Here is a 56,290-nt window from a genome sequence, read left to right as displayed (position 1 = left end):
GTCGTAGGAACCCGAGTTGGAGTCGGACACGCGCAGCATGGGCTTGATCTGGGTGCCGACAGCCCCTGACGTGACGGTGACGTCGACTGCCGGGAGCTGGAACGTCTTTCCTCCACCGACCTCGATTCCGCCGCCGCCGTTGTCGTCGGTGTTGGGTCCGTTGCCCGCCGTGATGTTGTTGCCGGAGATACGAAGATGCGTCCCATTCGGATCGGGTGAACCGGCATCGTTCACCCGCGTGATCGTCGGGGCGACCCCACCCAGATTCGAGCTGGTGCCGGCCACGATCTGCGCCCCCACGTAGGAGGTGCCTGCGGGGATGTCGAAATCGAACTTGAGACGCGTCCAGTTCACGACGGACCTGAGGTCGTAACCGTCCTTGGGGACCGTCATCGGCTTGGGCGCGAGGCGGTATGTGAAGGTGGAGTTCGGCGGGACCACGGCCGGCGCACTGATCGTGACGCCGGAATCACGCGTCTCGTTGTGCGTGATCGGTCCGGGGAACTGCCACCCGTGGCACGATGCCGTGAACGGAAGGTCCACATCAGCGGCGGACGAGACTCCGGTTCCGCCGATCACGAGGGCAACGCATCCGGTCAACGACGCGGCCACCCCCACTCCTCGGCGCATCAACGTCGACACCATTCACATTCTCCTTGAGTAGCGCTCGACAAGATCGAGCTCTCGGCTTGAAGCCGGGTCCGGGAACCGGCCTCGAGCTGACAGAGAATCGAATACGTCTCGTCGTTTGCTCACCACCAGCTCAAACCCTGGAGAGGAGTAGAACACAGAGCGAGCCGCAGAATATGCGATTCGGACAAATTGTTGGACAAACGTCCAACCGGTGAAATTTCTCCACTTCTCCGACCGCTCTGCACTGCTTTAACGTGGCGTGAAGTGGGCCCGGTAAACGGTCAGGCGATCGCGCGGCGCATCAGGTCTGCCGTCTCCTTGTTGAATGCGACCAGTGTGACCGTCTCGACCTCGGTCTTCGCCGCGCGAATCGCTGAAACGGCCTGTCGGACGGCATCTTCCTTCGGCCAGCCGTAGACCCCTGCCGAGATCAACGGAAAGGCGACGGTACGGGCGCCGATCGAGTCGGCCACGGCGAGGCTGCGGGTGTACGCCGACCGAAGCAGACCGGAACGGTCCTCGGAGCGCGAATACCTCGGGCCGACGGTGTGAATCACGGCCTTGGCGTGCAGCTTTCCGGCGGTGGTGGCTACGGCCGCACCCACCGGCAGGCCGTCGGGAAGGCTGGTGTTGCGCAATATCTCGCAAGCCTTCAGGATCTCCGGTCCCCCGGCACGGTGGATCGCGCCGTCGACACCGCCGCCGCCGAGGAGCCTGGAGTTGGCCGCATTGACGATGGCGTCGACGGTCAGCGTCGTGATGTCACCTTCGACGACTGTAATAGCGGGCATGGATCCTCCTGTGTATCCGACGGCTGTGTGTCCGACGGACGCGTTTCCGACTGCCGTGTTCCAGAGTTCACGCTTCGGGCGAGCCCACGGCATAGCCGAGCGTACGTCGTAGGGATCACGTCCGATCAACATCGAGTATCGCGCTGCAACCGACGGCGTGCGACTGTGCGCCTGAACGCAATGGAGGAGTACGCGCTTTCCCTCGGCCCGCAACGCCTGGACGGTGCGCGCTGCGTCGTCGAGAACGAACTCGAGGTTGGCGTTGGAATCGTGACCGTCGTCGACCAACCAGAACTCGACGTGATCAGGGGCGACCTGTCGTGTTCCCATGCGGCACAGGCTGACCACGGCGTCGTAGTCTGCAGTGGACACCGCATCGACGCCGCCGAGCATGACGCCGTCGTCGTGCGGGTGCGTCGTCAGGTGGTGGGTTCCGCGAAACCTCGAGTAGTCGAGTTCTGCCGTCGACGGCCATCCGTTCTTGTCGTCGGTACCGCCGCGAGCGGTCTTTATTGCCAGGCGAATCAGATCGGAGGAACGGTATCCCGGCCAGCCATGCATGATTCGGCGCCAACGGGCGGGAACCGCCGACGCTCCCCAGCGGGCGCCGAGGAGGCCACCCGCGATGGCCGCCGTCGTGTCGGTGTCCCCGCCGGCTCTTGCTGCTGCTTCCAATGCGTACTGGAGGTGGCGAGCATCGCCATTGTCCGTGGAAGTGATTGCCCACCAAGCAGTTTGAAGTGCATGCACCACCCAACCGTTCTTGGAGAAGTCCTGCGGGTTCCCGGTTTCGGCCTGATCGAGCAGCGGGCCCCAGTATTCGGCGACGTCCTGATCGGCAACGGAGAGGAAGCCGCGAACACCGTCGAAGTTGCCGGCGACAACGGCATGGCGGATGGCATGGGTCCACAACTCGCACGCCTGTCCGGCACGCGGGTCGTCGTGCGTGAGTGAACTGATCCGGTGCGCTGCCGACCTGGCACCTTCTGCATCGTCCAAGTAGGAGAGGGCGACGGGAGCAGTCCGCATGAGCGAGCCGTTGCCGGCCTTGCGGCCGCTGATCGCCCGCGCACGATCCGCCATCGCCGCTGCGCTTTCGGAGCGGACGGACAACACTGCTCGCGTCTGGTTGCCGATGTCCGCGGGCTTCGAGTCGTACCACCGGATGAACTGTGCTGCAATGGCATCGAGACCGTCAGCGCTTCCGATGTCGATTCCGGTAGCGGCCACCTCGGCGATCGCAACTGCCATCGAGGTGTCGTCGGTCCATTCTCCCGGCGCCCAGTCGAACGGGCCGCCACCGATCATGTCGATCGTGACCTCGGCCTTCGGGTAGGTGAATTCGTAGCCGGCGCCGAGTGCGTCTCCTGCTGCGGTGCCGAGCAGAACGCCGGCCGCTCGATCGGACTGCTGTGCGGTGAGTTTCATAGCCACCTCTTCGGTTCGCGATGATCGTTTGATCAACTTTGCGCTAACAATAGATCATGTTTGAGATAACATGCAAGGGTGAATAAATGGACAGACACGAGCGGCAAGGGATTGACGGACTATCCGCGTCCGTCTGTGGCAGTGGACGTCGCGGTGCTGACGTACAGCGGTGGATCTCTGAAAGTTCTGGTGGTTCGGCACCGTCTCGGTGCGCTGGCGCTACCGGGAACATTTCTGCACGAACGCGAATTGCTCACGGCCGCAGCCGATCGTGCCCTTTCGGTCAAGGCAGAGTTGGCCCAGACGAGCTTCCACCAGTTGGCGATCTTCGACCGACCGGACCGCGACGACCGTGGATGGGTTTTGTCGGTCGCACACACGGCTTGCCTACCGGAATCGGCACTGCCCGATTCGGCGCTTCTCGTCGATGTGTACGACGACGAGGCAGTGAGCGGACTCGCATTCGATCACGCCGACATGGTGCGACTCGCGGTCACGGACCTACGTACGAGGTATGCGTCGTACGTGGATCCGGACGGATTGTCGGGCGGGACGTTCACCGTCGCCGAACTTCGGGGACTCTACGAGGTGATCTTCGATCGTCCGTTCCAGAAGGACAGCTTCCGCCGGCAGGTGTTCGACGCGCTCGAAAGTACCGGCGAGATGAGCAGACCAGGTAACGGCCGACCCGCCGAGACGTACCGGAGGCGGGGTGACGGCGCACTGACTGCGCAGGCAATGGCATTTTTGACCGGATGAAGTGAAACGAATTCTTGCAGTTCTGCTGACCTGACGCGCTGAGCTGGGTAATGTCCGATTGATGGGTGCAGTTTCGAATGAAGCCGAGTCCAAGATTCCGACTGTCGTGTGGGGTACCGGCAACGTCGGGCGTGCATCGATTCGCGCTGTGACAGCCAATCCGGCCCTCGAACTTGTCGGCGTCATCGTTGCGAACCCCGAGAAGGTCGGGCGAGACGCCGGTGACCTCGCCGATCTGGGAGTGCACCTGGGCGTCGCGGCTACCGACGACGCCGATGTCGTGCTCGCAGCGTCTCCCGGCGCGGTGGTCTACGCGGCGTCCGGCGACATTCGGCCCGACGACGCGGTTGCCGACATCACGCGGGCACTGGCCGCCGGAGCTGTGGTGGTCACGCCGTCCGTATATGCGCTGTACGACCCGAAATCTGCGCCTCCCGAACTTCGTGATCCCGTCGAAGCTGCTGCCAAGGCGGGCGGCGGCGCTCTGTTCGTCTCCGGTATCGACCCAGGCTGGGGCAACGACATCCTGCCGATTCTCGTCAGCGGGCTCGCGGGGACAATCGACCAGATCCGGTGTCAGGAAATCTTCGACTACACGACCTACGAACAGCCGGATTCTGTCCGCTACCTGATCGGGATGGGTCAGCCGATGGACTACGAACCTCCCATGGTCGCGCCGACCGTACCCACCATGGTCTGGGGCGGGCAGATTCGGCTCATCGCGCGGGCACTCGGGGTGGAACTCGACGAGATCCGCGAGACCTTGCTGCGCCGCCCGCTCGAGGAAACCGTGTCGACCGAACATATGGGGGAGTTCGCGGTCGGCACCCAAGGCGCACTGCGATTCGAGGTTCAGGGAATCGTCGGCGGGGAACCCCTGATCGTGATCGAACACGTCACGCGTATTCATCCGTCCTGTGCCCGCGACTGGCCGCTCCCGCCCGACGGCGGCGACGGCGCGCACAAGGTGATCGTCGAAGGACGACCACGAATCGAGATCAACGTCGAAGCCACCGATGAAGGTGGAAACCGCGCGGCCGGTGGAAATGCCACGGCCGTAGGACGTCTCGTCAACGCAATTCCCTGGCTACGTCAGGCTGAACCCGGTCTTTACGACGCGCTGGACGTTCCGCTCACACCCGGCGTCGGCAAGCTCGGTGCCCGAAACTCGGAGGTACTCACATGAATATCGACATACCCGAAGGCAAGAATCCGATCGGCTACGTGTGGGGAGAGATGGTCCCCGGCATCGGACCCGCGGCCGCCGGGTTCTCCCAAAAGGTCTACACGGACGGCACTCTCGGACTCCGCGAGTTCGAGGCGGCCAGGCTTCGGATCGCTCAGATCAACGGGTGCATCTTCTGTCAGGACTGGCGCACCGAGCGTGACGGCGAGACTGTGGAGTCGACGTTCGATCAGTCTGTCACCGACTGGCGCACCACCGATGCCTTCGACGACAGGACGCGCCTCGCTGCCGAATACGCCGAGAGATACGCCCTCGACCACCACGGGCTCGACGACGAGTTCTGGGAACGTATGACCGCTCACTACTCCCAGCGAGAAATCGTCGAGTTGAGCATGTGCCTCGGATCGTGGTTGGCCTTCGGCCGGCTCAACCACGTCCTCGGCCTCGATACTCAATGTGTGTTGCCCGGCAACTGAACTAGTTGCCCAGCGTCGTCAGATCCGGGTAGTTCGAGACCTCCCAGCCGCCGTCGACGACCAGACTGGTTCCGGTGATGTACGAGGCGTCGTCACTGGCGAGATAGAGGCAGGGGCCCGCGATCTCGTCGGGAGTTGCCGCTCGGGACATGGGGATTCGGCTGAGAAACATGTCGCGGGCGGGTTCGTAGTTCATGACCGGCGCGACCAGTGGCGTGTCGACCAGGCCGGGCAGAACTGCGTTGACCCGGATTCCCGACGCAGCCAGTTCGATCGCGGCATTCTTGCTGAACATCTCGACTCCGGCTTTGCCTGTCGCGTATGCACTCCCGTAGGGGCTCGGCACGTGCGCGTTCAATGAGGACACGTTGACTATCGCACCACCGCGACCGTGCTCTCGGATGTGCCGCGCTTCATGTTTGGTGCAGAGGAAGACGCCCTTCTGAACCAGGTCGATCGTGAAATCCCAGTCGGCCTCCTCGAGGTCGACGATCTGCCCCACCCTCGACGCACCGGCAACGTTGAAAGCCAGATCGATACCGCCGAATTCCGCCGCCGCCGCGGCAAGGGCCTCGGCAACATCGGATTCCTTGGTGACGTCAGTGGGAACGGCGAGGAAGGCCCCGCCGTGCTGGGAGGCTATCTCTTTCAAACCCTCTGCAGCGATGTCGATTCCAGCTACCTGTGCGCCTTCGTCGATAAGCCTTAGTGCGATGGCTGCACCGATACCTGATGCTGCTCCAGTGACGACTGCTGTTTTCCCGGCAAATCTGGACGTGTTAATGGGCACCTGCTTTCAAGAACCTTCCGGTTCGGCGGTTGCCGAGAACGGGTGCTGCTTCTCCGTCGCCGAAGACGTACTCGCCGCCGACGAACACTGCGGTGACGGTCTGGTCGTTGCGATTGACCATGCGGGAGAGGTTGTCGTACTCCACAACCGGGCTTTCCGCATAAGTGTCGAGCGAATCGTCGAGATGAGCGGGATCGATCACAACCAGGTCGGCGCGATCACCTAATCGAAGGTGCCCGGCATCGACGTCGTACCACTCGGCGAGTTCACCGGTGAGACGATGCACCGCTGCCTCGACGGTCATGAACGGACGGCCGACCTTTTGGGCATCGTAGACACGTCGTAGTAGGCGTAAGCCGAAGTTGTAGAACGCCATGTTGCGCAAATGCGCTCCGGCGTCGGAGAACCCGAGTTGGACGCCATTGTCCTGGGCGAACTTGTCCAGAACCTCCGGCCGGTGGTTCGAGATGGTTGTGCGCCAACGCACTTTCGTGCCGTGTTCGAGGACCAGATCCAGGAATGCATCGACAGGGTGGAGGCCGCCACGTTCGACGCCGACCTGCCCGAAGCTCTTGCCGACCAGGGATTCGTCGGGGCAGGACACGATCTCGGCGTCGAAGAAATCGCGATGCCAAACTTTGACACCGAACTTCTGGTCGTAGTCCTTGCGGAATTGTCGACGGTAATCCTCGCTCTGCATGAGGACGTTGCGTTCCATCTCGTCGGTCAGATGCAGTGCTGCAGCGCCAGATCCGAACTCCTCGAAGACAACCAGGTCGATGCCGTCGGCATATACCTCGAAGGGAACTGGCAGGTGCTGCCAGCGCAGGTCGCCGCCGAGTCGATTGACCAAGTGTGCCAGTGGGCCGAGTATCACCACGGCCAACTTGTTGGACTTGATGTCGGCCGCCGAAAGCATGCTCGTCTTGAGTCGCTTACGCCAGATACCCGCGCTGGAGAACGCCATCGCTCCGGTACTCATCGGGTTGGAGAGGTCAGGTCCGGCCTGAAATACCCGTCCCCGACGGCGCAGGATCGCATTGAGTCGGCGTCGTTCTTTCGTGGTTGCATACGTCGACGGCAGCGTGCGTGAGCGGCAGGTCTCGCCGTCGAGTTTGTCGAACAACAATTGCTGACTGGACATCCCGACGAATCCTGCGTCGAGAGCTTCGGTCAACTGTGCTTCCATCGACGCGAGTTCGGCGTCTGTGGGATGGACGTCCTTCCTGGTAGCACGATCCAGTCCCATCTCGGCGGCCCGCATATCGGAGTGTCCGATGAAGGCTGCAACGTTGGGACCTAGCGGAAGCGCCTCTAGTGCAGCAACATACTCGCTCGCAGAGTTCCAGGTCTTGGCACGGTTGAGTGCGTCGACGACGTGCTTACGCGGAATTGCCTCTACTCTGCCGAAGAGATCACCCGCGTCGGAGGGGCTGGCGTGAATGGTGGACAGGGAACACGATCCGACAAAGATCGACGTGACCCCGTGTCTGAGCGATTCGCTCAGTGCCGGGCCTTCGAGGATCTCGACGTCGTAGTGGGTGTGGATGTCCACGATGCCCGGGATCACCCACTTGCGTCTCGCTTCGATGACACGGGGACAGTCGGTTTCGTCGAGTGGATCGAGGGAGATGGCAGTAACCAACCCATCGCGGATACCCAGATTGCGGACAGCTGGTTTGGCCCCGGTGCCGTCGAACCACAGACCGTTGTTGATCACGGCGTCGTAGGTCATGAGAGAACCACCTTTGCACGTATCGTTTTTCCGGTTGCATTGCGGGGCAGAGGAGTTGTGCTCAGTTTCCACTTCACCGGCACCTTGAAGTAAGCCAGTCGTTCGGCGACATAGTCGCGTAGTTCTTCTTCGCCGGCGGCTCCCTCACTCCGCAAAACGACGACGGCTGCAACTTCTTGGCCGAGGTCTGCCGAATCAATGCCGATCACAGCGCATTCGAGTACGGCGGGATGCTCGTCGATGGTCTGCTCGATTTCGAGAGGGTAGACGTTCTCGCCGCCGCGCAGGATCAGGTCGGATCGGCGACCCGTCAGGCGGAGTCGGCCGTCCTCGAATACTCCGAAGTCGCCGGTTCGGAGCCATCGATCAGGACCGATAGCGGCTGCAGTCGCGGTCTCGTCGTTCCAGTACCCCAACATCACATAGGCGCTGCGCGCACAGATCTCACCTTCCTCGCCGTCGGGGACTGCAACACCGAAGGGGTCGCGCACCTCCACGCTCACCCCGATGATCGGCCGGCCGAGAGTTCCGGGGAACGCGGCAAGTTCCGGTGGTGTGGCAACTGAAATGCCGGTGGAGGATTCGGTGAGCCCGTAGCTGTCGACCAAGGTGTGCTGCGCAAAAGGCAGTCGTGCGCGCAGTCGGTCCTGCAAGGCCGGAGATGACGGCGCAGACGCGAGCGCAAAGGCGCTCAGTGAGGTCAGGTCGTACTTCTCGAGACTGCCGTACTCGAGGAGACGGGTTGCCATGGTGGGGACCACCGCCCAGTTTGTGACCTTCTCGCGTTCGACGAGGGAAAGGACTTCGTCGACGTCGAAGGCGCCCTGATGGATGACCACCGCTCCGCCCGTCGCGAGTCGTGGGATCGCCAGGTTATGCAGGCTTGCAATGTGAAACAGCGGCGCGGTCAGCAGATACCGCAAGTCACTCGGTCGGCCGTCGCTGGGTTTGCCGGTGAACGCCGCAGCGAGGCGATCGCTGTAGCGGTGGTAGTCGATGACGGCCAACACGTTTCGGTGACTGTGAACAGCCCCCTTGGGGCGGCCACTGGTTCCGCTCGTGTACAGGATGACGGCCGGATCGTCCTCGTTGACGGAAGTACGGGGCAGTGTCGATCCCGAATACTTCTCCATCAAGGTAGGTAGATCTTCTTCCATCGTGAGTACGGGAACATCGGTGTTCAGTTCGGAAAGAATCTGCGCGCGTTTGGCGTCGGCGATCACCACTGTGGGGGTGGTGTGATCGATGCCGTACGCCACCTCGCGGGCCACCCACCACGAGTTGAATCCGACGGCGATGGCACCGAGGGACTGAGCCGCCCAGAAGGTCATCACCCATTCCGGCGTATTGGCAGCAAGTATGCCGACCCGATCACCCTTGCGGACGCCGTACCGCTCGCGGAGCGCCGTCGCCAATGCTGCTACGGCCTCGCCGTGCTCGAGGTAGCTGAAGCGTCGGTCCTTGGTCACCAGATAGTCGCGTGATCCGTAGTCGAAGGATGCAGCGAGCACGTCGCCGAGTGCCTTGTCACGGTTCTTCATGACGGGCATCGAACTGCCCAGTACATCCTCGACTTGCATCTCGAAAGGACCACCGGGGCCGGTCAGCCCGGCCATGACGGACGCGATGAATGCTTGTGTATCAGCGGAAGTAGTCACGTGAAGTGCCTTTCGAAGATTAGGGTACGAGCACTGCGCGTCCGGTGACCTTGCCGTGTTCGAGACGGTCGAGTGCGTCGCGGGCATCAGCGAGGTCGAAGCGGGCTACTTCTACCGTTACCAGACCGGCCTGTGCCAGGGCGATGGAATCGACGAGGTCGTTTCTGGTGCCGCCGTACGACTTCCGGATCGATGCGCCCCACGGCCAGCCTGGTCCGCCGGCAGCTTCGGCAGTGATTCCGGGGTTTCCGCCTCCGAGACCTACCATGCGATACGCGCCGTTCGGCGCAACCGCTTGAACGGACATCTGTGCAGTTGCGTCGATACCGACGAAGTCGAAGATGACTTCTGCGCCTCTGGCCGATGTGAGGTCGAGGATGTGCTGCGCGGTGTCCGGTCCCGATTCGAGCGTGATGTCGGCGCCGCAACGTTTGGCGAGATCGAGTTGATCCTGTCCGACATCGACGGCGATGATGCGCACGGCACTGATTGCGCGAAGTATCTGTACTGCAACGTGACCGAGTCCGCCGACGCCGATCACGACGGCGGTGGCACCGGGCTGGAGATGTTCGCGGGCACCGCGAATGGCGTGGTAGCTCGTCAGTGCCGCATCGGCGAGAGGTGCGGCCTGCACGAAGTCGAGGTCTCCGATGGGTACGAAGGAGCGAGCCGGGATCTTGACGTACTCGGCCATCCCGCCTTCGGGACCAAGCCCGGGGCAGGGCGGCATCGCAGTGCGTCCAGCGGCGAGGCACATGTTCTCGTTGCCGCTCATACATTCTCGGCACTGTCCACACGACCAACACAGGTAGACAACGCCGCGTTCCCCGGTGGAACGGCCGTCGACGCCACTCCCGACGGCTTCGATCGTTCCGGCAATTTCGTGGCCGATCGTCAGCGGTTCTTCGCGCATCTTGTACGGAAAGTGCAGGAGATGGAGATCGGAGTGGCAGATTCCAGCTGCGCCCACCCGAATCAGTAGTTCCGACGGGCCGATCTCCGGGACCGGCACGTCGTTGATTTCCAGGAGCCCGGGCCCCATGAGCTGGGCTGCCTTCATGAGCTGACCTCGCTGACCTCGGAGTTGTATGCGGCGCTCAGGTACGCGTTGCTGCGGTCGGATCCGATCAGGCCCGGTGCCATCTTGTTCATGACGTAGGCGAAGGTCATCCGTCGGTCCAGATCGTTGACCAGCATCGAGCCGCCGATACCTGCCCACCAGCAGGTGCGTCCGTCGGGAATCAGTGGCGCGGTAACCGGATGTGGCAGTCCGTAGCCGATGCCGAACTTGAGTGGTGTCATGATCCCGAGATCGATACCGTCGGCTTGGATCTCGAAGATCAGGTCGATGGTGCTCTGCGAGAGCAGCTTCCGGCCGTCGAGCACACCACCGTTCGAGATCAGGGATTGGACCCGAGCGATAGAACGTGCGTTGCCGTGGCCGTTGACTGCGCCGATCTCGGCTTCCCGCCAGGGTGCGGTGTTGACCTCGGGGTAGTCGAGCAGTGGGCAGGTCAGGGTCTTGATGAAGATGCTGTCCTGGTCGAGCGTGGACAGGTCGAACTCCAACGCGGGCGGCGGAACCATGGTGGCGATTCGACCGAAATGCTCTGCGGACGTGCCGATATGGAAGTCGGCTCCCAGTGGACCGGAAAGCTCTTCGGCAAAGAACCTGCCGAGAGTTCGCCCGTCGATGCGACGAATGACCTCACCGACGAGATGGCCGTAGTTGATCGCGTGATAGCCCGACGCCGTACCCGGGGTCCACCAAGGCTTCTGGGTAGCGAGGCGAGCGGTGGACGCCTCGAGGTCGTAGATGTCCGTCAGTTCGATCGGGCGCTCCCAACCGGAGACGCCAGACGTATGCGACAGGAGGTGGCGAACTTCGATGTCTTCCTTACCGTTTGCCGCAAATTCGGGCCAGTAGTGAGCAACTTTCTGGTACACGTCCAATTGGCCGCGTTCGACCAGCAGGAGCGCACACAGGGCCGTCATGGTCTTGGTGATGGAGAACGTGTTGACGATGGTGTCGCTGCCCCAAGGAGTGGTACGGGATTCGTCGGCGTACCCGCCCCAGAGATCGACCACGGATTCTCCGTCGACGGTGATGGCAACGGAGCCGCCGAGTTCTTCACCGGATTCGAGTTGAGCCTCGAAAGCCGCTCGGACGGCGTCGAACTCGTTGTCGCAGTGACCGTTCACCAGACTCATGCGCGATCCGCCTTCTCGAGTTCGTGTGCTGCTGCACGCGCGGCAACAGGTAGCTTGTTTCCGGAGGCCGCAGCACGCTTGGTGCCCTTGGCGATTTCCTTGTTCATGTTGCGGACGTAGGGATCGAACTCGAGCTGGATGGTGTGCCGCGGCGACTTGTAATAGGGGGCGAGGAAGTACGCCTCGTCGGCTTTGGTGATCTCCTGCATCTCGTTCGCAGACGGCAGTTGGTATTTGCCGGTCAGGTAGGCCGCGACGAGTTTGCTCTGCTGCTCGGCGAAGTTGACGAGTGTCGGCATGGGCTGCGCCAGTCCCATGAAGAAGAGGTTGTCGATGCCGGGCTTCATCATTCGTTTGAACAGTGGGAATCGGTTGTCTTTGTCCGGCAGCAGATTCGGATCGCTGAAGAAGGGGAAGCTGATGTTGTAGCCGGTGGCGCAGATGACCACGTCGACGTCCTCGGCGGTGCCGTCCGCGAAGTGAACCTGCTTTCCGTCGAGTTTGGTGATGGCAGGCTTGAAGGTTATGTCGCCTGACCCGGCGCGTCCGAGGAACTCGCCGCTGGCCGACGGGTGGGCCTCGAAGGGGCGGTGGTCCGGCTTCGGCAGACCGTAGCCTTCCATCGTTCCCAGATTCTTGCCGAGGAATCGACGACTCAGGAACAGTCGTAGACCACGCGGCATCCAGGGCGGGGTGATCAGTTTGTCGCCGGGTACACCGCCGAGATATTTCGGCAGTACCCAGACTCCACGGCGAGCCGACACGATGAGCTTGTCGGCGAGGTATCTCTGGCCCAGTTCGGAGGCAATATCCAAGCCGGAGTTGCCCATTCCGACCACGACTACCTTTTTGCCGCGCATGTCGACCGGGTCGAACGGGTCGTTGTAGCTGTGGCTGTGCATGAGGACCCCGTCGAACTCACCTGGGTAGTCCGGGATGTTGGGATCCCAATGATGTCCGTTGCAGACCATCAGGACGTCGTAGGTGCGAACTTCGCCGTCCGAGCGCGTGATGGTCCACAGCCCGTCTGTATCACGTTCTGCTGCAACAACACTGGTGTTGAAGATGATCGACTCACGCAGTCCGAAGTGCTCGACGTAGTCCTTGAAGTACTGGAAGAGTTCGGAGTGGTGCGGGAAGTCGGGAAGGTCAGCGGAGACCGGGAAGTCCTCGAATGCCAAGCGCCACTTCGACGTGTCGATATGCAGGCTCTGGTAGCAGGCCGACATCCCGTTGGGATTCTTGTAGTACCAGTTTCCGCCGACCTCGTCGGACGCTTCGTAGCAGTCGAAGGGTATTCCGAATTCCTTCATTCGCTTGGCCGTCGTGATTCCGGTAGGCCCGGCGCCGATGATGCACACGCTCGGCAAGGGGGAGGGGCTCATTCGCCATCGCTTTCTGTTCTGTCTCGGGCGTGCGAGAAGAAGAATCGAAGCCCGAGAAGTGACTTGAGTCATAGTGCGCCATTCGCTGACGTTGTGTCAATGAATGACGCAATGTTTTTTGGTGACGGCGAGTCGGTGATTTGCCAGGAGGTTGAAATGCGAGCAAGGTGGGCGACGTGAGCACGACTACCGATGGCCCGAAGAACAGGCGGGGAACACTTCGCGACGAGCAGAAACGCGCGACGCGGGCCAAACTCGTGGACGCCGCACGCACTCTGTTCGAGGAACGGGGATACGCGGCTGTCACGGTCGACGACATCGCCTCGGTCGTCGGATGCAGTCGAGCCACGTTCTACGTGCATTTCGCCAGCAAGGTGGAGATGCTCAAGACGATCGGCGCGGCCGGGATGGCGGCGAGTGCGTTCGCTTTCTACATCGATCTCGATCGGGTTCTCGACACGAACTCTCGCGTGGAATTCACGGCTTGGCTGGAGCGTGCCTTCGACTGGTTCGACGAGAACAAACGCCTGCTGCCGGCCTGGGACGAGGCCGTGGCACTCGAACCGGAGTTCCGCGAGACAGCGCGAGACGGTATGACCCAACTACCGAATGCCATGCCCAAGTACCTGGGCCGTTGGCCGGAGGAACAGCACGACGAGGCACGGTTGCGCGTCGAACTGCTCGTGAGTCAGTTGGAGCGATTCTTCACACGCTGGGCCGTGCAGGGGACAATCGATGTGACGCGGATTCAGGCCGCCGAAGTTCTGACCGACATCTGGTTCCCGGCTCTGTCTCCGCAATCGAAGGGCGTCGGCGAGCGGTAGAGGCTAGCTCGGATCGATCTCCACACTGATCGCGCCGGTGAGCAGTTCTCTGGCTCGTTCGATGGGGATCGAGCCGCTCAGCCAGCGCTCACTCAAACCCTCGACCAGGGCGGTGAGTCGCTCGGCGGCGTCGGCCGGGCTTGCCTTCGGGTCAGCGAGTCCGGCGTCCTGCGCTTGGCGGATCAAAGATTCGACGTCGTCTGCCCACTCTTGCGTCGTGGTGCGTAGCGGTTCGCGCAGTTCGTCGGCGAAGACTGCGCTTGCTCGGAGTTCACCCCAGGCGATGCTGTTCTCTCGAATCTTCGGGGCATTCTGAAACTCCAGCAGGAGCATCTGCTCGAGCTGCGCACGAGGGTCTGTCTCCGTGAAGGCACTTTCGGTGTACAGCGCGGCGCGATCGTTGATGTGATCGAGGGCCCGGCGCAGCACACCTGCGCGGTTTTGGAAGTGGTAGTAGATGAGTGCCGTCGACACTCCGGCCTCGGCAGCGAGCGTCTCCACCCTCAGCCCGCGTACGCCGTGTTGGGCAATGACGCGGACTGCTGCTTCCAAGATTTGCGTTTGGCGGTTCGACACGAGTCCGAATTCTACGAGGGTGGTCGGGACAGGTTTCTAGTCCGCGGGTTCCTGCTGGGTGGTGCAGTGAATGCCGCCACCACCCGCGGCGATGGCGTCGATGTTGATCTGCACGACACGGCGGTCGGGGAAGAGGCGCTCCAATTCACTTCTGGCGGCCTGGTCGGCCTCGGGGTCACCGAACTCGGGTGCGATGACCGCCCCATTGCATACGTAGAAGTTGATATATCCGGCTGCGAAATCGTCCGATTCGAAGTCGGGCCTGATCGCGACCGGCGCCTCGAGGACCACCACTTCCAGCTTCCGTCCCTGTGCGTCGGTCGCGTTCTGGAGAATCTCGAGGTGACGTGCGGTCACGTCGTGGTCGAACGACTCCGGGTCTGTGTCGAGGCCTGCGACCACGACACCTGGGCGTGCGAAACGGGCGTAGAAGTCCGTGTGGCCGTCCGTGATGTCCTTGCCGGCGATTCCCGGTAGCCAGATGATCTTGTCGAGACCGAGCAGGGGGCCGAGTTCGGCCTCGACGTCCGACTTCGACCATCCCGGGTTGCGGTTGTTGTTGAGTACACAGCTTTCGGTGATGATGGCTGTGCCTTCGCCGTCGACCTCGATGCCGCCGCCTTCGAGGATCAGGTCGGTAGGCAATGATTCGACTCCAGCACGGGCGGCAACGAAGGCTGCGACCTGGCCGTCCTGATCAAAATCCTGCTTCTCCCCCCAACCGTTGAAGTTGAAATCGATACCCGCTTTGGTCCCGTTGCCTTTCACGAATACAGGGCCGGTGTCGCGCATCCAGAGATCGTCGAGAGGCGCGGCGATCAGTTCGACCGATGGGCCGACGAGGGAGCGAGCCAAGTCCAGTTGCTCGGAACGAACAAGCATCGAGACGGGCTCGAACTGCGCGATGGTCTGCGCGATCGTCGCGAGGTTGCGCTGGACCTCGGCAGGAGGGCTGCTCCCCAGATCGCTTCGCTGGCACCGAACGCCATCCAGGTGCGCTTGTGCGGATCCCCCTCTTCCGGCATCACCCATTCGCGAAGATCGTTGCTGCCATCGCTCCCGCGCGAGGCTGAGTCGGAATCGCCGCAACCTGCCAAAAAGAGGCCACTGAGCGCAGCGGCGCCTGCCTGAATGAACCGACGTCTTTGCATTGCGGTGACTCCTTGTGCTGTGTGCGTGCGCGCCCGGTCCGCGTCCTGCTTGCATGGAGCGTAAACCTTGACTGAAAATTTAGTCAAGAAAGTAGTGCCAGTTCGAGACCGTTTCGGCGGGCGACACGACGGATCGAAGGACTCATCCGTCGGAAGGTCACGAGTCGATGAGTCCTTCGACCGTTCCCCGCCATCCGCGGCGCTGGTAGTCCCGGGGCGACATGCCGTGGGCACCGATGAAGACCTTGGTGAATCCGGACGCGTGCGCGTAGCCGAGTCGACGGGCGGTCTCTCCGGCCGAGAAGCCCTCCTCGAGATAAGCGCGGGCGAGGGTCATCCGCAACTGACCGCGCCAGCGCGGGAAGCTCTGGCCGGTGGCCGCTACGAAGCGTTTGTGGAGCAGGCCCTCGTCGACGCCGAGTCGAGCGCTCCACTCCGGCAGCGTGCGCGAATCGGTGGGGTCCGCGCGGAGTGCGGTAAGGATCGTTTCGACAGGGTCGGTTCGGCCGCCGGGTGTCCGCGTCGCCGCGCTGTTTCGGATCAGCCTCGAGATCCTCGCTGGGTCATGGATCTCGGGGCGCAGAAGGGTGTAATTCGCAACGACCGTGTGCAACAGATACGCCTCCGCTTCGCGCGCGAAGTGCAGCACTCGTGGCGGCGGTGCAGTGACGGGAGAGTCGCCAGGCTGGGATCCGAGCGGAAGTAGAAGCGAACCCTCCGCGATCTCGACGCTGTTGCGTACTCCCGCGGGAAGCCACATCGCGTCGCCCCGCCTCAGATTCCAGGTTCGGTCGCCGAAAGTGACCCGGGCGGAGCCTCGGTAGATCCAGACGATGACGTGAAAGTTGTTGACCCTGGCCCACGTTCCGCTTGCGGGAATCGTCGGCGGTATCGGCGCCGAGCCTGAGTGGGCGCCTTCCTCGGACAAGAGTGCGACGCTCTGTGCCAAGGTCTCGTTCTCATGGATCGGCGCTGAGCCTTGGTTTGCACGTGTGTAGTCACTGGGTGTCACACCGGTGTGTTCACGGAAGGCACGGGTGAATCCCGCGGGCGTCGCGAATCCGACCTGCCCACCCGTCCATCCGATTTCGCGGCCGGAGTTCAGGTATGCGATTGCTGCCGCGATCCGGGCCGAGGTGCGCCAACGCGCGAAAGGCAACCCCGTCTCCTCCGTGAATCGGCGCTGCAGGGTGCGGACGCCGATCTTGAGTTGCCGGGCGAACTGGGAAAGCTCCGTGTCGTCGGCTGGCGTCCGTAGAAGCGTGCGAGCGATCTCGAGGGTCTCGGCCGAGCGTGGCAAATTCGGTGGGGCGTACGACACCGAAGCGTCGGCGTCGTTGGAATGGGCCCCCGCGACAAGCTCGAGTAGTCCGGCCCCCACAGTCGCCCCACCGCGCAGAAATCCCAAGTTGTGCGCGAACTGGTGGACGAGCCAGTCCTGCCAGGCTGCCGGGATCTCGAAATCGATGATCCGGTTCAACGTGGGCGGCAGGTCGGCAGCGGGCATCGGAATGGGAAACGCGACCGCTCCCGGGTCGACTCGGATGCTGTAGGCGATTCCCGCGGGCACCCAGGTTGCCGCCCCAGCGGTCACGCTGCGGGTGCGGTCGCCGATCTGTAGTTCCGCGTGTCCGGTGTGTACCCAGAAGAGCAGTGGCTCACGTGCATTCGCGATCAAGGAGAGTCGGGACGCGGGGATCTCGGGGACTTCGCCCGCGGAGAACACCAACCGTGGTCCCACGTATGCCCTCCCGATTCAGATGCTTTCTCACGCAGCCACCGATGAGTGTAAGAAGTCGGCACGCACGGATAACCGTAACCGATTAGGGGAGGCTAGCTTTATTCAATGGCCCTTCCGCCGTGATCGAGCGTGGGTCGACCCCCCGTCTGTGCGCTTCCGAGGAGTCTTTCCGTGCCCCGAAACACCCGTCCGACAACGGCGTACTCAGTCACCTTGCGTGAACTCGAGGTACGTCGGGTGACAGACGTGACGCCGGGCATGCGGAGAGTGACGCTCACCGGAGCGCAGCTCGACACCTTCACAAACGCCGACGGCTTTGCCGAGCCCGCCTTCGTCAGCACCGGCTTCGACGACGACCTCCGATTGTTGTTCGCCTATCCTGGCGAAACCGATCCGGTCTTGCCGGTGATAGTCGACGGCACTGTGACTTTCGCAGCGGGACGCCGTCCACTTGCCCGCGCGTACACCGTGCGCCGTTACGATCCGCGAACAAGGGAACTTGACGTCGATTTCGTCGTTCACGGCGGTGGAGTTGCTACCACCTGGGCGCGCGACGCCGGCCCTGGCGACCGAATGCACATCGCGGGTCCCTCTGTATCGCAGGGACTCCCGGAAGATTGCGAGTATCTGCTCGTCGTCGGTGACGAGACGGCGCTACCTGCGATCGCACGTCTGCTCGAGGAATTGCCTGCCGATGCCAGGGGGCATGTGTTCGTCGAAATTGCGGACTCGGCTCACATTCAATCGGTGCGCGAGTTGCCCGGGGTGAGTGTCACGTGGTTGCCACGCGAGGGGGCGGAGCCCGGCACTACTTCTTTGTTGCTCGACGCGGTCAGTGCTGTCGAATGGCCTGACGGACGCGTATTCGCTTGGCTTGCAGGCGAACAGGCGACGATTCGCTCGCTTCGGCGTCATTTGATTCGTGATCGAGGAATTGCGAAGACCGACATCGATTTCACCGGCTACTGGAAACGCAGCGACACAGTGCGCACAGATTCCTGACCCGGCTCCATCGCTCGGTAAGACCGAAGCGCTCGATAACACCGAAAGGCAGAAATGACAGTCCTGCGCACCAGACGATCACGGATCATCGGACTGATCGGGGCCGCGCTCGCCGCAGCGCTCCTTGTGTCCGGGTGCTCGGCCTCGGCCGAAGACTCGAAAACGGCGTCCACTCCCGGTTCGGAGGGGAACGCCCTTCCCGCTGCGGAAGGAACGACTACTTACCCGCTGACCCTGGAATCGCCATACGGTACAAGTATTCTCGAGAAGCGCCCGGAGCGGGTTGCCGCAATCGTCCCCAATGCCGTCGACACGGAAATGCTCCTCGCGCTCGGCGTCAAACCCGTTCTCTCCTCGTCGATGGTCAAGGAGTCGGCTTCGCAGTCGTACTTGCTGCCTTACGGCGCAGAGGATCTCGACACCTTCGAGTTCGCGATGGGCGGCACACTTCCCGTCGAAGCGATCGCCGCGAGCGAACCTGACCTCATCGTCGCCGTCGGCTGGGCCGACGGCCTGGGTGGTTTGTCGATGGGCGATTACTACGAACGTTTGTCCTCCATCGCACCGGTGGTGACGAGCCCCGACACGAAGTCGCGGATGCTCGTGCCGTGGAAGGAATCGATCCGCGTACTCGGCGAGACACTCGACCTCTCGAAGGCAGCCGAAAAGATCGTGACCGACCATGATCAATACTTTGCGAAGGTGCGTCAGGAGAACCCTGAACTCACTGGCTTGACTGCAACCTGGGCGATCTTCTACGGAACCGGCAACGGGTTGCAGTACCTTTCAGCGCCCGATTCGGCTCCGGCAACTTTCTTGGGCGAGCTCGGTTTTGCCGAGAACCCGCGTGCACAGGAGTTCGTCACCCAAAGCACTGTCGGCGAGGAACTTCTCGAGAACATCGATGCGGACTTCCTGCTGATCGGCCGCAGTGCCGCCGGCAGCGAGGAGGATTTCGACAAGCTGACCGGCGGGAAGCTCTTCCAAGCGATGGGAGCGGTGTCCTCCGGTCGTTGGGTCGCTCTGCCTCCTCGCACCGCCGACGGTGGCGACGTTCTGTGGGCAATCACGAGCGGTGGCCCGATCGGAACGATGTGGGCGGCTGAACATATCGTGCCGCTCATCAGCGCGAAGCTGTAGGCGTACAACTGGAGAACGGAAAGCCCTCACCCGTCGCCACACGATTGTGTGGCGACGGGTCGTTCGTACAGCAGGTGTCCCGGGTTTGAGGGTTGCCTATGGGACGAAGAAGGTTGCGAAACCCGGGGTGACAGGTCCGGCGGCAGGCAATATGGCGACGGCAACTTGCCCGGCTCCAGTCTGCAGGGTTGCCTCTCCCGGGGTTCCTTGGTTGTCGCCAGAAAGCCGACCGGTGCCGGAGGCTCCTGTCGAGAGGTTCATCCAGCGCACTTCCGTCGAAAGCATGCAACCCCACCGCTCGTCTTTGGCGCCGGTGATCGTCACCGTGCCAGGTTGTTCGCCGACTACCGCCACACAGTGGACAGGGGGTGCGTCGAAGCTGCCGTTTGGGTTCCCGAACGGCGCCGGGTTGATTTGGAACGGAACGGTGACCGCAGCGGAGGCAACGGCTGCGGGCGCGAGAACCGATACGGCCACTATGGATACGCAGGCAGATAGTCGGCGTACGAGATTCGTCACGGTAACCTCCGGTAATCGAAGACGGTGTGGTGCCCATGCTCTACCCGGAGCGCAATTACCGCAAGGGGATCCAGTTTTCGAGCCAGCGGCGGTTCGTGAATCGCTGAGTGCGTGACCGTTTGTAGAATCGTTGTCCTGCAACGCGTATCGGTATACGAAGCCTGTATTGGGCGGTGAATAGCCCAATCATGCTGGGCTCCACCGAAAGTACTAACTTTCCAGCCATCGGCCAGCCGGCTTGCGGTGTAGCTCGACAAAGCTGGTGTTGTTCGCAAGGCGGGCCGAACGATTTCTCAGGGAAGGCAATGGATATGGATGATGCGCTCGTTCCGCTCGAAGATGCACTCCCGCAGCTGTTCTCGTATCTTTCGCCGTTTCACGCTGGCGTGAGGGGTCTGCGGCGTGGGCAGCCAAGCCGCGTTTGGGGGTCGAGCATCGAACTGTCGAATGATTGCGACAGCAGTGGATTTCGTTGGATAGAAGTGCGGAGACCAATCCTGTGTCGGTAGCTGCGGGTCTCGAAATCACGTTTCATCTACCAAACAAATGCTTGATCGCTAAAGTGTGTGCGACATCGAAAGCTCGACGAAGCTCGATTTCGAAGGAGTTCGTATGGTTGCACCTCAGGCTTATGTCGTCGATGCGCTCCGCACTCCGGTGGGTAAACGGCACGGCTCGCTCGCAGGAGAGCACCCAGCGGACATGGGGGCCCACGTGATCACATCGATTCTCGACCGCACTCGACTGGACCCGATGGCCGTCGACGATGTGATCTTCGGTTGTGTCGACGCTATCGGGCCGCAATCGGGCAACATTGCCCGCACCGCCTGGCTTTCAGCAGGCCTACCCTTGGACATCCCAGGAACGACAGTCGACAGACAATGCGGATCTTCACAGCAAGCCGTCCACTTCGCAGCGCAAGCGGTCATGAGCGGGACCCAAGATGTGGTGCTTGTCGGCGGTGTGCAGAACATGTCCGCGATTCCTATCTCGGCGGCGATGCGTGCCGGCAACGAGTACGGATTCGACACGCCCTTCAGTAAGTCCCGGGGGTGGGCAGCACGATTCGGCGAGGCCGAAATCTCACAGTTCGTCGGCGCCGACCTGATTGCCAAGAAATGGGGTATCAGCCGTGAAGACATGGAGGAGTGGGCACTGCAATCGCATCAGCGTGCCCGTGCTGCCATCACAGACGGCCGATTCGAGCGTGAGACAGTGTCATTGGGCCAATGCGTCGTTGACGAATGCCCACGAGAGACATCCATGGAGCAGATGGCTGCACTGCCCGCATTGAGGGATGGCTCGTTGCTGACGGCTGCTGTGGCTTCGCAGATCTGTGACGGCGCATCAGCGGCCCTGATCGTCTCCGAGAAGGCGCTCGAGGTTCATGGATTGAAGCCACGTGCGCGCATTCATCATATGAGCGTGCGCGGCGACGATCCGATGCTGCAGCTCTCGGCGCCGATACCCGCGACGAAGTATGCACTGGCGAAATCCGGCATGGCGATCGGCCAGATGGATACCGTAGAAATGAACGAGGCATTCGCTTCGGTAGTTCTGAGCTGGTTGATCGAGACGGGTGCAGATCCCTCCCGGGTCAATCCCAACGGTGGTGGAATCGCACTGGGCCACCCTCTTGGGGCCACTGGCACCAAGTTGTTCGCCACGATGTTGCACGAGTTGGACCGCATTGATGGACGGTACGGACTCCAAACCATGTGTGAGGGTGGTGGGACCGCGAACGTCACCATCATCGAGCGGCTGAGCTGAGCTCGAGAAATTGGGCGGCATGGAAGGCCTTCTGTTGTAGCGCTTTGTCGGGTGCAACGCGCCCAACAGGGGTGCCGTGGCGCGGTGTGCGACGATCCGAGTGTGGGAGAACAGGCGGATCGTCTTGCTCGTGGTGAGTGGTATCTCGATGATGACGAGCTGAGGCAGCGGCGGCTGGAGTGTTGGCGTCGACTCGACTCGTTCAATGGGGCTTCGGCGGACGAGGATGCTGTCCGCTCGCGGGCTCTCGCCAGCCTTTTGGGTGAGGTAGGTGAGGGAGCTTTGGTGGTGCCGCGGTTCCAATGCAGCTACGGATACAACATTCGGCTTGGAGTAAACGCATTCGTCAACGCGAACGGGTTCTTCATGGATGATGCGCTGATCACAATCGGCGCTGACGTGAGGATCGGGCCTGGAGCCCAACTGATGACAGCGTTGCACCCTGTCGATGATCATCGCCGGCGTCGCGAGGGATGGGAGCGGGCTGCTCCGATCGTCATCGGTGAGAACACGTGGCTCGGCGCCTCAGTCACTGTCGGTGCAGGAGTTTCGATCGGTCACAACGCCGTGATCGGCGCGGGAAGTGTGGTCTTGCATGACCTTCCTGATCACGTCGTTGCTGCTGGATCGCCGGCAAGGGTTATCCGTCGGACACCTGCCGAAGTTGAGGGACTGCAACGCGAGCACTAGGGCATGCGATGTCAGAGGGTGATCGTGCGGGTGGGCTCCCAGATGGCGGGGTCGCGGTGGGTGACGACGAAGACGGTGGCCGCCAATTCCCGCACGGCGCCGGCGATACGGCGCTCGGTGGCCTCGTCGAGGGCCGAGGTGGCTTCGTCGAGAACCAGGACGGGAGCGTCTTTGAGGAAGGCGCGAGCGATCGCCACCCGCTGACGTTCGCCGCCGGAGAGAGCGGCACCCTGGTGTCCGATGTCCTGATGAATGCCGAGCGTCGAGCGGTCGAGAACGGCACCGAGGGCAGCGCGCCTGGCGGCGTCCTCGATCTCGATTTCGGTAGCGCCCGGTCTTCCCAGTCCGATGTTCTCGCCGAGGGTGCCCGAGAACACGAGTGGGTCCTGCGGCACGTAGCCGATATGTGCCGCCAGAGCGTCGTAGGGCAAGTCGCGCAATGAAACTCCGCCCAGAGTGACGCTGCCTTGGTCAGGATCGTCGAAGCGCATGAGCAGCCCGAGAAGTGTGCTTTTCCCCGTACCCGAGCGTCCTGCGACGAGAACTCGCTCACCCGCGGGGATCTTCGCGGTGATGCCGCGCAGAACCGGAGCGTGGTCTACCCCGGCGACCTCGATGTCAGTTCCAACAGGGCGCGCGGCGTCCCGGGGTGCGGGCTCGGCCAGTGCGGGAGCCGAAGTCGCTGTGCGGTAGTCGCGAACCGTTGCGCGCAGCTCGTTGACTCCGATTCCGGCCAGGGCGAGTTCGTCGAGCGGCGCAGCGGCGCGGGCGGTGAGGATGACGAGGGCGAGAGCGGCTGCGGGATCGTCGAATCCGGTGGCAGCGAGGAAAATCACTGCACCTGCCAGCGGCACAATGGTGGCGATCGCCGAGATGAATGTCGCTGGTGCCGCGGCGAGATTTGTCCGTGCAAGCGCGGCTTCCTGATTCCGCCAGCTTCGCTCGATTCGTTCGATGGAACGTGTGGGACCGGCTGCCGTACGCAGTAATTCGAGATGATCGGTGAGTTCGAGTGTCGACTGAGTTGCTGCGAGCTCGGCTTCGTGTCGGCGCTCGTCCGCTCGGCTGAGCGCACGCTGGGCCAGCGTCTGAGCGGCGAGCGACACGGCGAGCAGTCCACCGACGAGCAGCATTACACCTGGCCCCGCGACGACCGCGATCCCAGGAAGCAGGAGCAGCGGGATCAGCGGTGCAACCAGGAAGGTCTGAAGTTGGTGCGCGGGAACACTCATCAGCGACGGGATCCCGCGCCCGGCGACGGTGGCGAGCAGTGCCCGGTTGTCGTCGGTGAACCAGGACAGTTTCGCACGGGCGAAGGCATCGCCGAGAGCGTCGTAGAGATCGCCGACGAGTCGAGCCCCGGTGAAGTAACCGCCCCGCGAGACCAGGACGGTCACGAAGAGAGCAATGGTGGCCGTGGCCAGGACGAGAACCGGCGACCGGTGATCAGCGATCGAGAGCGCGAGGGTGGTGTACGCGATCGCTTCGAGGACAGCGACGGACACCCAACCGAGTCCGATGGTGATCAAGCGTCGTCGGACTGCATTGGCGCTGTTCATTATTCGGCTCCAGTCAGGGCTGCATTGTGCGACGCGGCGTCGTTCACGTTTCGACCGCCGAGGTCGAGTCGATCGTCGGCATCGTCTGCAAGAGCGGGGTTGTGGGTGACGATCACGACCGTCTTTCCTTCGTCGTGCGCGAGGTACCGCAATTCTTTCAGCAGTTCTGCCGCTGTCCGATCGTCGAGTGCACTGGTCGGCTCGTCGAGCAGCAGTACTGCTGCGGGCGAGAGGAACACCCGAGCGATCCCGACTCGCTGACGTTCTCCGCCGGAGAGTGAAGCTGCGTGGGCGTCGAGGCTGACGTCGATCTGTGCCCGGCGTAGTGCGGCGGTGTATTCCGCGTCCGTTGCATCGGGGGCGGCCAGCGCGATGTTCTCGCGCACCGTGGCAGGTAACACGTCTGCGCCCTGGGGTGTGAGCAGAACGGACTGTGGCCGCAGGTTCTCGTCGATCGCGGTGATGCTACGACCTGCGTAGCGGACGGTACCCAGTTCCGGGATCTCGAAGCCGGCCAATGCTTTCAGGAGCGTCGTCTTGCCTGCTCCACTCGGTCCCGTGATCGCAGTGATCGTGGCTGGGCGGAATGCATGCGTGACGTCGTCGACGACTCTGCGGTCCGCGATCGTGACAGTCAGGTTGACGATCTCCAGTCGATCGGAGGGACTCGAGGCCGGAACGGTTGGCGCTTCACCGGCAGGGAGGGTGGGTTCGTCCAGGGCAGCGGCGAGCCGGCCCGCAGCAGAGCGTCCAGCAGCGACGTAGTCGAGGCCGTGCCCGAGCCGCAGGGCCGGTGTCACGATTGCGAGGCTGAAGAGAATGGTGGCGGCCAACGTCGTTGCATCCCAGTGAAATCCGACGGCATAGGCGATCGCGAACGTCGCCGTCGCCTGCATGAGGGCAACGGCGACGGCCGCAGGGGTAGCCACGAGTCGAACGCGCTCCTGCATTCCCCGGGTGAACCGCGCTGTCGATTCTGCATAGTCGGCGGCAGCGCCGGTCTGCGCGCCGTAGATCCGGCAGACGCGGATGCCGCGGGCATAGTCGTCCACGGCAGTCGCGATGTCGCCCATGACATCTGCGCTTTCAGCGCTGTGCCGAGCGGCCATTCGGGGGATCACGACCAGGTAGAACAGAGCTGCCACGATGCCGGGAGCCAGAGCGAGAAGCGCCACGGGGCCGGCTGAGGCAACTAACGCCGCGATCGTGACCGCGGGGACCACGATGAGTGTGGCGAACTCTGCCGGTAGGTGCGCAGTCATATGGTGCAGCGCCGAGATGTCGTCCGAAACGAGCCTCCGCAGTGCGTCTCCGCTGTAGCGGGACAGTGTGCTTGCGGGCAGTCGAACGAGATGAGCTGCGAGTTGGCGGCGAACCCTTGCCTCGAAAAGCGATTCCGCGTGGTGCGAGAGCCACGACGATGTGGCAGCGAGCGCGACGCCCACGGGCCATAGCGCACATGCCCACCCGGCCCAGCTCATCGACGGTTCACCGATGAGTTGCACGACGCACCAGAGCGCCCCGAGCATCGCGACCCCCGACTCTGCGGCCGCGACGACCCCGGCAGCCAATGCAGGCAGCGCCGGGCGCAAGGCCGGGACCAGCGACGGTTCGACGAGAGGGCGGGGCATGGATAACTCCTTGAATCAGCGTCAGAGTGCAGGCACGACAAATGACCGAGACCTAAGGTTAGGGGTCGATGGCTCCATGTGGTTATCGCCGTACGCCGATTTCTTACACTCGCCCAGCATCTGTCGGTGTCAGGATGCGGCCGAGATGGAACTCATGACGTCTTCCCACACGCCCATGACTGCGGGTTCGGTTGGACCCGTTTGGGTGAAGACTGCCACGCATTTGCGGCGGAAGTCGTACATCTCGATCGAGCTGGTCAGGCCGTGAACGCCGTGGGTGCGGGTCAGCCAGCACTCCGAGACACCATTCAGGTCGATCATCGTCCGGCAGGTGTCGGACGCCAAAGTCAGCGTCCCCCCGAACATGGCTGCGGCGTCGAGGTCACCACGGTGGATCTGCAGGCATCCGTTCCCGGCGACGACGGTCGTGACGGGCAGTTGGTGGTAGGACAGGTGCTCCATCCCGGCAGCCATGAGGTGAGGATCGACTCGCCGGTAACCGAGGGCGCCCAGAGCGACCAGGCCGCTACGACGTTCGCTGCCGCCGTCCGCGAGGATGAAGTCGAGCTGTGTCAGCTGATCGGCCTGGGCCCAGAATGCGGGCGTATTCGACGTCTGGATGGGAGGGCTTGTTTCCCTCGCAGTGCTCGGCGCAGTTCGCATCGCTTCGAAGGCGAGACGATCCGAGGCCGGGGTCAAATACGTGGTGTGTGAACTTGATCCGTGGATGTCGAACATGCGGAGCGTCGGCGGTAGGTGCTGCTCTGCTTCCGTGGTCACCACCGAGCCGAGGGAGGCAACGTTCAAACGCAGAGAGACGAGCCCGGGCGCGCAGACCAACGGATCGCCGGGAACTGTCGGAACGGAGTACTTGCCCGAGTCGTTGACAGCCACCGGGCCTGCGACGGTGATTGCTACCGTGTCGTCCAAGAGCGGCAACATTTTGCCGACTACGTCAGGTGCGGTGTCGATCAGTCCACCACGGAACCCCGGACGCGCAAGCAGTGCGTCCAGGTCCGACATGCGTGCCAAAGCTGCGCAACGACATTCGCCACGGTGCGGGCACATCTCAGTAGACATCCCTTAGGTACCGCTTCGATCGTTTGAGGTTGTTGACGTAATCCTCGGCGGCGTCCGCATCCAACCCACCGTGCTCGGCGACGACCTCGTGCAATGCGTCGTCGACGTCCTTTGCCATCCGAGTGGCGTCGCCGCAGACGTACACGTGCGCACCGTTTTCGAGCCAGTCGAACAAGTCTCGGCCCTGCTCGCGCATACGAGTCTGGACGTAGATCTTCTCGGACTGATCGCGCGAGAAGGCCAGATCGAGGCGAGTCAGGACACCGTCACGGGTCAGCCCGTTCAACTCGTCCTCGTAGATGAAGTCGCTCGACTGATGCTGATCGCCGAAGAAGAGCCAATTCTGCCCCGACGCGTTGCGCGCGCGACGCTCGTGCAGGAAAGCGCGGAAGGGTGCGATGCCGGTTCCGGGGCCGATCATCACGACGGGAACAGCGTCATCGGCGGGTAGGCGGAACGAATTGTTCTTGGAGACAAAAACTCCGACCCGATCGCCCTCGCCGACGCGGTCCGCCAGGTACGTCGAGCAGACGCCGCCGCGGTCCCGCTCGCCCGAGCGGTAGCGCACACTCGCTACCGTCAGATGGACGGTGCCGTCGTGGGCCAGCGGGCTGGAGGAGATCGAATAGACCCGATGTTGCAGCGGACGAAGAAGTGTAAGCAGATCCTCGGGATTCAGGCGAATGCTGTTGTCCAACTGGAGGAGATCGAGAACGTCCTTGCCCCACAGCCACGCATCGAGCGCTTCCCGATCTTCCGTGTCGAGAATGTGCTGCAGTTCGGCGTCGCCGCTGCGTCGGGCGATGTCTTCGATCAAATCGCGCGAGGGAATGGAGATCTCGTAGTCGCTGGTCAACACCTGGTCCAACGGTGCGGACGAGCCGTCTTTCGCGGTAACCACGTAATCGCCGCTGACACCGAGCTGATGAATGATCGCCTCGACGAGGGCGGGGTCGTTGATCGGGCGGATGCCCAATCCATCTCCGGCCTCGTAGTCCAGACCGTCCTCGCCGAGCGCAAAGGTGAAGTGGCGGACTTCCTTGGCTGAGTCCTCGCCGGACAACAGCCGGTTGGCGAGGACGGTTGCAGGATAGGGGTTCTTGCGAGTCCACTGGGACTTGGTCTTCGTCTGAGCGGGCGCAACCGGCGAGGCAGCGGCCCCCGCATCACCGTCGACACCGGCCACCGCAGCGACGGCCCGAACGATCCACTCGGCCGCCGGATCCTCGTAGTCGACGTCGCAATCGGTGCGGTCGACAACCCGGGTCCCGCCGAGCGCTTCGAAGCGGGCGTCGATGTTCTTGCCCGACTGGCAGTAGCCGTCGTAGCTGGTGTCGCCGAGTGCGAGTACTCCGAAGTAGAGACCCTCCAGCCGGGGCGCACTCTCGGATTCGACTGCATCCCAGAACAGCTGCGCGTTGTCGGGCATCTCGCCCTCGCCGTAGGTGGAGGTGATGACGAGCACCCGGCGCATGGCGGAAAGTGCATTGATATCCACGGTGTCCAGACCCGCGACAAGTGGTTCGAGACCGTGGGCACGAGCAGCTGCGGCTGCGTCTTCAGCCACGGACTCCGCGTTGCCGGTCTGACTTCCGTAAAGGATGTGCACGGCTGCGCCGGCAGCTCTCTCCACTGTCGCTGTTGCAGTACCGGTTTGACCGGACATGACAGTTCGCGAGTGTAGACCGGCCAGGAATCCGGAAAGCCACGCGCGCTGGTCTCCCGTGAACGGTGCGTATTCGGGGATGTACGGGATTTCCATGATTTGAAGCTCACCTACTTTCGGGGGAGGAGGTCAGGACACCAGGTCGGGGATCGTGCGCGATGCGAATAGTTCGTCGAAGTTCGGCAGTGATCCGAGCTTGTCCCGATTCTTGTTGTCTTGAAACAGAATCCACCCGTACGTCGCCGGGCTGTCCATGGCCAACACGTTGCGTAGGCTCAGCGCCTGCTTGTAGTCGTCGACCCGCTTGGCTGCAATCAGCGCAGCCAACTGTTCGTCGTCGTAGTCGGCCAGAATCTCTTTCGAGTACTTGACCAAGTGCTGGACGAGAGCGAAGTCCTCGGTCAGCACCAGGTTTCGGGCCGCTTTCTGCACTGCTGGATCGTCGGGTCCGGACGCACCCGGCGTGCGGGCGGTGGCGAGTTGTTGCGCGAAATGAAGCACGGTGTACTCACTGAGCAGCGCATACATCGTCGCCGTATCGGTCTCGCCGTAGGCAGGGACTGCTCCGTTCAGTGCAGGGCGCCCGTCGCGCACTGCGAGTTTGAAGGTGCGGACCTGACGTGCTGCGATGGCGGACGCCAATTCTTCGAGAAGCTCTTTGTGCGACTTCGCAGCCAGGATTGCATCACTGTCCTGGTAGAGCATCAGTGCCTTGGGCATCGCGTAGGCGAACGAGTGCTGTTCGACTTCCCAGTTCTCGAGCAGTCGGGTTCCAAGCGCGGATCCCGTTGCCTCCACGTGCAGTTCGAGTAGGAGTTGTACTGCGTGGTTGTGGACGGCGGCAAGAGGGTCGGTCGCAGCGGTGATCGAACCCAGCAGTACGGAATCGGTACTTGCTCGTAGTGCCAATTCGCCACGAGGGTCGTACTGGTAGAAGAAGCCACCACTCATGCCGTTGCCGACACCCTTGCCGAACTCGCCGAGATTCACGACAGCACCGTTGGTCATGTACTCGCCGGCGAAGTCTCCGACACCTTCGACGACAGCACTGGCGCCGGAGTTGCGAACTGCGAAGCGATCGCCTGCTTCACCTTCGACGAACACTCGTCCACCGGTGGCGCCGAAGAGCGCGAAGTTGCCGATCAACACGTTGCCGCCGGCGTCACTGGAGCCGCCGCCTGGGCTGCGCACGGCAATCACTCCGCCGCTCATACTCTTTCCCACACCGTCGTTACATGTCCCGGTGTGTTCCAGGTGCATGCCGTCGTTGCAGAATGCGCCGAACGACAGGCCCGCAGATCCGGTCGTCAGGACGCGCACGCTGCCCGGCGCCAGGTAGCGTCGCCCACGCTCGTCGGTCAGTACTCCCGGAGCTAGAAGGCCGGCCGCTCCGTAGTTGAGTTCGCGTTCGAGGTCGATCGCCAACTGACCACCGACGCTCTTGTTCCGGTTACCCAGGTGCAGTGCACCTTCGGCGAATTCAGGTCCGGACACGGCGACCGAGGCCTCGCCACGGTTGAAGAACACCGTGCGAACCTCGTCCATGATCTTCTCGTCGAGCGCGTACTCACGTTCGAGGTACACAGGATTGTCGATGGTGATGTTCGGAGCGGTCTCGAACATCGCGTCCAGCTTCAGATTGCCGACAATAGACGGGTGATCGAGCAGATGCAGGAGATCCGTTCGACCCCGCGCTTCCTGAAGGGACCGCATTCCCAGATTCGCGAGCAGTTCCCGAGTTTCGTGAGCGATGTTGAGAAGGTACTGCGCCATCGCGCGGGGATCGCCGTCGAACAGTTCCGGGTTGGTGGTCAGACCGGCGGGGCACTTGATGTTGCAGTTCTTGGCCATGACGCAGCCCATCATCATCAGCGCCGACGTACCGAACTCGAAGCTGTCTGCGCCGAGTAGGGCGGAAGTGATGATGTCGCTGCCGGTCTGATGCGCGCCCGAGCATCGCAGAACGACTTTCTGGCGAAGGCCGTTGGCACACAGAGCTTGATGGACCTCGGCGATACCGACCTCGGCCGCACGGCCCGCGTACTTGAGGCTGGTCACCGAAGCGGCGCCGGTGCCACCGGTATTTCCGGCGACGTTGATGACGTCGGCGCCGGCCTTGGCGACACCGACGGCGATGGTGCCGATTCCTTCCGAGGACACCAACTTCACGATCACCCGAATGCGAGCTGCCTTGCAGTCGTGGATGAGCTGAGCGAGGTCCTCGATGGAGTAGGTGTCGTGGTGCGGCGGAGGCGATACCAGTTCGACGCCGGGCGTTCCGCCGCGGGCGGCAGCAATGTCTACGGTGACCTTGGCGGCCGGAAGCTGCCCGCCCTCACCGGGTTTTGCGCCCTGGCCGAGTTTGATCTCGATCTCTTCGAGCATCGGGTCGGCGAGGTATCCCGCCCAGATTCCGAAGCGTCCGGATGCAAACTGCTTGATGCGCGACGCACGAATCGTGTTGTAGCGCGAAAGGTGTTCGCCGCCTTCGCCACTGTTGGACATCGCGCCGACCATGTTCGTGCCGTGAGCGACGGCTTCGTGCGCCGGAGCGTTCAGTGCGCCATGACTCATGGCACCCGACGCCAACTTCGGGGTGATGTCGCTGGCGCTCTGTACCTCGGAGAGAGGAACACCTGCCGGTGCGACCCTCAGCTTGGACAGGAACTCTGCCCCGATGCCGGTTGCCCTCAGCGCAAGATCCGGTGTGATGGCTTCAATGGTGATATCGGCGGCAAAGGTGGCGCAGAGAGCGTCGCCGAGCGCTCTTACTCGCGCGCTGTCACCGGCCAGTGGACCGTCCAGGCTAAGCGTGTACCGGTCGTCTGCGGCGGATTCACACTGGACTCCGCGCATCACGATCGTAGTGTTGCCGCGTACCGAGAATCGGCTGATCTGCTCGGCGAACTCGGCTGTCGTAACCGCAAACGTGACGTCGGCGGGAACAGAGATGACGTCGCGCAACGCTGCGGGCCGACGCGATCGTTCCGCAGCCATAACGGTAGAAAAGTCCCGGTACCCCGCGGTGATGTCGAAGTCGTCGATTTGTTCGGTGGTCAACCGGTCGAAGCTCGTTGCCCGGTAGGCCCCGGCGTCGAGGCGGAATGCGTCGTCGAGCCGCCCGAGCGGAAGCAGGCGTAGAGCATCGAATTGTTCGGTTCCTGAGGGACTGTCGAACGCGATCTTCTCTTCGGTGAGCTCGACGTACTTGCGGACTGCAGTGGTACCGAACGAATGCCCTGCGCCGTCTGCGCGTTCCTTGAACAGGCCGAGCAGTGGCAGGTCCTTTTCACTCTCGACTTCGCTCGCACGCTCGTGCCAGTGCTTCGAGGTCACCGCGACGGTGTCGAAACCGACGCCGCCCACCGGTGACTTCATGTTGGGGAACCACTGGCGCAGAACAGGGTCGGACGTATCGAGGAAGTTGGGTTCGAAGAATTCTCCGCCGATGTAGCTCTCGACGGTGCACAGGCCGACGCGTCCCATCGTCTTCATGAGGGACTTCTCGGCAGCCTTCGCGAAGCGTCGGAAGGCGGCATCCGGGTCGGCAGCGAACTTCTCCTCGGCTCGCAACTGAACGGACAAGGGGTAGACAGCGGAAGCGCCGAATCCGAGCGCAGCGGCAACGTGGTGCGAGGACTCGATCTGGCCGCTCTCGACGATGAGAGAGACGCGCAATCGCAGGCCTGCGTCGATGAGGCGCTGATTCAACGCTCCGACGACCATGATCGCGGGAAGTGTTGCGCGCTCGTGCGATACGTGCCGGTCGGTCAGGACTGCGATTCCGCCCTGTTCGGCCGCGAAGGCGACAACGGCGTCGCCGAGCGCGGTCATCGCGTCAACCATCGCCTGCGCGTCACCCGCGGCGGGGTAGAGCATTTCGAAGCGGCGATGCGGGGTGTGCTTCTGTTCACGGATCTTGAGCATGTCCAGATGCCCGAGGATCGGCGAGGCGATGACGATCTGCTTGCCCTGTCCGGGAGACATCTTCGCACCCAATGCGACCCGGAGAGTCATACCGTCCGCTTCACGGATGCTGTCGAGCGGAGGGTTGGTGACCTGGGCGAATCGCTGCGAAAAGTAACGAGCCACGCCGCCTTCGCGGTCGCTGAATGCGTTGATGGCGTTGCCGTAACCCATGGCGGAGACCTTTTCGGCTCCGTGCGTGAGCATCGGATCCATCAGGAATTTGAAACTTTCCTGATCCAGGGAGTACGCCATGTAGCGCTGATGAACCTCGAAGGTGCCGTTGTAGCGGGTCGGGGAGCTGACCTTCTCCGCTGGCACGGCGGGAATGTCTTCGATCAGGATTCGCGATTGCTCCAGCAACGACTGGTAGTCGCGCTGAGCGGCAATCTTTTCCAGAGCTTCGCGGGCAGTGTAGGTATGGCGATCGCGATGATCGAAGTACAACATTCCGCCGGCCTCGACGCGGCCACGGTGAATCACCGTCTCGGGTGCGAACGCGATCTGTCCGGCTTCGGAGAATGCGCACACGTAGTCGTGTGTCTCGATCGTGCGTAGTGGACGCAGACCGAGGCGATCCAGGCGCGCACCGATGATGGTGCCGTCGCCGAACACCAGCGCTGCCGGTCCGTCGTTCTTCTCCTCGTACAGCGAGAAGTACTCGAACATCGCACGCACTGCGGGGGAGAGGGTGGTGTCGTTTTCCCAGGCCGGCGGCATCATCGAGACCACAGCCGTCACCAGGTCGACACTGTCCTCGATGACGCGTGCTTCCAGGGTCTGATCGAGTCGGCAACTGTCGGACTGGCCGGGCGGACGGACGATCGCACGTCGTTTTGCACTGGCGACAGCAGCTTCGGAGAGCCGATTCTTCTTGTCCGTGTTCAGTTCTCCGTTGTGAGCCATGAACCGGAACGGCTGCGCCATCGTGGGATGCGGGTCCGTGTTGGTCGAGAACCGCGTATGGAAGTACATCGTGTGCACGGCGTGATCGGGGTCGACCAGGTCGCGGAAGTACGGGATCACTTCGTCGGAGTTCAAGCGACCCTTGAGAACCTGAGTTCGCGCGCTCAGCGAGAGTGGGTACAACCCGCGCAGTGCAGGGGTGTTGTACGCGATGGCTTCGATGGCGAGCAGAGCTTCGTGCACGAGGCGATCGACTACCGCAGGCTCGGTGCGAGGAGTGGGCACCTCGAAAATCCACTGCCTGACCGGAAGTTGATGCGCGATCGCGGCCGGCCGAATCGCCGAGTTGTCGACCGGGACGTCGCGCACTGCGAGAGTGGTGAAACCGCGATCGAGAAGTTCACGTTCGACCAGGGCGGCAGCGCGAGCGTGCTGGGCGTCGTCGTCCGGAAGGAAGAAGTTGCCGACGCAGAAGCGTCCGGCGCGAAGGTCGGAGCGCCCGGTTACCTTGCGGAAGAACCGGAGGGAGAGGTCCACCGAGACGCCGCCGCCGTCGCCGACGCCCTCGGAGGACATACCGCCGCGGTGCGGAACCGAGCAGAGCGCTTCGCGGCCCTTGATCAGGACATCGTGGGTCTGCACGCCGTCCTTGCGCGTGATGAACCCGACCCCGCAACTGCTCTTGTCATCTGCGGGGTCGTACAAACCGACGATGGACGTGCTCACTGCAGCAACCTTCTCCCTGTCCTGGTTGCCCGGAGATTGTTCGACCGGGCAGATACGACGGCATGTATTCCGTCAGGGCAGGGCGTCGCTGCTTCGATGAAGCGGCACCCGAATGGGTTCAGACTACTGAGTAGAGGCTTACCTTAGTCAAGTCTGCTTGGTGTGACTTGGATCTGAGCAGGTCAGAGGGTTGCTTTGTAGGCAAGTGCGTAGGCGATCTTGCCCGGCTTGTCGTCTGTGTACGGCTTGGACAGCTTTGCGAACTCGCCCTTGGACTCGGCTTTGCCGTCGTTCCAGGCCGACAGGACGCCAAGATCGGTGGCAGTGAATCCGCTGTCGACGACGGCATCGCCCGTCAACGCTGTCTGTGCTTTGGTCACCGACTTCACGGTGCCCAGGTAGCTGGAGAGATCATCGCGATTCCAGTTGGTGAGGTCGACGGGCGCGGTGTCGCGGACCCAGGCGCCCCAGTAGAACTCCTGGAACGGAATCGTGCCTGCGGCGAATCCGATGTCGCGGGAGAAGTACATCAAGCTGCGGTACTTGTCGTCGGCGAAGTTGGCCAGGCCGACGCTCTTCGGCAGAGCCTGGACCGGTACCTGGTTTCCGTCGACGTCACGCGACCAGACCCACTTGTTCTTTTCCATCTCGGTCCAGAAGGCGCCTTCACTCAGGCCACTGAGGTTGCCGAGAACCCGCAGTCGCACGTGCAGGTCGGGGCCTCCGTCGGCCGTCTCGATGAAGGACGTGAGGGTGTGGTGACCGTCGGTCAGGTAGAGATCGCCGCGGGGTCCGACGACCACGGTCTTCATGGGCGCGATGCTCTCGGCGGTTTCCTGACCCACTGGAATCTGGCAGGTGAAGGACGACGGGTCCTTCAGCGTCGACGCCGCAGTAGCGGTCGCGGCCTGGATCTGGCCGTTCGCCTCACACCAGTCGTCGAACTTCTTGTTGATCGTGTCTTTTCCGAGCGTGTATCGCCCGAGCTTGTAGTACACCTCGTCGTAGCCGAGTGACGGTTGTGTCGCGTGAACGTCGCCGATGCGCACGTCCAGGAGATCACCTTCCTTGGCGCACAGGTACTCCGATCCGCCGGCGGAGCCTGAGAACGAACCGGTGGAGATTCCGCCACACGCGAGGGGAGCGGCGACAGCGGGAGTGCTGACCAATGTTCCGGCGCCGAGCAGTGCCAGTGTTGTGAGTGCCGAGATGGCGGAACGACGCATGTGGGGATCTCTCCTGATGATGGGTTCGCACGTGAAGAAGCTTGCGTCACAATCGCTCAGGGTGGTTTCGGACTTACTGACAACAGACGTCCGCGCGGTGGCTACCACGTGAATTCACGTCGTAACCACCGCGCGGTGAGCCTGTTGGTTGATCAGCCCTGCAGTTGATCAGCCTTGCAATTGATCAGCCTTGCAATTGATCAGCCCTTGTAGTTGTAGAAGCCCTCGCCGACAGCAACGCCGAGCTTGCCCTCGTCGATGTAGTTCTTCTTGATGTAGTCGGCGAATTCGCGCTGCTTCTCGCCGCCCTGGGAGGAGATGTTGTAGACGGTGGTCAACCCGACGACGTCCATGATCTGGAAGGGGCCGAACGGGGCTCCGGTGCCGATACGCCACGTCTTGTCGACCATGTCGGGATCGGCGATGCCGTCGATCAGCAGGTCGGAGGCCGCGTTGAGGAGCGGGACCAGGAGCGAGTTGAGTACGTAGCCCGCCTTCTCCTTCTTGAGTTCGATCGGCACCATGCCGATGTTCTTCGCGAACTCGACGACCTCGCGGTACACGGCGGGGTCGGTGGACTCGGTGCCCATGACCTCGGCAGTGTTGTTGACCCACACGTGATTTGCGAAGTGCAGTGCGAGGAACTTCTCGGGGCGGCCGGTGAACTCCTTGAGATCGCTCGGCAGCAGCGTCGAGGAGTTGGTAGCGAACACCGTGTGCTCAGGAGCAACCGTGGCAAGCTTCTCGTAGGTGTCGCGCTTGATGGCGATGTCCTCGGGAATTGCCTCGATGACCAGGTCGGCCTTGGCGACGGCTTCGCCTAGATCGTACGAGTACGTAATACGTTGCAGCGCTTCGTCAGCCTTGCCTTCCTTGGCACCCTCGACGTTCTCGGCCTTGTAGGCCGCGGCCAACGAGTCGAACCGAGCCTTGGCCTTTTCGATGACCTCGGCGTTGATGTCGTACGCGACGACGTCGAAGCCGTGATAGGCGGTCTGATAGGCGATCTGTGAGCCGAGAACTCCGGTACCCAGAACGGTGATCTGCTTCAGTTCAGTCATTTTCGATCCTCAATCCTATTCGGTGGGTAGTCCGGCAAGCGTCAATCGGACCTGTGCGGCAACGATGTTCGTGAGTTCGTCAGCCGTGATCCGGTCCAATGCCGCGCGGGCTATTTCGAAGTGCAGCACGTTGGAAATCGTTCGCGCTGCAGTGGTGGTTCGGGTGGTGTGGTTGGGGTGTGCCTCGTGCAAGATTTGCGCAATCCGCGTTTGCAGGCGCTGCGAGAGTTCCAGGCCTTCGGCCCGGAAACACTCGCTGGGCTCACCGAACAACACCTCGCGTTGGTAGATGCCGGTGTTCTCGTCGTTTCGGCGACTTGCGATCAGCAGGGGTGAAACCAGCTCGAGCACACGATCTTCTGTGCCGGTCGACTTGGCTTCACGCTCTTCTCCCAATTCGATCTGCTTGCGGTATTCCGCGTTGTACACCATGAGCAGCAACTCGGCTTTGCTTGCGGCGTAACGAAAGAGAGTGCCGCCGGCTACATCGGCGCGGTCGGCAATTTCTTGAGTTGTGACTGCGCTGTAGCCCTTTTCCGCGAACAGTTCGGCAGCGGCGTCGAAGATGCGTGTCTGCTTCTCGAGTTTGTTGCGTTCGCGACGGCCCAGCTCTTGGTCCGGCTTCGTCATCCCGCTCACCTCGTTCCATTTCGGATCACGCTCATAAATGAGTCTACTCCGAAATATCGGGAGGGTGGAGTCTCCTCCGTCACATCACCGCAGTCCGCTGACCCAACCGGCGAACACGTCTGAGAACACGTCCGCTTCGCACGCATGCGCCGATTCGGGGTAGGCACATTCGGGGTATCCGGCGACGACGGTGGCAAGTTCGGCATTGCAACACTGCGCCAAGAGGCCGCGCAGGAGGTCCGCGGCCGACCAGCCGGCGATGGATGCTGCTGGGATGCCCTCTTCCTCGTACACCTTCACCAGATCGGCGTGCCTCCAGGACAATTCCTCGGCCACCAATGCATCGGGGTTGAAAGACATGGCGCGGTCGAGTGATCCGCGCAGAAGTGAGTGCGGATCGTCCTCGCCGCGAAGCCTGGTCGCGAGGTCCGCCGGCGCCTTCTGCATGACGAACATCCAAGGTTTGCCGTCGGGAAAGACTCCACCGAAGCCTGCCACGTTGAACGGTAAGTGGCTACTGAGAAAATCGGTCTCCACGTCGACGTGTTGATCGTCGCCCAGATGAATGAAGTGGCCGGAGGCAATCTCCTCGCCCATTGCCGGCTCAGCCCATGTGTTGTTCCACAGATCGGTCATCCGACTGCCTTCGGGAAAATCGAGAACCTCGAAGAGAAAACCCATGTCTCTACAACTCCCCGTCGAAGTGGGTGGTTACTCCACCGGTCAGTCGAGAAACCGTCTGCGCCGAGGTCGCGAGGACGACTCGGCTTGTCTCGAAGGTCATCTCGTCGCGTTCGGTGTCCTCCGATTCGGGATCCTCGGCGAGTGAGAAGTCGAGTTCCACCTCTCGATCGGTGCTGGAACAGACCGAGATCATCAGCCCGAGTCGTTCGTCGGTGAACGCCGGAAGCGATTTCTCGGGATGGAAGTCTGCGGCCGCGTGAAAGAAGAACGCCGCCAGCCGTTCGACGAATCCGTCGTCCGTATGTCGGCTGAGATACTGATTGAAGCGGTCGGGGCTGAGCAGTCCGACGTCGAAAACGAGTGTGGGCACGTCGGATTCGAAGACAGTGGCGGGAACCGCATGACTGCGAAGGAAGACTGCGGCGCCGCCGTATCCCGGCAACCTGAACCCATCACGCATCTGGTGTACTCCCGTCGCAGTGGTGTCCTGTCCACGCTAGGCCATTGCTCGGCCGCGTGCTGCCTACTCGAGTAGGCAGCTTGATGGAAGAATCACCGCCTATGACTGCTGTCCTGTACCCGCCCGTCGAGCCGTACGAGTCGGGGCTGTTGGAAGTGGCGGACGGTCAGAGTCTCTACTGGGAGACAGTCGGCAATCCGGCGGGCATTCCGGTTCTCTACCTCCACGGCGGTCCTGGTTCGGGATGCACTGTCGGCGCCAGGCGTTTCTTCGATCCCGAAGTCTTTCGCGCAGTTCTGTTCGATCAGCGAGGCTGTGGGCGCAGTCTTCCGCTAGCGAGCAGTCCGGACGTCGATCTGACCGTGAACACCACGGCGCACATTGTGGAAGACATCGAGCGTCTTCGTGAGCATCTCGGTATCGAGCGATGGATCGTGACGGGACTTTCCTGGGGCGTGAGTTTGGGTCTGGTGTACGCGCAGGCGTTTCCCGCGCGGGTGATCGCAATGGCCTTGGGCGCGATCACCGGCGGGACGAGGGTCGAAATCGAGTGGATCACCCGTGCCATGGGCCGGGTATTTCCGCGTGAATGGGAAGAGTTCGTGGCGCCGTTGCCGGTGGACGAGCGTGACGGAAACCTCCCCGCGGCGTACGCGCGACTGCTTGCCGATCCGGATCCTGTTGTGCGCGAGAATGCCGCGTTGCAGTGGTGCCGTTGGGAGGATGTGCACGTCTCGCTGATGCCGGGGTGGACTCCGAGTGTTCGATACCAGAATCCGGACTTCCGCCGGGTGATGACCAGGCTGGTTACGCATTACTGGGGTAACGACTGCTTCCTGGCGCCGAATCAGATCTTGGATGGAATGGACCGTCTCGCTGAGATTCCCGCGATTCTCGTGCACGGACGGTATGACATTTCCGGGCCACTCGACACTGCCTGGGCGATCCACCGGCGTTGGCCGGGTAGTGAGTTGGTGGTACTCGACGACGCCGGGCATGGCGGCAGCGGATTCAACGAGGCAATCGTGGAAGCGCTGAATTCACTGGCTCATTCGGCCTGATCGAGTGCCCCGGCACGGGCCGCAGCCAGCGCGCCGGCAGCAGCACGATCGGCAACCGACTGGTCGACGGGTAGATCGGCGACCAGCAGGCGATAGTAGATGGGTGCGGCGACGGCCGCCAGAAGATCAGCGGCCGAGACCTTCTCGGAGATCTCCCCGCGCTCGACTGCTCGGCGGACGACGATGTCTGCCAGTTCGTAACGTGCGGAATAGAACTCGCGCTTGAGTCTCGCGACCTCGGGCGTGCGGACCGCGTCGGAGAACAGTGCAGCCACCAACGCGCCGCCCGACTCGCTGGTCACCAGTGCGACTATCGATCTGGCCATCTCGCGCAGGTCGGATTCGATGGAACCGGTATCCGGGATGGGGACGGTGGTTGCCGATACCTCGATCGCCGCGTCGGCCACCAACTGGGACAGCGTGCTCCACCGCCGGTAGATCGTGGTCTTGTGGACTCCGGAGCGGGTGGCTATGTCCTCGATGGTCATCGCGGCGAATCCGCGTTCGGACAATTCGGCCGCCGTGGCTGCCAGGACGGCCTCGCGCACCCTGGCACTACGCCCTCCGGGCCGTTGTGGTGTCGAAGTCATGAGCCAACCTTATCGCAACAAGGTGTTGTGTTAGCTGGAGGCACGTGGTTCACTGAGCTAATGCAACTGATCGTTGCATTAGAGATGAATTGAGGGGTGTTTTCCCATGTCATACGAATTTCCTGTCGATCACCGAGGCCTCTTCGAAGAGCGCACAGGACAGTTTCTGAGCTTCGGGCTCCCCGTCTCGGATCTCGAGGAACTGCGCGCGTCCATCCACTCGACCTGGGCCGACGCGCCGGGTGGTTGGTCGTACGAGTGGTCGGCGTTGGCAGCAAAGTACTCCGCGGCCGGCAATCATTCACTCGCGGCGATGATCTACGGAATCGCCAAGTTCCCCGTCCTGGCCAACGATTCGCGGCGCCGGGCCCTGCAGAATCAGGTGGACGAATACGTCAAGGCAGCACCGGGATTCGGGCTCGAGTTCGAGCGTCGAATCCTGTCCCTGCCCTACCGAAACGGCGAGATCGAGCTACCGGTACACATTCTCTCCGTGGACGGAAGGTACGAAGACGCACCCGCCCTGTTGCTCAGCGGCGGCGTCGACGGCTGGAAGATGGACATGCATCCGTTGGTCAGTGCGTTCGCGAAGAACGCCGGAGTGACTGTTGTCGCTTTCGACCAGCCGGGAACTGGTGAATCACCGGTTCCTCTCGACGCTTTCGGTGACGAGGTGATCGACGGACTGGTGGCGACGGCTCGCGCCCTCGGCAATGGCCAGGTGGCACACCTGGGAGTCTCCTTCGGTGGCAACTTCGCCGTGCGGTCGGGGTTGACCGGCGCCGTCGATGCGGTGATCAACATCGGCGCCCCGGTCAAGGGCGCGTTCGAGACCGCGAACGCGGAGCGCCTGGTCTACGGCATGGGTGACATCGTCGGAAACGCACTGGGTTTCGATGCCCCGGCAACCAAAGAGGCGCTGGTACAGGGTCTCCGTGCTTTCGATCGCAGTGTCTTGATGACCGCCGACGACGGCCGGACCCCGATGCTTGTGGTCAACGGGGCCGACGACGTTCACATCCCGCTCTCGGATACCACTCTCTTCGAGGAGCGCCCGAACACGCAGGTACACGTCATCCCGGATGCGGGGCACTGCGCAGTGACCAAGCTGCCCGAGTTGACGCCGATGATGATCGACTGGCTACGAGATGCCCTGTCAGGAACCGCTCCACGAACCGGTAGATGATCCGCCGCCGAAGCTGGCAAAACGATACGTCGCAAGAACGGCCTTGTGATCGGTCGGCCACGGCGTCGGTGAAGCGATGAAGTTGTCCTGGGAGTTCTCCTCCACTCTTTTGTTGTGCACGATCGTCTTTCGGGGTCCGATGATTCCTACAGATCCCAACTTCAGGTCGGAAGCGCGATCGGCGAAGATGTAGTCGATCCGATCGCGTTCGTCTGCCTCGGGTGCCCAGGTGAGCTGTGAGGTGTCGACGTCGGGATTGTCGGACGGCCAGGTGAAGCCCGGGTGTGTGGCCGGGTTCGGGTACTTACTGCGGTAAGCGTCGACGAATCCGGCTTGGTCGAGCAGGCGGGTGGATTCCCAAGGAACGACTACACCGTTGTGGTCGAACAGATTTCGCGTGCCGTCGGTCCAATCCAGGGCCGACGGTTCGTTGAAATCGCCACCGAGGATGACGGATCTGCCCTTGGCCCGTTCTTTTGCCGCATCGTCGACGAACGTCGAAATCGCCTTGGGTCGTCCCGAATTGATGTTCACGCGCTGAACCGTCTCGGGGTCCGTGACCGGACCGGACGGCATCTTGTTCCAGCCGAACTCGGAGAACTCTCCGGGCTTGGGAACACCCGCGCCGTATCCGCGCGGTAGATACGTCGCGTAGGACGTGTAGGCCAGATGTGCCGAGTAAGCAGCGATTTGTTTGCCGTCGACCGTCACGACTGCCTTGATCATCGAGTTCAGGTCGGCTGTTTCCTCGATCGGAAACTTGGAGAGAATCCCCACGTCGGAGGACGCTGCTCCGTAGAAGGTGGTTCCTGATTTGGTCAGCATGTCCGCCAATGCAGTTGTCGCAGTGCCGGCTTCCGACAGGAGAACTATCGACGCCTGTGTCGAGATGATCATGTCGGCGATCAGCTGCAGGCCACCGTTGATCTTGGTTCCGCCGTGCCAGGTGTTGAGGGAGAGCACTTTGATCTCCTGCGCGGGGCTCGCCCCCGCGACGGAGGTATTGGCACCCAATGTAAATGCGCTCGCGGTGACTGTGCCCGCGGCTACCGCCATCGCCTTGACCATCTGGCGGCGCGTCAATCCATTCATCAAATCCCGGCTCTCGTTGTCGTGTGCTCGAACCCCCGGAAGATGATTACCATCGCTACCTAAACGGACAGTTAACCAATTGTAAAATGGCAGATTTCCACAGAACGCCGTGCGGGCAATAGTCTTCTGATCGTGGTACTCAGTGAGCGTTTCCCCGGTAACAAGACCTTCGCGAAGGTTCGTGTCCTGCCGCCGGTGGTGAAGCTGCTCCTCCTCTCGATGGTGCTGTTCAACATCGGGTTCTATCTGGTTGTCCCCTTTCTGGCGGTGCACCTTTCGGAGGACCTCGGATTTGCGGCCTGGATTGTCGGCCTCGTCCTCGGATTGCGGATGTTCAGTCAGCAGGGCATGTTCTTCATCGGTGGAAGCCTCGCCGACAGGTTCGGCAAGCGTCCGATCATCCTGCTGGGCATAGCCGTTCGTGTAGTCGGTTTTCTGATGCTCGGTCTGGCAGAAAGCATGAGCGCCGTGATCGTCGGCGTGCTCCTGGTCGGCTTTGCTGCCGCGCTCTTCGCGCCCGCAGTGGAGTCGGCCAACGCGGAGTACGGACGCGAACTCGAGTCCGCCGGAGTTATGCGTCGTACCGATTTGTTTGCAGTGGAACAGATGTGCAGCCGCCTGGGAACAGTGATCGGTCCGGCGCTGGGAGCTGCTCTCCTGATGTTTCCGTTCTCGTGGACGGCGTCGAGCGCCGCGTTGCTCTTCGCGATCATGTGGGTCGGGTTCTTCATCTGGTTCCCCCGACCGGGCGATGCCCACGACGGCCCGGTGTCGACCTATACGCTGCGCGACGTCTGGCGAAGTGTCCTGACCAACAACAACTTTCTGCTCTTCGCGACGCTCTGCAGTTTTCAGCTGGTTGCGTACAGCCAGCTGTACCTGATGCTTCCGGAACAGCTCGAGCGCGGAATCGGTTCGCAGTCGGCGCTGGGATGGTTCTACGTGGGCGCGGCGGTGTTGGTGATCGTCGGGCAGGGACCGACGGTCGCGGTTGCCCACCGCATCGGGCATCGGCGCGCGATCACCTTCGGGCTTGTGCTCATTTCGGTGTCGTTCCTGGTTCCGCTGGTCACCGGCGTCGACTCCGCAGCTTCGGCGTCGACGCAGATAGTCGGTCTGGCGGTGTGGATCGGGCTGCTGCACCTGGGACAGATGTTGATGGTGCCGCCGATGCGAGACACCATCGCGATCCTCGGTCGTGAAAGCAACCTCGGAGCGCACTTCGGCATGCTCAACACGATCGGCGGTCTGCTCGCGCTCCTGGGAACCGTGGGAGTCGGATTCGTGTACGACCTCGTCGACAACGGCCACGCAGCGCCGGCGTCACCATGGGTGATCGTTGCGCTCTGCGTGGCCGTGTCGGCTGTGGTGTTGTGGGTGTGGTCAGGCCGAACGAAAGTTATCGACCAGCGATCGTCTGATTGATCTTTGCGACGAAATCTTCCAGCACAAACGGAATGGTGAGTGGGTTCGGCATGGACACCGCGTCACTGACGATGGGGTCCAAGCTGATCAGGCCTCCGGTCTCGACCACGTTCAGATTGGTGAACGCCGGCTGCGACTCCATCTCGGCGCGAGCCTTCTCGTAGTTGTCGAAGAGCAGGTAGTCGCACTCGAGGAGGTCGTAGTTCTCGGCGGAGATCTCGTAGTTCAGCTTGCCCGCGAACCGATCCTTCAGTGCGGCAGGCGCCGTGAATCCCAATTGCGTGAGCAGCTGAGCCCGCGCTGCCTCGGGGCTGAACGCTCGCAGATTTCCGTCGCTCCAGCGAATGACGAGAGCTGCTGTCTTGCCTTCGAACTGGGGGTTCTCCGCGCGGGTGCGAACGATGAGGTCTTCGACTTCCTGGACCTCCTGCTTTGCCTGCGCGGGAACGCCCACAGCCGTACCGATGCGGGTCGTGACTTCCTGCCAGGGCAGAACCCAATCCGTCTGATCGGCGGCGTGCAGCACCGTCGGCGCGATGGCGCTGAGCTGCTTGTACAGATCCTCGTCGATCGCGTTGTTGACGGCGATGATCAGGTCAGGCGCTGCAGCCACGATCGTTTCGATGTCGAAATCGGTGGTGGCGTTGGCCAATGGCGTCGGCTCGGCGCCCTGGACTGCGGAGTCGGCCCAGACGCCGATTCCGTCGTCGGTCGATCCCTTCCACACCGGGACCAGGACGGGCGTCAGCCCGAGGGAAAGCAAAACGTCCGCGTCGCCGATACCGACCGCTGCGATGCGGCTGGGTGCCTGCTCGATGGTGGTGGAGCCGAACTTGTGGTCGATCGTCACCGGGAAGGCGTTGGCCTCGGCGTGAGCACCTTCGGTGCCGGGAGTGGATTCGTCCTTCGCGCTGTCGCCACAGGCAGCAAGGGCGAAACCGGCTGCTGTTGCGAAGGTGACGGACAGCATGGCACGGCGGCTCAACATAGGGTTCACGGCAACCTCGGGTTTCATGGTTATGGGACCCTAACCATAGTGGAGTTGCTGTGTCGGCAGTGTTTGTTAACGTCCGCCCATGACGGCGGTTCTCGACTACACATCAGCAGGACCGTTCACCCGCATCGATGGAGTGGACCCGCTCGCCCTCGAGTCGCTCTCCACCGACCCCGTGAAAATATGCCGGGTAGTGCCGTACCTGGTGGTCCAACCCACCGATGCTCAGTCGCTGAATCTGCCTGCCGACCGATTCGACGAAAACCAGATCCGGCCGGCAAGCGTTCTGCTCCAACGCCTGCTTGCGCTCGATCCGGCACCGGTGACCTCCGCCCGTGAACCCGACAATCGGGTCGTCGGAACCTGTCGGCACTTTGCAGTTTTGAGTTGTGCGTTTCTGCGCTACCGCGGTTTTGCCGCCCGGGTCCGTTGTGGTTTCGCCACCTACTTTCAACCGGGACAGGGCGTGGACCACTGGATCACCGAGTACTGGGACGACGCAGGCAAGCGGTGGATCCGCATCGATTCCGAGATCCTCGGACAGAACGTCCTTCCTCACGCCCATGATCTGCAGCCGGGAGAATTCCTCAGTGGTGGTGAGGCGTGGCTGGCATATCGACGCGGCGAGATCGACGCGTCCCAGTTCGGGGTGTACGGCACCGAGAACTGGGGGGCCTGCCGAGATCCGCGGCAACGCAGTGAAGGATCTCGCCGCGATGAACAAGGTCGAAACCCTGCCGTGGGACGAGTGGGGTCGTATGACGGACGCCTACGACGGAAAGACAGGCGCCGACTACGACCTACTGTTGGACGATATCGCCGCGGTGTGCGCCGCCGACGATCCCGTTGCCGTGCGAGCACTGTACGAGCACGATGACTTGCGCGTGCCGGACAAGCTGATTCGTTTCTGAGATGCTGGTGCGATGAATCCGGAGCATCGCCAACTCGATTACGGACTTCGATTCGACTGGGGGTTGCGCGGCGCCGAAGCGATTGCTGCCGGCGTCGATGTAGCCGTCGTGGTCGACGTCCTCTCGTTCACGACCACGCTGAGCGTCGCCGCCGACGCGGGAATCGACGTACTTCCCTTTTCCTGGAATGACGAGAGTGCGGTCGACTACGCGCGTGATGCCGATGCGGTTCTGGCTGTACGGCGAAGTGTGGCCAGAGAGGGTCAGATCAGTCTGTCTCCCCAGACGATTCGCGAGACCGAGGCGCCAAGTCGGCTGGTGCTGCCGTCTCCGAACGGGTCGACTATCGCGTTTGCGTTGGCGTCCGAGGTTGCGGTGTGTGTCGGCGCTTCCTTGAGGAACGCTTATGCCGTCGCGGATTGGATTGTGCACGAACATGGTCCGGGACCGCGGGTTGCGATAGTCGCATCCGGGGAGAAGTGGCCCGGTGGAGAGTTGCGCCCGGCGGTGGAGGATCTGTGGGGTGCCGGTGCGGTTGTCACGGCGCTGAACGCTGCTGGTTGGGACGGCCACGTATCGCCCGAGGCTCGGATGGCGGCGGATGCGTGGGCGGCGGTGGCGGATTCGTACGAGGACCGCCTGCGGGACTGTGCCTCAGGACGTGAGTTGATCGCCATGGGGTTTCCACACGACGTCGCCATCGCCTCGGAACTCGACGACAGCGACACCGTACCCGTTCTCGAAGATCGTGTGTTTCGAGGTCAGCGCACCGGGCGTCGGTTGAACAAACTCCGTGCCCAGAGGTAGGAGAGGAAGGTGATTGCGACGCACCATCCGATCGCGAGTATCGCGTTGTTTCCGATGGCTTCGCCGAGAAGAAGTCCTCGAAGAGTCTCGATGATCGGAGTGAACGGCTGATACTCGGCGAACCATCGCAACACGGTCGGCATCGAGTCGGTGGGGACAAAGCCGCTTCCCAGGAACGGCAAGAGGATCAACACCATTGGAAGGTTGCTGGCCGTCTCGACACTCTTGCTGACGAGGCCGAAGGCGACCGACAACCAGATCATGGCGATGGAGACCAGGACGAGGAGTGCAAACGTCGCGGCCCACTCCACGAAGCCTGCAGTGGGCCGGAAGCCGACGGCTATCGCTACGGCGATGACGACAACGAGGCTCACGATCGTCTGAAGGAGGCTGCCGAGAACGTGACCGGTCAGGACGGACGTGCGCGTGATCGCCATCGTTCGGAATCGTGCAATGATCCCGGCGGTCATATCGGTTGCGACGGAGATGGCAGTACCTTGTGCCGCTGATGCCACGGTCATCAGAATGATCGCCGGTGCAACGTAATTGACGTACTCGGCTCGACCGCCACCGCCGGGGCCGAGGCCGTTCCCGAGCGTTCCGCCGAGCACGTAGACGAACAGCAGTAGGAAAACGACTGGCATTCCGACGAGCATCACCGTCATCGACGGATATCGAAGGATGTGTCGAATGCTGCGACGCAGCATGGTTTTCGAGTCCTGATAGGCAAGCGTCATGGTGGTCATCGCGCGTCGGTCCTTTCGGTGGCGGTCAGAGTCAGGAACACGTCGTCCAGGTCGGGTGTGTGCACGGAGAGTTCCTTGACGTCGATCGAGTGAGCGTCGAGTTGGTCGAGAAGAGAGCGCAGCGAGCGGACACCCCCGTCACTGGGGACCTGGAGGACATAGGCGGCATCGTCACGTGATGATTCGTCGAAAACAGCTGCAGCAGAATCGAGCTGATCTCGGTCGAAGAAGTGAAGACGAATGTGGCCGCCGGGAATGTGCCGTTTGAGTTCCGCTGCCGTACCTTGGGCGACGATCCGTCCCTGATCGAGGACGGCGATGTGGTCGGCCAGCTGATCGGCTTCCTCGAGGTATTGCGTCGTGAGGAAGATGGTGACACCGCCCTTGACCAACTCCCGGATGATCTGCCACATGGTGCGTCGGCTCCGGGGGTCGAGACCGGTGGTGGGTTCGTCCAGGAAGATGATCTCCGGCCGCCCGATCAACGTCATTGCCAGGTCGAGCCGTCGACGCATGCCGCCCGAGTAGGTCGACGCCAGCTTGTCCGCGGAGTCGATCAGATCGAACTTCTCCAGGAGTTCGTCAGTGCGAGTGCGTCGTTCGTCCTTGCCGAGGTGGTGAAGATCGGCCATGAGGAGAAGGTTTTCCTCGCCGGACAGGTAGTCGTCTACCGCCGAGAACTGTCCGGTGACACCGATACGCGAACGCACCGCGTCAGGATCGTCGGAAGGGTTGTACCCGGCGATGCGGATGTCGCCGCCGTCTGCGGGAACGAGGGTCGAGAGGATTTCCACGATGGTGGTCTTGCCGGCGCCGTTGGGGCCGAGGAGTGCAAAGACGGTTCCGCGGTCGACGGAGATGTCGATTCCGTCCAGTACCGTCTTGTCGTCGTAGGCCTTCTTCAGGCCCGTCGCGGTGATGGCTGGTTTACGGGACATCAGCGTTCCTTTCGCTAGATCTTCTTGTTGGATTCTTCTCGAGGCTCCGAACGTCGAATGACGATGTCGCCGTAACTGGTTTGTGCCCGGACGTCTACCCGGCGTTCAGTGGAAGCCGGACCGTGCGTGGCATTCATCTGGTTGTCGACGCGGCCGAAGGACGTATGAGCGTCGAATCGTGCGGCGGTTCCGGATCGAACGCCGATATGGATTCGCCCGGCGGCCGTCTTGGCGGATACGACTCCACTCTCGATGGTCTCGAAACGGATGTCGCCGTTGGCGGTTGCGGCGCTCGCGTCGGATTCGGCGTGCTCGACGGCGACACTGCCGTTGGCGGTCTTCGCCTTCAGTGCGCCGGTGATCGTGCCGATGTTGATGTCGCCGTTGGAGTTCTTGACCTCCGCGTTGCCGTCGACGCGGCCGATGCGGATGCTTCCGGACCCGGTGCTCGTGTCGATGTCACCGGCCACGTGCTCGACGATGATCGCGCCGGCCCCGGTGCTGACGTTGAGCGGCCCGGTGGTTTCCAGTGTGCAATCGCCCGCGGAAACCTTCACCCGTGATCGTCCGAGAGTGCCTTCGCTACGGAGGCTGGCAACTGCAGCAGTGCCTTCGAGTTCCGAGCCGGAGGGAAGCTGAACGGAGATGTCCACAGATCCTGCCTTCCCGAAGATGCCGAGGCCGCGCTGTTTCGGAGTCTTGATCTGCAGCCGGCCACCTGCGAATTCGACGCGCGTTTGTTCGGCGACTCGAACGTCGACCTCGCGAGACGAGTTGCTGGGCAACACTTCCACGACAGTGTCGTTGCGGCTGCTCGCCGTGATCCGGATGTGTGCGACTGCCACGTCGAAGTTCAAGGTGATGGGGTCAGGTGTGCTGAATGTAGGCATGGTGATACTCCCGATGAGGTTGTCTCGGTTGATGAAAGAGGGTGGCGCGAAAGATGAAGCCGGTGTCAGTGCACCCAGCCGCTGAAGCTTTCGGAACCTTGGGACGTGCGCTGTCTCGGAGTGCTTCTGTTCGCGCCGCCTTCCAGAGCCGTTGCAGCCGAGCGAACCAGCCACGCGTTGACGGAGATACCGGCTTCCCGGGCCGCCGCCTCGATCCGGTCTTTGAGGTCTTGCCCCAGCCGCAGGTTGATTCGAGTCATCGAGGCGTCGTCGGACTCCGTGACGGGGCGCGGTGCCGGAGTCGGGTCCTCTTCGACGGGGGCTGGAACCGGTTCACTGATGGCTGGTGCCACCACGAATTCGGGTTCGCGTCCCCGCAGGCGCAGGTCCACCGAACCCGGGGCGAGGTCACGCGTGATCTCGGCGGCTGCCGCAGACAATGCGTCGAGAAGGGTGAGTCGCACTGCTGATTCCAGCGGTGCGGTCAAACGATCGGCGAGTGCCTTTGCGTCTTCTCCGCCTGCTTCGGCCGCCACCGCGAGTTCGTGGCGAAGGTTGTCTACGTACGGTGTCAAGTCCATGGCATCACTATGGCACCACTTTGGTGCCACCGCAATAGTTTGGTGGCACATTCGTGTGAATTTGGTGAGAATTGCCAGGTCATCGGGGTGGCCGGCGATTCGGTTCGCGGCAGGCTGGCACACTCGTAAGGGTGAGTCCTGCCGAATCGAACCGCCGACGCCGCATCGTGCTCTGGATTGCCGGGGTGCTCGGCGTCGTGATCGTGGTTGGGGTGGTGGTCGTCGCGATCGCACCATCGCGGTACCTGCCCTGGGACACGGCTGAGTTCCCGGCGGTGGACGCGAGTGCGCTCACGTCTGATCAAGGTCGGGTGCTCGAGCTACTGCAATCCGAGCATGAGCAGGACCGTCCGGGCACCTTCTATTCCGACGGCATCGACGAAGAGTGGTGCGCCGACTTTGTCAGCTGGATCATGAGGGAAGCGGGTCGACCGTTGTCCAACCCGAACTCCGGAAGTTGGCGCATCCCGGGGGTGTACACCTTGCAGGAGTATTACCAAGGGATCGGCGCGTACGCCGAGAACGGCAGCGGGTACACCCCGAATGTGGGTGATGTGGTGATCTACGACAGTTCGAGATGGGTCGGTCAGCACACCAACATCGTTGTGGCAGTGGACGGCAACTCTGCGATCACGGTTGGCGGCAACGAGTTCGGCAAGGTGCGGGTTCATGATCTGGACTGGCAATCCGACTCTGCCGTCGTGGGATTCGGAAAACTTCACCCCTGATCGTTGCTCTTCGGAGACAAGGCGAACCACCGCGCCGACGCACGTGCCTCGTCGCCTGCGTCGATGTGCAGCGTGTTCGTGCCGGTTCGCACGCTCACCTGCTCACCTCTCTTGATGGGCTGGGTGTACTCGAGGATCGCGCGAAAGGGCCCGCTTCGTAATCTGTCGGGCAGCGCATCTTCCACGGGCTGCCAGTAGATTGCGTTGTTCACGTGATCGAAGGGGTCGAAATCGCTCGAGCGCAACGGGAACGGCGTATCCGCTGACGGCGTCGTGTCCGGGGTCGGGTCGATCCACCGACGCCAGTGAAGATGCTGGTCCACGGCCGTCGATGCCAGGGCAGCGGTGAACTTCTCACTGATGGATGCCGGCATTCCCGTCTTCGGGTCGATGTTGATCCAGAACGCCTCGGTTTCGATCAACCCGCCGCCATCGGATCTGATGCGAACTCGCATCGAACACCACTTGTTCGACAGGCCTGAACACCAGCGCTGCAGGTGAACTCGATCCGGCCAGACGACCGGTTCGAGTACATCGATCACCGTTCTTCGTACCATCCACAGCGGGTGTGTATCCATGGCGCCGCGGTCGACGAGATTGTCGAAGCCCGCGTCTTGGAGGTAGCGCGCGATCGCGTCGAGGCGCAGTTGTTTGTCGGTGTGGATGTCACCCGTACGCACCGGCCACGAGGCCTGGAAGATGCTTCCGGTTGTCGGTAGTTCGGCCATCGCTACGTGGTCGTCGACTTTTGTACGGTTCATCGGATGTGGGCTCCCGGTGTTCGCTTGGTTGGGTGGCTTCACGCTTGCGTTACCCGATGGTGGGATCTTGAACCATCGGAGTTCATCGTTTTCTGAATCCAGTTTTCGATGTACTGTCGCACGTATGGATATCGAGGGCGTAGATGTGGTGACCAACGTGGCGGTGCTTGCGAGGTTCGGGCATGCACTGTCCGACGAGACTCGGACACGGATACTGCTCGAACTGAAGACCGCACCGCGGTATCCGTCCGACCTCGCTGAAACGCTGGCTGTGACCAGGCAGAAGCTGTCCAACCATCTGGCGTGCCTGCGCGGTTGTGGCTTGGTGGTGGCCGTCCCGGAAGGGCGCCGGACCAGATACGAACTCGCCGATGTACATATCGGTCGGGCCCTCGACGACCTGCTCGGGGTCGTACTCGCGGTGGATCCGTCGTACTGCCCGGACAGCGAATCAGAGGGGTGCTGCTGATGGTTGCGCCCGTTGACGGTGTCGGGCTCTCGACTGACCGGCGTGCGCTCTTGTCGAGAAGAATTCGCATCTTCGTGGCGATCACGATCAGCTACAACGTCGTCGAAGCGATCATCGCGCTGGCGGAGGGCACACGAGTGTCGTCCGCAGCACTGTTCGGTTTCGGCCTCGATTCGGTGATCGAAGTGTCCTCGGCGGCAGCTGTTGCCTGGCAGTTCTCGGCGCCGGATCCGACGAGCCGTGAGAAGGCGGCACTGCGAGTGATCGCATTCTCGTTCTTCGGGCTCGCTGCGTATGTCTCGTTCGACGCGATTCGGTCGCTGTTCGGTCTGGGGGAAGCTCAGCACACGAGCGTCGGAATACTCTTGGCTGCGGTGAGTTTGGCGATCATGCCGGCCCTGTCCTATGCGCAACGCCGAGCCGGTCGGGAGTTGGGTTCGCTGTCGGCGGTCGCGGATTCGAAGCAGACGCTGCTCTGCACTTACCTCTCTGCTGTCTTGTTGGTCGGTTTGCTGCTCAACTCGCTGCTCGGCTGGTCGTGGGCGGACCCGATTGCTGCACTGGTCATCGCCGTCATCGCGGTGAAAGAAGGCATCAACGCGTGGAAGGGCGATCCGTGCTGCCCGGTTGTGGCTGTGCCCGAGAGCGGTGACGAGTGCGACTGCTGCTGAGTGAACACAGGTTTTGTCGAGTGAGCACTCGCTGCGGTGCGTCAGAGCGGGTGTTCACTCGATGAAAGGCGTGCCGACTTCTGCGCGGCCCTTGATGTGCGCGGCGCGTTGCTCGAGAAGGCGCCGCAGATACGGGCCGACAGCCAACCTCAGTGCCAGGTGTCCGAGCACTCCGAAGGGGGCCGTAACCGTGAAGCGGTCATGCATCCGCGTCCACCCATCCGGCTGAACGTCGAAGACGTGTCGGAGAGCGATGACGAGTGCGGCTGCTGCTGAGTGAGCACAGGTTCAGTTGAGTGAACACCGTCTGCAGCGCGTCAGAGAGGGTGCTCACTCGGTGAAAGGGGTGCTCGGTTAGGTTTGCGATCCCGGCAAGCGGGTACGGGTCGGTGACCTGCGGTTCATCCGCGACGGGTGATGTTTTCGCCTTCCCGCCCCTCGAGACTGAGTAAGGGAAGTGCATTCTGTCGAAAGGAACGCTGATGACTGCTCCACCGCGGGAACCCGCGAATCACCCTGTCCGGCAGGGTTTCGCGGTAGGTACGACGTTTGCAGCAGCAATTTTGCTGCTCACCGCAGGCATTGTCGCTCTGCTTCAGGGCATCGCGGCCGTTGCCGACAACAATCTGTTTGTCGTGGGTATCAACTACACGTACAAGTTCGACATCACGACGTGGGGTTGGATCCACATCATCTTGGGCATCATCGGGATCGTGGTGGCCCTCGGCCTCTTCACCGGTGCAGTGTGGGCCAGGGCGGCGGCAATCGTCATTGCGTCGCTCTCGATCATCGCCAACTTCTTGTGGATGCCGTATTACCCACTGTGGTCGATCCTGGTCATCGCGCTCGATGTCGTTGTGATCTGGGCGGTCGCGACCTGGGACAGGGACAGAGTCTAGGCACCGAACAACCCGAGAGCAGTTGGTCCCGACCGAGTCGACTCGGTCGGGACCATCGCTCGTGCGTGGGACAATTCGACAGGGTGTGGCTCGAATCAGTCTGGGAGTCGACGCATTTCGGCGACGGTCAGGCCGAGGGAATCGAGACGGGCCATGATGCTCCGCATAGCCGTGTGGTCCGCGACGGGTCCGTACAAACTGGTGAACCCGCCGGCGGCACTGGCGACACTGAGTTCAGGAAATGCGGCCTTGACGCGGTCCGACACTTCGCCGTCGATGAGGAATTGATACCGAGTGGGAGCATTCATCAGTATCCGCTCCATTTCGTAGGGCCATGAGGTTCGAGAAGGCAGCGCTCCGAGCCTCGAAATCGCATGTCGTCAAGTGCAATCGGCGTCGCTGCCCGATCCAGGACTCCGCATCCGTGAGATCCAGTCTTACTCGCGTACGCGCTCGGGGCGTCATCCCCTACGGGTGAATGTCGTCGCGGGTCCGTTCATCCCTTTTGTGTGAGGCTCCGCAGAGTCGCCACCCCTAGTGTCGACCGGGAGAGAGAAGAGGTCGGCATGGGATCTGTCATCGGGGATCTGTTACCCCTCGCGGTCGGCGTTGCGGTATCGCCGATCCCGATCATCGCGGCAATCTTGATGTTGTTGTCCAAGCGTGCCGGCAGCACGAGCGTCGGGTTCGCGCTGGGCTGGATACTGGGAATCGTCGTCGCCACCGTGATCTTCGTGCTTCTGTCCAGCAAGCTCGGTGACTCCGAAGGTGATCCGTCAGCGGCAGTGTCGTGGATCAAGCTGGCGTTGGGTGTATTGCTTCTTGCGTTCGGAGTCAAGCAATGGCGCGGACGCGGAGGCGAGCACGAAACCCCGAAGTGGATGCACGCCATCGATGACATGACCGCTGTCAAAGGCCTCGGCTTGGGCTTCGCTCTGGCTGCGATCAATCCGAAGAATCTGATGATGTGTATCGCGGCCGGAATCTCGATCGGATCCGCGTCATTGGGCTCCGGAGAAGTTGTTGTCGCCATTCTGGTTTTCACGATCATCGCGGCCTGCACAGTGTGCGTGCCCGTGATCGGCTACCTCGTTGCCGCGGAGCGACTGCGTGGTCCGCTGGCCAAGCTGAAGGTGTGGTTGCAGGAAAACAACGCCACGGTGATGAGTGTGTTGATCCTGGTTATCGGTGTTGTTCTCATCGGCAAGGGCATCGGCGGTCTCTGACAACTGGAGGTGGTTATGGGATCGCTGCTACTGCAACAGATCCCGCTGGCGCTCGGGATCATCATGAGCCCGCTGGCGGTTGTCGCCGTTGTGGCCGTACTGTTTTCCGAACGAGCGCGTATCAACAGCATTGCGTACCTGATCGGGTGGTATCTCGGAATAGTTGTCGCGCTGGCCGGTTCGTACGTCATCTTGACCGCACTCCAGGTTCATCAGCGCACACACCCTCCGCTGTGGGTGCCCATCATCCATCTCGTTCTCGGGGCAACTCTGCTGGCGGGTGCCTGGTTCGTCTACTCACGCAGTCGTCGCGGGGTTCAGGCGATGGCGGCTGCAGTTGCCCCTGGCGACGTTGTGGCTGCGGCCCCTCAGCTGCCGAAGATGCTGCAATCGGTTGAGCACTTCCAACCAATGCGATCCGGTGTGCTCGGTTTCGCGCTGTTCGTTCTCAACCCCATCGACATGTCGTGTGCCATCGCAGCAGCGATGAACCTTCGTCTCAGCACCGTGGCACCGACGTCGCAGATCGTCTCGGCCGTGATCTTCTCGCTGGTGTCCGTGACCTCGGTCGCGGTACCTGTTGCCCTCCTGCTGATCAAGAAGGACGAGGCAACCGAACCGCTGCTGAAGATCCGCACCTGGATAGCCACCAACACGCACTTGCTGAACGTCGGGCTCCTCGTCCTGATCGCGGCGATGCAGATCAGTAAAGGGGTGCAAGGACTATGAGTGCTCCGCACACGCGGACCTGGTGGGTCTTCGGATCGTTGTCCGACTATCAACGCGCTTGGCTTCGCCCCGACATCATTGCGGGCCTTACGGTGTGGGCTGTCCTTGTTCCGGAAGCGCTCGCGTACGCCACCATCGCCGGAGTTCCGCCGGTGGTCGGGCTTTATGCTGCGGTTCCGTCATTGATTCTGTATGCAGCAGCCGGCAGTTCGCGCCATCTGATCGTCGGGCCGATGTCGGCGACCGCAGCGTTGTCCGCGGCGATGATTGCGCCATTGGCTTCAGGAAACGACGGCCGATTCATCGCGCTGTCGGCGGCATTGGCGATCGCGACCGGGCTCGTCGGACTGCTCGCAGGATTCATGCGCCTCGGATTCATCGCGTCCTTCATCTCCGAGCCGGTTCTCAAGGGATTCATCGTCGGTCTGGCGCTCACGATCATCATCGGTCAAGTACCCAAACTCCTGGGCGTGGCCAAGGGGGAGGGAAACTTCTTCGTCCAGACGTGGACAGTGGTGAAGGAACTGGGTGAGGTCGACCTACCGACCGTGATCATCGGATTGCTCAGCCTGGCAATGGTCCTGGGCGTCAAGCGATGGCTTCCGCTCGTACCGGGTTCGCTCCTCGTCGTGCTGCTGGGCATTACCGCAGTAGCGTTGTTCGGCCTCGACGATCGTGGCATCGACATTGTCGGACACATCGACTCGGGCCTGCCGTCGATGGGTCTGCCGAGTGGTGTGGGAGCCGAGGACTACCTCGACCTGGTCGGACCGGCGGTCGGCGTTCTGCTCATCGGTTTCGCCGAAGGTCTTGGCGCTGCAAAGACATACGCGGCCAAGGCCGGCTACACCATCGACGCCAATCGTGAACTGGCAGGACTGGGTGCGGCCAATCTCGGATCGGGTCTCTGCTCGGGAATGGTGGTCAACGGCAGCCTGTCGAAGACCGCCGTCAACGGAGGAGCGGGCGCCAAATCTCAGGTCAGCGGACTGGTGGTCGCGGCGCTGACGCTGGTGACACTGCTGTTTCTCACCGGCCTGTTCGAGAAGTTGCCAGAGGCGACGCTCTCGGCTGTGGTCATCGCAGCAGTGATCGAACTGGTCGATTTCTCCTCCCTCGCAGCGCTGTACCGGGTGTGGACGAAGAGGTTGGGCAGTATCTACGGGCACGCTGCCCGGGCCGATTTCGCGGCGGCGATCGCGGCGATGTTCGGGGTTCTCCTCTTCGACACGTTGCCCGGTCTGATCATCGGAATCGCCGTCTCGATGTTGCTGCTCCTGTATCGGGTCTCCAAACCGCACGTGGCCGCTCTGGCCAAGGACGGCACGCGCTGGGTCGACATCAGTGGGCATCCTGATCTGAAGACACTCGACGGCGTCGTAGTGGTCAGGGTCGAAGCGGGGATGTTCTTCGCCAATGCCGATCACGTGCGTGATCAGATCACCGGTCTGGTGACCGCCGGCACCACCATGGTCGTTCTCGACGCCGAGACGTCACCGTTCATCGACGTCAGCGCTGCGCAGATG

Annotated in this window: 51 protein-coding genes and 2 pseudogenes (2 of these 53 only partly in view); 21 read left to right on the top strand and 32 right to left on the bottom strand. The window is 62.3% G+C overall.

The genetic code is table 11. From position 1 onward, the window contains the following. Positions 1–645 carry the 5' portion of an Ig-like domain-containing protein gene (locus tag ACN50D_RS10080; RefSeq protein WP_042451633.1) on the bottom strand. 498 nt of this gene lie to the left of the window's left edge, so the window shows 645 of its 1,143 coding nt (coding positions 1–645); its start codon is at positions 643–645; its stop codon lies off the left edge, out of view. A 269-nt stretch (positions 646–914) separates the two neighbouring features. Then, positions 915–2,852, bottom strand: coding sequence for an O-acetyl-ADP-ribose deacetylase (locus tag ACN50D_RS10075; RefSeq protein WP_211921726.1), 1,938 nt, complete (start codon positions 2,850–2,852; stop codon positions 915–917). A 78-nt stretch (positions 2,853–2,930) separates the two neighbouring features. Between ACN50D_RS10075 and ACN50D_RS10070 the strand changes: the two genes are divergently transcribed. The 3 genes from ACN50D_RS10070 to ACN50D_RS10060 all read left to right on the top strand — a co-directional run bounded on the left by ACN50D_RS10070 (position 2,931) and on the right by ACN50D_RS10060 (position 5,273). Continuing rightward, positions 2,931–3,611 (top strand): NUDIX hydrolase, encoded by a 681-nt coding sequence (locus tag ACN50D_RS10070; RefSeq protein WP_003943269.1) that lies wholly within the window; start codon positions 2,931–2,933, stop codon positions 3,609–3,611. Positions 3,612–3,672: 61 nt separating this feature from the next. After that, positions 3,673–4,797: a dihydrodipicolinate reductase gene (locus ACN50D_RS10065; protein ID WP_165638457.1), complete on the top strand. Its 1,125-nt coding sequence runs from the start codon at positions 3,673–3,675 to the stop codon at positions 4,795–4,797. Further along, a complete protein-coding gene (locus ACN50D_RS10060) occupies positions 4,794–5,273 on the top strand; it encodes a carboxymuconolactone decarboxylase family protein (RefSeq protein ID WP_003943220.1) in 480 nt (159 codons plus the stop codon). Before ACN50D_RS10065 ends, ACN50D_RS10060 begins: the two co-directional genes overlap by 4 nt. A gap of 1 nt (position 5,274) precedes the next feature. On the opposite strand, the gene ACN50D_RS10055 is transcribed toward ACN50D_RS10060, so the two are convergent. Genes ACN50D_RS10055 through ACN50D_RS10030 form a run of 6 tightly spaced genes read right to left on the bottom strand, consistent with a single transcriptional unit; the run spans position 5,275 to position 13,052 of the window. Next, a complete protein-coding gene (locus tag ACN50D_RS10055) occupies positions 5,275–6,063 on the bottom strand; it encodes an SDR family NAD(P)-dependent oxidoreductase (RefSeq protein ID WP_007730284.1) in 789 nt (262 codons plus the stop codon). Next, positions 6,053–7,798 (bottom strand): N-acyl-D-amino-acid deacylase family protein, encoded by a 1,746-nt coding sequence (locus ACN50D_RS10050; protein ID WP_211921724.1) that lies wholly within the window; start codon positions 7,796–7,798, stop codon positions 6,053–6,055. Before ACN50D_RS10050 ends, ACN50D_RS10055 begins: the two co-directional genes overlap by 11 nt. Beyond that, positions 7,795–9,456 (bottom strand): class I adenylate-forming enzyme family protein, encoded by a 1,662-nt coding sequence (locus ACN50D_RS10045; protein WP_007730286.1) that lies wholly within the window; start codon positions 9,454–9,456, stop codon positions 7,795–7,797. Before ACN50D_RS10045 ends, ACN50D_RS10050 begins: the two co-directional genes overlap by 4 nt. Before the next feature lie 19 nt (positions 9,457–9,475). Beyond that, positions 9,476–10,516 (bottom strand): NAD(P)-dependent alcohol dehydrogenase, encoded by a 1,041-nt coding sequence (locus ACN50D_RS10040; protein WP_007730287.1) that lies wholly within the window; start codon positions 10,514–10,516, stop codon positions 9,476–9,478. Next, a complete protein-coding gene (locus ACN50D_RS10035) occupies positions 10,513–11,667 on the bottom strand; it encodes a serine hydrolase domain-containing protein (protein ID WP_007730288.1) in 1,155 nt (384 codons plus the stop codon). The genes ACN50D_RS10040 and ACN50D_RS10035 overlap by 4 nt, the downstream gene beginning before the upstream one ends. After that, complete coding sequence (locus ACN50D_RS10030; protein ID WP_007730290.1) at positions 11,664–13,052, bottom strand: flavin-containing monooxygenase; 1,389 nt, start codon at positions 13,050–13,052, stop codon at positions 11,664–11,666. The genes ACN50D_RS10035 and ACN50D_RS10030 overlap by 4 nt, the downstream gene beginning before the upstream one ends. Before the next feature lie 167 nt (positions 13,053–13,219). On the opposite strand from ACN50D_RS10030, the gene ACN50D_RS10025 reads away from it, so the two are divergent. Further along, a complete protein-coding gene (locus ACN50D_RS10025; protein ID WP_007730292.1) occupies positions 13,220–13,876 on the top strand; it encodes a TetR/AcrR family transcriptional regulator in 657 nt (218 codons plus the stop codon). 3 nt (positions 13,877–13,879) lie between these two features. Here the strand turns inward: ACN50D_RS10025 and ACN50D_RS10020 are convergent, their stop codons facing one another. The 3 genes and pseudogenes from ACN50D_RS10020 to ACN50D_RS10010 all read right to left on the bottom strand — a co-directional run bounded on the left by ACN50D_RS10020 (position 13,880) and on the right by ACN50D_RS10010 (position 17,344). Then, positions 13,880–14,452 carry a TetR/AcrR family transcriptional regulator gene (locus ACN50D_RS10020; RefSeq protein WP_007730294.1) on the bottom strand — a complete coding sequence of 191 codons (573 nt, stop codon included), beginning with the start codon at positions 14,450–14,452 and terminating at the stop codon, positions 13,880–13,882. A gap of 36 nt (positions 14,453–14,488) precedes the next feature. Beyond that, positions 14,489–15,603: pseudogene (locus ACN50D_RS10015) on the bottom strand (agmatine deiminase family protein). A gap of 157 nt (positions 15,604–15,760) precedes the next feature. Next, positions 15,761–17,344 carry a helix-turn-helix transcriptional regulator gene (locus ACN50D_RS10010; protein ID WP_007730296.1) on the bottom strand — a complete coding sequence of 528 codons (1,584 nt, stop codon included), beginning with the start codon at positions 17,342–17,344 and terminating at the stop codon, positions 15,761–15,763. Between the two features lie 171 nt (positions 17,345–17,515). On the opposite strand from ACN50D_RS10010, the gene ACN50D_RS10005 reads away from it, so the two are divergent. Both ACN50D_RS10005 and ACN50D_RS10000 read left to right on the top strand, forming a co-directional pair. After that, complete coding sequence (locus ACN50D_RS10005) at positions 17,516–18,346, top strand: siderophore-interacting protein (protein WP_007730297.1); 831 nt, start codon at positions 17,516–17,518, stop codon at positions 18,344–18,346. Positions 18,347–18,400: 54 nt separating this feature from the next. Further along, complete coding sequence (locus ACN50D_RS10000) at positions 18,401–19,486, top strand: ABC transporter substrate-binding protein (RefSeq protein ID WP_007730299.1); 1,086 nt, start codon at positions 18,401–18,403, stop codon at positions 19,484–19,486. Between the two features lie 96 nt (positions 19,487–19,582). Here the strand turns inward: ACN50D_RS10000 and ACN50D_RS09995 are convergent, their stop codons facing one another. Next, complete coding sequence (locus ACN50D_RS09995) at positions 19,583–19,963, bottom strand: hypothetical protein (RefSeq protein ID WP_003943006.1); 381 nt, start codon at positions 19,961–19,963, stop codon at positions 19,583–19,585. A gap of 654 nt (positions 19,964–20,617) precedes the next feature. On the opposite strand from ACN50D_RS09995, the gene ACN50D_RS09990 reads away from it, so the two are divergent. Together ACN50D_RS09990 and ACN50D_RS09985 are read left to right on the top strand one after the other, a co-directional pair. Continuing rightward, on the top strand, positions 20,618–21,775 hold the full coding sequence (locus tag ACN50D_RS09990; protein WP_118606066.1) for an acetyl-CoA C-acetyltransferase: 1,158 nt from the start codon (positions 20,618–20,620) through the stop codon (positions 21,773–21,775). A gap of 102 nt (positions 21,776–21,877) precedes the next feature. Next, positions 21,878–22,465: a sugar O-acetyltransferase gene (locus ACN50D_RS09985; protein WP_039973165.1), complete on the top strand. Its 588-nt coding sequence runs from the start codon at positions 21,878–21,880 to the stop codon at positions 22,463–22,465. Between the two features lie 11 nt (positions 22,466–22,476). On the opposite strand, the gene ACN50D_RS09980 is transcribed toward ACN50D_RS09985, so the two are convergent. The 10 genes from ACN50D_RS09980 to ACN50D_RS09935 all read right to left on the bottom strand — a co-directional run bounded on the left by ACN50D_RS09980 (position 22,477) and on the right by ACN50D_RS09935 (position 38,060). After that, positions 22,477–24,024, bottom strand: coding sequence for an ATP-binding cassette domain-containing protein (locus ACN50D_RS09980; RefSeq protein ID WP_118605957.1), 1,548 nt, complete (start codon positions 24,022–24,024; stop codon positions 22,477–22,479). Then, positions 24,024–25,655, bottom strand: a complete 1,632-nt coding sequence (locus ACN50D_RS09975) for an ATP-binding cassette domain-containing protein (protein WP_211921723.1) — start codon at positions 25,653–25,655, stop codon at positions 24,024–24,026. Before ACN50D_RS09975 ends, ACN50D_RS09980 begins: the two co-directional genes overlap by 1 nt. Positions 25,656–25,784: 129 nt before the next feature. Beyond that, positions 25,785–26,678, bottom strand: coding sequence for a hypothetical protein (locus ACN50D_RS09970; protein ID WP_007730314.1), 894 nt, complete (start codon positions 26,676–26,678; stop codon positions 25,785–25,787). 46 nt (positions 26,679–26,724) lie between these two features. Beyond that, positions 26,725–28,497, bottom strand: a complete 1,773-nt coding sequence (locus ACN50D_RS09965; RefSeq protein ID WP_007730317.1) for a sulfite reductase subunit alpha — start codon at positions 28,495–28,497, stop codon at positions 26,725–26,727. Between the two features lie 33 nt (positions 28,498–28,530). Beyond that, positions 28,531–33,999, bottom strand: a complete 5,469-nt coding sequence (locus ACN50D_RS09960; RefSeq protein ID WP_211921721.1) for a glutamate synthase-related protein — start codon at positions 33,997–33,999, stop codon at positions 28,531–28,533. A 182-nt stretch (positions 34,000–34,181) separates the two neighbouring features. Then, positions 34,182–35,225 (bottom strand): ParB/Srx family N-terminal domain-containing protein, encoded by a 1,044-nt coding sequence (locus ACN50D_RS09955; RefSeq protein WP_007730324.1) that lies wholly within the window; start codon positions 35,223–35,225, stop codon positions 34,182–34,184. A gap of 200 nt (positions 35,226–35,425) precedes the next feature. Beyond that, the gene (locus tag ACN50D_RS09950) at positions 35,426–36,286 is read right to left on the bottom strand and encodes a 3-hydroxyacyl-CoA dehydrogenase (RefSeq protein ID WP_030536170.1); all 861 of its coding nucleotides are present in this window, start codon (positions 36,284–36,286) and stop codon (positions 35,426–35,428) included. Positions 36,287–36,301: 15 nt separating this feature from the next. Further along, the gene (locus ACN50D_RS09945) at positions 36,302–36,916 is read right to left on the bottom strand and encodes a TetR/AcrR family transcriptional regulator (protein WP_030536169.1); all 615 of its coding nucleotides are present in this window, start codon (positions 36,914–36,916) and stop codon (positions 36,302–36,304) included. Positions 36,917–37,000: 84 nt separating this feature from the next. Further along, on the bottom strand, positions 37,001–37,597 hold the full coding sequence (locus ACN50D_RS09940) for a hypothetical protein (protein ID WP_204855254.1): 597 nt from the start codon (positions 37,595–37,597) through the stop codon (positions 37,001–37,003). A gap of 4 nt (positions 37,598–37,601) precedes the next feature. Then, positions 37,602–38,060, bottom strand: coding sequence for a hypothetical protein (locus tag ACN50D_RS09935; RefSeq protein ID WP_003942982.1), 459 nt, complete (start codon positions 38,058–38,060; stop codon positions 37,602–37,604). 101 nt (positions 38,061–38,161) lie between these two features. On the opposite strand from ACN50D_RS09935, the gene pip reads away from it, so the two are divergent. Beyond that, complete coding sequence (gene pip, locus ACN50D_RS09930; protein WP_211921719.1) at positions 38,162–39,121, top strand: prolyl aminopeptidase; 960 nt, start codon at positions 38,162–38,164, stop codon at positions 39,119–39,121. Here pip and ACN50D_RS09925 read toward each other — a convergent pair. Continuing rightward, the gene (locus ACN50D_RS09925) at positions 39,109–39,711 is read right to left on the bottom strand and encodes a TetR/AcrR family transcriptional regulator (RefSeq protein WP_249343026.1); all 603 of its coding nucleotides are present in this window, start codon (positions 39,709–39,711) and stop codon (positions 39,109–39,111) included. The two genes, pip and ACN50D_RS09925, sit on opposite strands and share 13 nt — an antisense overlap. A 106-nt stretch (positions 39,712–39,817) precedes the next feature. Here ACN50D_RS09925 and ACN50D_RS09920 point away from each other — a divergent pair, with 106 nt between their 5' ends. Then, positions 39,818–40,897, top strand: coding sequence for an alpha/beta fold hydrolase (locus ACN50D_RS09920; RefSeq protein ID WP_064113605.1), 1,080 nt, complete (start codon positions 39,818–39,820; stop codon positions 40,895–40,897). Here the strand turns inward: ACN50D_RS09920 and ACN50D_RS09915 are convergent. Beyond that, positions 40,868–41,989, bottom strand: coding sequence for an endonuclease/exonuclease/phosphatase family protein (locus ACN50D_RS09915; RefSeq protein WP_075834751.1), 1,122 nt, complete (start codon positions 41,987–41,989; stop codon positions 40,868–40,870). The genes ACN50D_RS09920 and ACN50D_RS09915 overlap by 30 nt on opposite strands. Before the next feature lie 132 nt (positions 41,990–42,121). Between ACN50D_RS09915 and ACN50D_RS09910 the strand changes: the two genes are divergently transcribed. Then, complete coding sequence (locus ACN50D_RS09910; RefSeq protein WP_007730351.1) at positions 42,122–43,414, top strand: MFS transporter; 1,293 nt, start codon at positions 42,122–42,124, stop codon at positions 43,412–43,414. On the opposite strand, the gene ACN50D_RS09905 is transcribed toward ACN50D_RS09910, so the two are convergent. Then, the gene (locus ACN50D_RS09905; RefSeq protein WP_232508959.1) at positions 43,389–44,402 is read right to left on the bottom strand and encodes an ABC transporter substrate-binding protein; all 1,014 of its coding nucleotides are present in this window, start codon (positions 44,400–44,402) and stop codon (positions 43,389–43,391) included. The genes ACN50D_RS09910 and ACN50D_RS09905 overlap by 26 nt on opposite strands. 88 nt (positions 44,403–44,490) lie before the next feature. Here ACN50D_RS09905 and ACN50D_RS09900 point away from each other — a divergent pair. The 3 genes and pseudogenes from ACN50D_RS09900 to ACN50D_RS09890 form a co-directional block, all read left to right on the top strand. Next, positions 44,491–44,874 (top strand): annotated as a pseudogene (locus tag ACN50D_RS09900) (transglutaminase); the annotation flags it as partial. A gap of 250 nt (positions 44,875–45,124) precedes the next feature. Beyond that, positions 45,125–45,319 (top strand): hypothetical protein, encoded by a 195-nt coding sequence (locus ACN50D_RS09895; protein WP_249343070.1) that lies wholly within the window; start codon positions 45,125–45,127, stop codon positions 45,317–45,319. Positions 45,320–45,331: 12 nt separating this feature from the next. Further along, positions 45,332–46,126 (top strand): 2-phosphosulfolactate phosphatase, encoded by a 795-nt coding sequence (locus tag ACN50D_RS09890; RefSeq protein WP_211921717.1) that lies wholly within the window; start codon positions 45,332–45,334, stop codon positions 46,124–46,126. Here ACN50D_RS09890 and ACN50D_RS09885 read toward each other — a convergent pair. The 4 genes from ACN50D_RS09885 to ACN50D_RS09870 form a co-directional block, all read right to left on the bottom strand. Then, the gene (locus ACN50D_RS09885; protein WP_054780764.1) at positions 46,081–46,872 is read right to left on the bottom strand and encodes an ABC transporter permease; all 792 of its coding nucleotides are present in this window, start codon (positions 46,870–46,872) and stop codon (positions 46,081–46,083) included. The genes ACN50D_RS09890 and ACN50D_RS09885 overlap by 46 nt on opposite strands. Further along, positions 46,869–47,810 (bottom strand): ATP-binding cassette domain-containing protein, encoded by a 942-nt coding sequence (locus tag ACN50D_RS09880; RefSeq protein ID WP_211921715.1) that lies wholly within the window; start codon positions 47,808–47,810, stop codon positions 46,869–46,871. The genes ACN50D_RS09885 and ACN50D_RS09880 overlap by 4 nt, the downstream gene beginning before the upstream one ends. Before the next feature lie 14 nt (positions 47,811–47,824). After that, entirely contained in the window at positions 47,825–48,700 is an 876-nt protein-coding gene (locus ACN50D_RS09875; RefSeq protein WP_211921713.1) for a DUF4097 family beta strand repeat-containing protein, read from the bottom strand. Positions 48,701–48,765: 65 nt separating this feature from the next. After that, positions 48,766–49,281: a toxin-antitoxin system HicB family antitoxin gene (locus tag ACN50D_RS09870; RefSeq protein ID WP_007730367.1), complete on the bottom strand. Its 516-nt coding sequence runs from the start codon at positions 49,279–49,281 to the stop codon at positions 48,766–48,768. Positions 49,282–49,412: 131 nt separating this feature from the next. Between ACN50D_RS09870 and ACN50D_RS09865 the strand changes: the two genes are divergently transcribed. After that, complete coding sequence (locus ACN50D_RS09865) at positions 49,413–50,009, top strand: CHAP domain-containing protein (protein WP_030536161.1); 597 nt, start codon at positions 49,413–49,415, stop codon at positions 50,007–50,009. Here ACN50D_RS09865 and ACN50D_RS09860 read toward each other — a convergent pair. Then, on the bottom strand, positions 50,000–50,770 hold the full coding sequence (locus ACN50D_RS09860) for an acyl-[acyl-carrier-protein] thioesterase (protein WP_003943026.1): 771 nt from the start codon (positions 50,768–50,770) through the stop codon (positions 50,000–50,002). The genes ACN50D_RS09865 and ACN50D_RS09860 overlap by 10 nt on opposite strands. A 124-nt stretch (positions 50,771–50,894) precedes the next feature. On the opposite strand from ACN50D_RS09860, the gene ACN50D_RS09855 reads away from it, so the two are divergent. Beyond that, complete coding sequence (locus tag ACN50D_RS09855; RefSeq protein ID WP_007730375.1) at positions 50,895–51,239, top strand: ArsR/SmtB family transcription factor; 345 nt, start codon at positions 50,895–50,897, stop codon at positions 51,237–51,239. After that, positions 51,239–51,910, top strand: a complete 672-nt coding sequence (locus tag ACN50D_RS09850; RefSeq protein WP_230359221.1) for a cation transporter — start codon at positions 51,239–51,241, stop codon at positions 51,908–51,910. The genes ACN50D_RS09855 and ACN50D_RS09850 overlap by 1 nt, the downstream gene beginning before the upstream one ends. Positions 51,911–51,964: 54 nt before the next feature. Here the strand turns inward: ACN50D_RS09850 and ACN50D_RS09845 are convergent, their stop codons facing one another. After that, entirely contained in the window at positions 51,965–52,117 is a 153-nt protein-coding gene (locus ACN50D_RS09845; RefSeq protein WP_065456526.1) for a cyclase/dehydrase, read from the bottom strand. Between the two features lie 275 nt (positions 52,118–52,392). Here ACN50D_RS09845 and ACN50D_RS09840 point away from each other — a divergent pair, with 275 nt between their 5' ends. Next, a complete protein-coding gene (locus ACN50D_RS09840; RefSeq protein WP_003943077.1) occupies positions 52,393–52,809 on the top strand; it encodes a DUF7144 family membrane protein in 417 nt (138 codons plus the stop codon). A gap of 95 nt (positions 52,810–52,904) precedes the next feature. Here ACN50D_RS09840 and ACN50D_RS09835 read toward each other — a convergent pair whose 3' ends face one another. Continuing rightward, positions 52,905–53,117 carry a hypothetical protein gene (locus ACN50D_RS09835; RefSeq protein ID WP_003943015.1) on the bottom strand — a complete coding sequence of 71 codons (213 nt, stop codon included), beginning with the start codon at positions 53,115–53,117 and terminating at the stop codon, positions 52,905–52,907. A gap of 258 nt (positions 53,118–53,375) precedes the next feature. Between ACN50D_RS09835 and ACN50D_RS09830 the strand changes: the two genes are divergently transcribed. The 3 genes in view from ACN50D_RS09830 to ACN50D_RS09820 are tightly spaced (at most 15 nt apart) and all read left to right on the top strand, a layout consistent with a single transcriptional unit that may run on beyond the window. Beyond that, a complete protein-coding gene (locus ACN50D_RS09830) occupies positions 53,376–54,035 on the top strand; it encodes a GAP family protein (protein WP_211921711.1) in 660 nt (219 codons plus the stop codon). A 15-nt stretch (positions 54,036–54,050) separates the two neighbouring features. Continuing rightward, positions 54,051–54,764 (top strand): GAP family protein, encoded by a 714-nt coding sequence (locus ACN50D_RS09825; protein ID WP_042451601.1) that lies wholly within the window; start codon positions 54,051–54,053, stop codon positions 54,762–54,764. Continuing rightward, positions 54,761–56,290: the 5' portion of a SulP family inorganic anion transporter gene (locus tag ACN50D_RS09820; RefSeq protein ID WP_211921709.1), read on the top strand. It continues 171 nt past the right edge of the window; 1,530 of the gene's 1,701 nt are visible here — the first part of the coding sequence; it begins with the start codon at positions 54,761–54,763; the stop codon falls past the right edge of the window. Before ACN50D_RS09825 ends, ACN50D_RS09820 begins: the two co-directional genes overlap by 4 nt.

Origin of the sequence: Rhodococcus sp. SB1D, assembly GCF_048573875.1 — a bacterium.
GTDB lineage: Bacteria > Actinomycetota > Actinomycetes > Mycobacteriales > Mycobacteriaceae > Rhodococcus_F > Rhodococcus_F qingshengii.
Note: the sequence above shows the minus strand (reverse complement) of the source record. Positions and strands in the feature narration are given on the sequence as shown.

What these genes read in the sequence shown, in the direction of transcription:
- ACN50D_RS10000 (WP_007730299.1), top strand. Translation starts at nt 18,401, where the DNA reads ATGACAGTCCTGCGCACCAGACGATCACGGATCATCGGACTGATCGGG.
- ACN50D_RS09845 (WP_065456526.1), bottom strand. Translation starts at nt 52,117, where the DNA reads ATGCATGACCGCTTCACGGTTACGGCCCCCTTCGGAGTGCTCGGACAC.
- ACN50D_RS09875 (WP_211921713.1), bottom strand. Translation starts at nt 48,700, where the DNA reads ATGCCTACATTCAGCACACCTGACCCCATCACCTTGAACTTCGACGTG.
- ACN50D_RS10035 (WP_007730288.1), bottom strand. Translation starts at nt 11,667, where the DNA reads ATGAGTCTGGTGAACGGTCACTGCGACAACGAGTTCGACGCCGTCCGA.
- ACN50D_RS09830 (WP_211921711.1), top strand. Translation starts at nt 53,376, where the DNA reads ATGGGATCTGTCATCGGGGATCTGTTACCCCTCGCGGTCGGCGTTGCG.
- ACN50D_RS09965 (WP_007730317.1), bottom strand. Translation starts at nt 28,497, where the DNA reads ATGGAAATCCCGTACATCCCCGAATACGCACCGTTCACGGGAGACCAG.
- ACN50D_RS09870 (WP_007730367.1), bottom strand. Translation starts at nt 49,281, where the DNA reads ATGGACTTGACACCGTACGTAGACAACCTTCGCCACGAACTCGCGGTG.
- ACN50D_RS09975 (WP_211921723.1), bottom strand. Translation starts at nt 25,655, where the DNA reads ATGCCCCGCCCTCTCGTCGAACCGTCGCTGGTCCCGGCCTTGCGCCCG.
- ACN50D_RS09940 (WP_204855254.1), bottom strand. Translation starts at nt 37,597, where the DNA reads ATGGGTTTTCTCTTCGAGGTTCTCGATTTTCCCGAAGGCAGTCGGATG.
- ACN50D_RS09885 (WP_054780764.1), bottom strand. Translation starts at nt 46,872, where the DNA reads ATGACCACCATGACGCTTGCCTATCAGGACTCGAAAACCATGCTGCGT.
- ACN50D_RS09950 (WP_030536170.1), bottom strand. Translation starts at nt 36,286, where the DNA reads ATGACTGAACTGAAGCAGATCACCGTTCTGGGTACCGGAGTTCTCGGC.
- ACN50D_RS09980 (WP_118605957.1), bottom strand. Translation starts at nt 24,024, where the DNA reads ATGAACAGCGCCAATGCAGTCCGACGACGCTTGATCACCATCGGACTC.
- ACN50D_RS10060 (WP_003943220.1), top strand. Translation starts at nt 4,794, where the DNA reads ATGAATATCGACATACCCGAAGGCAAGAATCCGATCGGCTACGTGTGG.
- ACN50D_RS09945 (WP_030536169.1), bottom strand. Translation starts at nt 36,916, where the DNA reads ATGACGAAGCCGGACCAAGAGCTGGGCCGTCGCGAACGCAACAAACTC.
- ACN50D_RS09925 (WP_249343026.1), bottom strand. Translation starts at nt 39,711, where the DNA reads ATGACTTCGACACCACAACGGCCCGGAGGGCGTAGTGCCAGGGTGCGC.
- ACN50D_RS09880 (WP_211921715.1), bottom strand. Translation starts at nt 47,810, where the DNA reads ATGTCCCGTAAACCAGCCATCACCGCGACGGGCCTGAAGAAGGCCTAC.
- ACN50D_RS10065 (WP_165638457.1), top strand. Translation starts at nt 3,673, where the DNA reads ATGGGTGCAGTTTCGAATGAAGCCGAGTCCAAGATTCCGACTGTCGTG.
- ACN50D_RS09855 (WP_007730375.1), top strand. Translation starts at nt 50,895, where the DNA reads ATGGATATCGAGGGCGTAGATGTGGTGACCAACGTGGCGGTGCTTGCG.
- ACN50D_RS09990 (WP_118606066.1), top strand. Translation starts at nt 20,618, where the DNA reads ATGGTTGCACCTCAGGCTTATGTCGTCGATGCGCTCCGCACTCCGGTG.
- ACN50D_RS09915 (WP_075834751.1), bottom strand. Translation starts at nt 41,989, where the DNA reads ATGAATGGATTGACGCGCCGCCAGATGGTCAAGGCGATGGCGGTAGCC.
- ACN50D_RS09840 (WP_003943077.1), top strand. Translation starts at nt 52,393, where the DNA reads ATGACTGCTCCACCGCGGGAACCCGCGAATCACCCTGTCCGGCAGGGT.
- pip (WP_211921719.1), top strand. Translation starts at nt 38,162, where the DNA reads ATGACTGCTGTCCTGTACCCGCCCGTCGAGCCGTACGAGTCGGGGCTG.
- ACN50D_RS09970 (WP_007730314.1), bottom strand. Translation starts at nt 26,678, where the DNA reads ATGTCGGACCTGGACGCACTGCTTGCGCGTCCGGGGTTCCGTGGTGGA.
- ACN50D_RS09920 (WP_064113605.1), top strand. Translation starts at nt 39,818, where the DNA reads ATGTCATACGAATTTCCTGTCGATCACCGAGGCCTCTTCGAAGAGCGC.
- ACN50D_RS09905 (WP_232508959.1), bottom strand. Translation starts at nt 44,402, where the DNA reads ATGTTGAGCCGCCGTGCCATGCTGTCCGTCACCTTCGCAACAGCAGCC.
- ACN50D_RS09895 (WP_249343070.1), top strand. Translation starts at nt 45,125, where the DNA reads ATGAACAAGGTCGAAACCCTGCCGTGGGACGAGTGGGGTCGTATGACG.
- ACN50D_RS09935 (WP_003942982.1), bottom strand. Translation starts at nt 38,060, where the DNA reads ATGCGTGATGGGTTCAGGTTGCCGGGATACGGCGGCGCCGCAGTCTTC.
- ACN50D_RS10050 (WP_211921724.1), bottom strand. Translation starts at nt 7,798, where the DNA reads ATGACCTACGACGCCGTGATCAACAACGGTCTGTGGTTCGACGGCACC.
- ACN50D_RS09835 (WP_003943015.1), bottom strand. Translation starts at nt 53,117, where the DNA reads ATGAATGCTCCCACTCGGTATCAATTCCTCATCGACGGCGAAGTGTCG.
- ACN50D_RS10075 (WP_211921726.1), bottom strand. Translation starts at nt 2,852, where the DNA reads ATGAAACTCACCGCACAGCAGTCCGATCGAGCGGCCGGCGTTCTGCTC.
- ACN50D_RS09890 (WP_211921717.1), top strand. Translation starts at nt 45,332, where the DNA reads ATGAATCCGGAGCATCGCCAACTCGATTACGGACTTCGATTCGACTGG.
- ACN50D_RS09825 (WP_042451601.1), top strand. Translation starts at nt 54,051, where the DNA reads ATGGGATCGCTGCTACTGCAACAGATCCCGCTGGCGCTCGGGATCATC.
- ACN50D_RS09860 (WP_003943026.1), bottom strand. Translation starts at nt 50,770, where the DNA reads ATGAACCGTACAAAAGTCGACGACCACGTAGCGATGGCCGAACTACCG.
- ACN50D_RS09955 (WP_007730324.1), bottom strand. Translation starts at nt 35,225, where the DNA reads ATGCGTCGTTCCGCCATCTCGGCACTCACAACACTGGCACTGCTCGGC.
- ACN50D_RS09850 (WP_230359221.1), top strand. Translation starts at nt 51,239, where the DNA reads ATGGTTGCGCCCGTTGACGGTGTCGGGCTCTCGACTGACCGGCGTGCG.
- ACN50D_RS10030 (WP_007730290.1), bottom strand. Translation starts at nt 13,052, where the DNA reads ATGAGCCCCTCCCCCTTGCCGAGCGTGTGCATCATCGGCGCCGGGCCT.
- ACN50D_RS10040 (WP_007730287.1), bottom strand. Translation starts at nt 10,516, where the DNA reads ATGAAGGCAGCCCAGCTCATGGGGCCCGGGCTCCTGGAAATCAACGAC.